Source organism: Leeuwenhoekiella palythoae (assembly GCF_900130045.1).
Classification (GTDB): Bacteria; Bacteroidota; Bacteroidia; order Flavobacteriales; family Flavobacteriaceae; genus Leeuwenhoekiella; species Leeuwenhoekiella palythoae.
On record NZ_FQXT01000007.1, the window covers coordinates 1 to 57,671 of the forward strand.

Sequence of the window (57,671 nt, forward strand, 5' to 3'; positions counted from 1 at the left end):
CCGAAAATCGGGAGGCAAAGATACCACCCTTTTCCTTTATAAAACAAGCTTTTTTTAAACTTTATTTCTTAGCGCCGCCAAAAGGTATCAATAACCTCTAAGCGAACATTTGTTTTCAACAAACAACCTATAAGCTTACCTTAAGATTGTTTACTTGATCTATATTTCTATGAACATAAAACCGTTTTTTATATCCGATTTTGGAGGCGCAAATATAGAACGATTATCTAACCCCACAAGCACTTTTTTTAAGTATTTTTAAAATAATTTTCTAACACCTTGTTTACAAGAAGTTACATTCTTAAAGTTTTTGAAAAAAGTTCTGCATATGCTGATGAAGCCAAAATAATGAAGGATTCAAAGAGCTTCCTAAAAAGCAAAATCCAGAATTTTACTGGATTTACTCGATGAACTACACAAAAAATTCTGATTCTTCTCCATTAAAAATATTCGGGTTAGGGATTGAGCGGCCTGTTTGAGCTCTTATTGCGCTGCCAAAAGCGCAATAAAGCGAGTAGCGAAAGCCAGGTTGATGTTAAAAACAGCAAAACCTACAAAAAGAAATTCCACACCAACCCAAAACGAAACGTGAAATCCCGGTACGGATAACCCGGAGCTGAATAATAATCCGAAGGACTCACCAAGGAATTGATGTGCTCGGCGATGAAAAAGATGCGCGTCTGGCGAACTTTCATATTGAAAAACAAATCTAACAACGGAAAGCCACCCAAAGCCTGATCGTTCTGAACGTAAAATTCGGCAAGTACAGGATCATACGCGTTCATATTATATTCAGTAAAGTAGTTGAATCTAAAACCTGTTTGAACGAAAAGCGCCTTTTGAAACCATTCATCTGTATAATACAAGGTGTTTCGCGTGATGATTTCAGGAACATTAAAATAACTCATCCCTGAACTTACATTTTGATAAGCCACCGTATTATCTAAACCAAATTTGCCCAATCTAAATTCCTTATTGAGCTTGAATTTTAAATAGGTGACATTAGCATCTGCCTGAAAAGATTGCACCAAGCCGGCATTATTTCTACCAAAATAAGCATAATCTGCAATACTCACTAAACTAGCAGAAGCATTGAACCATTTTTTTGATTCCATCTTAAAATCGAGAGAACTGGTCTTTACGTTCTCATAATTTTCAGCATTGTACCAGTTGTAATTCTGGTAACTGCTTTGATACAGCAAGTGATTATAATTTGCAGGAGAAGAATTGATGTGAATTCCGCCAGAAAATGCTGCTTTATCTTTTAGCTTAAAACTGGCCTCTGCATTAAAATCTAAGCCCGAAAAGTCACCTACCACATTGGTCTGTGCTTCGCCTTTTAATTGAAAGCCTTTGTACGCTTTTCTATAAGAAGCTCCGACTGCAACAATACCCCCCTGAAGTGCATTGGGAATCGTCTCATCTTCTCGAACGAGCACCGAGTTATAGCCATAATTGTAATAGGTATGATTAGCCTGAAAGTTTAGCGTTCCTAATATATTGTTTGAATACTCTACAAAGACTCTATTGTTCAATTCTTCATAATCTGTGCGATCTACCAAATTAGAAGTCACAAAAGATTCGCCGAATAGATCAGTAGCGGGAGTGGTTTGCCTATATTCAAAGAACTTGTCTTCGTAATTGAGGATATGCCCTATTTGAATTCTATTCTTATTGACGCTGTCATTCTGCTTAATTAAGTCGTAGCGCTGATTAATGTAAAATCGGGCTCCATCGAGAATACTTTCGGCATCTTCAAAGTTAACTGACAGCCTAGCGCGATCATTGAACTGAGAATCGCCTCCTCCGAAATTAACCAAGGCTTGATCTGTAAGGCCACCGTTTTCTTCGTTTAATAAATCCTGCGCCACATAATGCGCTTTAACGTTGTAACGGTTATTTTTTGATTGATAATTCGTCGTGAATCTGAAATTCCCTGTACTGGTAAGTGCGTTTTGATATTTACCCAAACTTCGCAACCCCTTATAAGCGATAGAAAAATTGAAGCGTTTAGATTTATTCATCGTAAAAAACGCATCAAGGTTTTGGCCTTGAGAGAATACACTTTTATAATATAGCTCGGTTAACGGCGTGGGAACTTGATAATAAAAAATATCATCAACCTCCATATAATTGAAATGCCGCGCGCGGGCTCCAAATTCAGGCATCACTTTTTCACTATCAAAAGTATAGGCCAGCGTATTATAGGTTTGCCCTTCATTAGCAAATGGCAACAACTCAAAATTGTCTTTCCTGAGGTAATTATACTTGTAGAGTTTTTCTACCGTAAGTGATGTATCTACAATAGTGGTGTCATTTTCAATTGAAATGATTTTGTATAAATCTAAGGGTGGGCGTTGGCGTGCTGCTCTATTTTTAAGACCTCTATTGGTTAAACTGTCTTCATAACTGTTTCTCCCTCCTCCTTCACGTCTAATTGTAGAATTATCTTGAGAAAACATCTTAAAACCAAACATTAATACAATGATGCAAGTAAGTTTAATCCTAAAACCCATACTTCTCTCTTATTTAAATATGCGAAACTAAATATATAACGAAGAATATCATCAAAAAATATTTAATACTTCTATCTCGCGCAATTATACATCAATTTATCTAGACCTAGATATCTTGCAAATAAAAACCGGATAGCAATTGAATTGCTATCCGGTTCTAAAATTCATCAATAATGATGATTAATTCTGATCCGTCAGATTTGTATTAAACAAAATTTCGTTTTGCGGAATTTCATAAGTTAATCTCTCATCATTATGGTTAAATGATTGCCCAGCAAAGTCTAACCAGTTAGACCCTCTAGTGCGCGTCTCACGTCTTCTTTTCATAATGAAATAAGATTGACCTTCTCCCCAAAGCTCAAGTCTCGCTTGCAAAGCAGCCTCGTCTGCCAACTGATTATTTGGCATAGCATCAATATAAGAAGTATCATCTAATCTTAAGTCTAAAACTGCTTTCAAGCTAGTTCTTGCAGCTGCAAAATCACCATTTTCAGCCGCAGCTTCTGCATGTAGTAGATACATTTCTGCGGAACGCATATAATGCGAATCTGAGTCAATGTTTGCCTGTGGTCCTGAGAACAATCCAAAACCATTCAATTCGGCGCCTTTATAATAAAATTTACCTAGAGGTCTTAAAGTTGAACTGAATTGATTCAATCGAATATCGTCTTCTCTAAAATTACTATACAATCCAGCATCCATACCTTTTGGATTACCTACTGCCGCGTAACTATAACTGTACGCGTCCATAAAGCCCCACCAAGAAAGTAAAGAAGCTAATCCTTGACCTTCTGGTGTAATATTAATACCCCAAATAACACCTGGAATTGTATTAATATCATTGAAACCACCAACACTACCATCTTCCCCTGGCAACAAAGCTACTTCATCTGCCGTCATAATAGGATAACCAGCATCAATTACCTTCTTAGCATATTCTTGCGCTGATGCCCAATTGTTCATAGCTCCGTAAGTCTTAGCTAATAAACCTCTTACAATATCCTGATTGATTTCAATTTTCTCTTCACGAACAAAACCATCAAGAAGGATTTCTGCGTCTAATAAGTCACTTAGCACAAAATTGAAAACGTCCTGCAAAGAACTTTTAGGTTGATCTAACACCTCTGCACTATTATAAAGCGGCAAAACAGGCTTGGTTAAATCTGAGATATCATTCACATAGGCGTGAATCAAAAAGAAGTATGCATAACCACGAAGTGCCTTAGCTTGACCAATCGTATATCTACCAGTTTCAGTTTCTGGCACCACATCATTACCACCGGAAGCGTCAATAACTAAATTTGAAAGATTAATAATTCTATACAAAAATCTCCAAGCTCTATAGTTAACATCATTATCAGGATCTAGGGTTGCCGTTAGCTCTGAAATATTTACTTGTCTATTATAACTTTTTCCTAAATGAGCAGCATCACCACTTAATATATCCATTTGCATATATTGTGCTGTAATCCCAAAATCTTCTTGCGCAGTCGTTCCTCCACTTCCATAGCGGTAAAGGTTTTCATAAATCCCAAGTAAAGTTCCTTTTGCTGCCTCCTCATTAACTTCAGTGGCCGCAGCTACCTGCGCATCAGTTAATACCTCTGTAGGCTGCACCTCTAAATAGTCTTCACTACAAGAAGTCAACGCAAACAGCGCCCCTACATATATAATTTTTCTCAAAGTTTTCATTTTATTTTTTTTATAATGTTAAATTAACCCCAAATACAATTGTTGACAAAGGATTGTATCGATAGATACTAGAATTACCAGTAACCGAAGTAGAAGGGTTAAAACCATTTCTCTTAGACCATAATGCTAAATTATCCCCAGAAAGAAACAAATCTAAATTAGCTAATCCCATTTTTTCAACAAATGATGTTGGCATCGTATAACCTAAACGGATATTATTCAATGCTAAGAAGTCTGATTTCGTAAGGAATCTAGTTGAAGTAGCACTTTGCTGAATTTGAAATCTAGCATCTTGACGCGGAATATCTGTAACATCTCCGGGCGACATCCAACGGTCTCTAATATCCACATGAAAATTGTTAGTTCCCGCATAATCGTTATCCATCAAGTTAGCATAAGCTCCATCGTAAGACCATCCTCCTAGAGAGTAAGCGAACAATGCACTTAGTGAGAAAGCTCCATACTCAGCATTTAAACGGAAAGAACCGGTAATATCAGGGATTGCTGTTTTATCAACAAATCTGTCTGCCGCTTCTGCATAAACTTCGGTAATGTCTTGAACAATGTTTGCATCTGGATTATCATTCATATACCCAGTTAAAGAAGTAATAACTACATCATCCGCTCCGAAAGTGCCATCATTATCTACATCATCAAAATAACGCTCCCATTGTGCGGCACCAGTTTCAATATTTACACCTGCATAAATAGGCATATACCAATCATATAATGATCTGCCTGCAGTACGACCATAGCTACCTTCTTGATCAAAACGCTGCTCTTCACCCGTAGTAGGATCGATAGGTAATGCGACTAGCTCATTATCAAGAAGCTGACCATTTATTCCTAAATTAAGTTTGAATTTAGGGCTCTTAACTAAACTGAAATCCAAGTCGAATTCAACACCTGAGTTTAACATTTCTCCATCATTAACTTGAATAACTGCAAAACCATTAGATGGCGCAACATTTCTGGAGAAGAACATATCCGTTGTTGATTTTCTATAATATTCTACAGACGCATCAACAAAATTAAATAGTTCGAATTCAGCCCCCACGTTAAATTGATTTGAGCTTTCCCAAGTAAGATCTGGATTACCTCTAGTAGTAAATGCTAATGAAATATTATTGTTTAGGTTATTGATAGAGTAAATATTATATCCTGGGTATAAACCTCCATAAGAACCATCTGTATCAGAGTTACCTATAACACCATAACTTGCTTTTAGTTTTAGAAAATCTATAGCACTAGAGTTTTGTAGAAAATCCTCTTGTGATAAAATCCAAGCTCCACCGATGGCATAAAAGTTCCCCCATTTTTCATTTACAAATCTAGAGGAAGCATCCCTGTTAAAAGTTCCGTTTAAGTAATATTTATTTGCAAAATCCAAAGTTACATTTGCAATATAGCTTTCAGTTTTTTCTTCACGAGTAAAACCATCACTTGGGTTATTGATAACACCATTTCTGATGTCTGTCCCAAAAGAAGTAACTAAGTTTGAACGACTAGCAAATAAATAATTAAATTCATAACCAGTTGCTACGTGAGAAAGAAATGCTGATAAATTAAAATCTCCAAATTGTTTAGCGTAGCGCAATCCTGTTCTTATAGTATAATTTTTAGTTTCAGAGCGCGCTCGTGAAACTCGTCCACCCTCTCCTTTAGCCGGGCTGTAAAAACGCTCGTTCAAATCAATATCTTCACTCATAAAGTATTGATAACCAAAATTGTTTTCAAAGGTTAACCCATCAACAATGTCAATTTTAAGGTCATTGTTGAAGTTAATAGAGTTTGCCTTTGATTTATTAATATTGATTTCTGAATCTGCCACACCATTAGTAGCAAAACCAAAACCACGACCATCTTCTAAACCATAATCAAAAAGAAATCCACCATAAATAGGATCTGGAATTCTATTACCAGCTGCATCTCTTTGATATAATGGGTATATAGTAGGTAAATTATCTATCCACCAAAACTGTGATCCAGAATCCTCACTTGTACCATTAACATTTTGCTCACTTTGAGCGTAATTAATAGTTGTAGTAGAGTTAATAATATCCAAAACATTATTAGTAGCTGTCACACGACCATTTAACCTCTTGTAATCGGTATTATTCGCGTACCCAACATCATCCACATATCCAAAAGATGCATATACAGAAGAGTTTTCTCCACTGTTAGAAAGAGAGACATTTGCTTCAGTTCTATTTGAACTTTGGAATGCAAAGTCTTCCCATCTTTCTGGACTGTATCTTCTAGTAACACCAGGACGAACTGTTGCAGTAGCAGGATCAATCAATTGCGCTACAGCTGCAGCATCACTACCGCCAATATTCCACATATTGTATACAGGCGAAATATCAGAAACATCTGCATTTGCCCCTTCGAATAAGTTAGCATTTGCATAATCGATTGCCGCTCCTTGATCACCGTCGTTCTCTAACAATCCTCTCTGATAGGTTCCTTCCCAGGCAATACCAATATATTCCTCAGGAGACTTAATTGTCTCATAACGCTTAATTCCCTGATAGTTTGTACCGGTTTTAATAGAAACGTTTAGGTTATTTCTACCCTTACCTTTTTTGGTTGTAATTACAATTACTCCGTTAGCACCACGAGCCCCATATAATGAAGTTGCTGAAGCGTCTTTAAGCACCGTAACAGATTTAATATCATTAGGATTGATATCATTTAAACTCCCTCCAAATGGAGCGTCATCAACCACATATAAAGGAGCTTGACTACCATTGATAGAACCAAAACCTCTAATTCTGATTGTAGATGTACTACCAGGCTGACCGGTAGTATTAAAAACTGAAACCCCTGCAGCCTCTCCAGCTAGTGCCTGAGAAACGTTTGTAAAAGACTTCTTAGAGATTTGTTCCCCTTCAACAACTTTTGCAGATCCTGTAAAAGAAGTTTTAGACACATTACCAAAACCAGTAACCACCACCTCATCTAACTCCTCACCTGCTTGCATGGAAACACTGATCGTTGAAGAAGCTCCTACGGCCACTACTTGGTCTTGAAAACCAATGTAAGAAAAAACAAGGTTCTGCCCTTGCTCTGCGCTGATAGAATAATTCCCATCAAAGTCGGTTTGAGTACCAACACTGGTTCCTTGAACCACAATGTTTACTCCTGGTAGCGGCATACTATTGCCGTCAGTTACTGTACCAGTAACAGTTTTTTGCTGAGCGAATGTCAACTGTGTTAAAAACAGTAAACCTAGCGCAAAGCACCACGTAATTTTTGATTTCATAAATTTATTTATTTGAATTAGCCATCGCAAACATCTTAAAAGTTTCTTAGAATTACAACGAATTTTTAGATACATTTAAGATTTAACATAGTAAATAATTAAAATAAACGCTTTAATTAGCTTTTATTTAACAGATACTCAGCTAATCAAAGTATTTTCAAAAAATATTTTAATAAGTACATAATTTTTTAAAATTCAACTCTTTAAGAGCATCTTCGCTTAGCAATTTTGAAAATTGTTCTATTTTGCACCTCTATGATTTTGAAATTACGTTCACAAAATAAATTAATAGAATGCGGTACCGATGAAGCTGGAAGAGGCTGTTTATCAGGCCCCGTTACTGCTGCGGCGGTTATTTTACCCGACTCGTTTGTTAATAAAACCTTAACAGATTCCAAATTACTTAATCATAAGTCTCGTGAATTATTGCGGCCTATAATTGAAAAAGAAGCTCTTGCTTATGGCATTGCTCAAGTTTTTCCTGATGAGATTGATGCTATTAATATTCTTAATGCGTCAATAAAAGCAATGCACTTGGCTATTGAACAACTTCAACAACAGCCCCAACACATTTTAGTTGATGGTAATCGCTTTAAGCCTTATAAAGATTGCTCACACGAATGCATCATAAAAGGCGACAGCAAATTTTTATCTATCGCTGCTGCATCAGTTTTAGCAAAAACGGAACGGGATCGATATATGACGGACTTGCATATGCAATTTCCGCAATATAACTGGAAGAAAAACAAGGGATACCCCACTAAGGAGCATCGAGAAGCTATCAAAGCATACGGACTTACCCCACATCATCGTAAAAGTTTCAAACAATTACCTGAGCAGCTTCGGCTTGACATTTAAGGTTGTGTAAACAGATATTCTGACTTAAGAGTACTTACCTTTGCTGTGTTTAAAATGTATTCTAATGAGGAGACTTGCTTTAGCGTTCGCACTTTTGTTCTTAATCACTAACTGCAAACAAACACCAACTACTAATACCAATTTACTGCATCTCATACCTCAAAAATCTGCAGCTATTCTTAGAATTCCTGATTGGGAGGTTTTCAATGAAACGCTTAAAATCAATGAACCTTCAGCTGTTTTAAATGAAACCGGTTTCTACAATACACTTCTAGAGTATGCAGACCTGCTCAAGAAATTCGCGCCAAAGGACGATGCATATCTTGCTTTTGTTGCTCTTGGAGATAATGATTTTGATCTAGCGCTCATCACTAAAAATCACCCGAAGCTCCTACAAACAGATTCTGTTTTCACCAAAAATATCACTTCGTATGAGTACGAGGAAACCACCGTAAATACCATCACTTCAACAAAATCTCCGCTTTACTTTTTGAACAATGAAGATGTTTTTATTGCAAGTACTTCAAAACTGATCCTCGAAAACACAATCCTTCAAAACAATACAGGACGGGATCCTATTGATCTCTCACTGGAACAGATGATCAAGACCAGTGATAATGGCAGTCCTAATATATATGTGCGTGGTTCTTATTTTAAAAGGTTATTCAAAACCATAATTCCTGATTTCAAATTTTTAGATTCGGAAATTCCTTTTCAATGGTTGGCGCTTGATATTGATCTGGACAACAAGACAGCTTTAAGCTTAAGTGGAGTCTTGACTTCTGAACAAAATGGCAAACAAACTTTTGACCTTTTACAAGACTTGAACCCGGCACCCTCTAAACTTATTCCTAATGCACCGGCGCAATGCCGAGGTGTAATTGGTTTTCAGTATGAGGAATGGGAATCCTACAAAAACAATCTTGCTAAAAAACGAAATGCTTCAGTCAAGGGTTTTTCTGTGCCTTTGGAAGACTACTTTGCTTCGATCAATGAGCTCGCAGTGGTCTACACTAATGAACAAAATCTACTACTCAATTACAGTAATGATATTACGATTTCCGAAAAGGCACTTGCGCCCATTTCGACCAAATCTGAAACATTTAGAGCATTAGATATTTATAAAATATCTGATTCTACTTTTATTAAAAGCACCTTTAAAGAGCTTTTGAACCCTCCCACCGTAAACTATTATTGTACGCTAGGTAATCTTATAGCTTTTGCTCAATCGCAAGACCTTATCAAAGATTATATCGCTAATTATCAAAACGAAGCACTTTTAAAGAAAACGCCAGCCTACAACACGCTTGCTAAAAAAATGAGTGATGCTTCAACTCTTACTTATTATGGCAACACCAATTTATTAGCTACTTACCTCTCTGGTAAAGTCTCAAAAACCGAAGCAAAAAAACTAAAGGCAATTGATTTTGAACAATTCCCGGCTGCAATGGTGCAATTGGTTCAAGCTGATGATTTTACTTATGTAAATGCGCGTGTAGATAAAATTTCAGCAGCTAATGCTGCAGCTCAAGTGGTTCAGACTGCGAGCGTTCAGCTTGATCAGGATCTTTTGAATGCTCCACAAATGCTTAGAAACTATCGTACTAAAGGTCAGAATATTCTTGTTCAAGATATTGGCAATACGCTTTATCATATAGATGCAAATGGTAAAATTGAATGGAAAAAGGAGTTAGACGGACCCATTTTAGGCAAAATTCAACAAGTGGATCTTTATAAAAATGGCAGGTTGCAATATGCCTTTACAACGCCGTCGCACTTCTACGTTATCGCCAGTGACGGTACTATTGTTAAACCTTTCGATCTCAACTACAGCAACATTAGTCAGCCTCTTGCCGTATTTGATTATAGTGGTAGTAGAGACTATCGTTTTGTGATCACACAAGGCAACACTTTAACGATGCTTGATCGGGAAGCCAATAAGGTCAAAGGTTTTGACTACACCGAAGCGCCCACCACCCTTTTCAAAGCGCCTCAACACATACGCTTAGGATCTAAAGACTATATTTTGGTCCAATTAACTTCCGGGAAACTGGAGATTTTAAACCGTCGCGGCGAGACGAGAATTCCACTTAAGGAAACATTTGACTTTGCTGAAAGTCCAATTTTTCAGAACGGCTCGGCATTTTTAGTCCGTGAGAAGAATGGCTCCTTAATAACTATTTCGCAAAGCGGAAAAACAAGCCGAAAAGCGCTAGGTAGCGGTTCTGAAATTCAGTACGATCGTCTTAACTCAACCGAAGCACTCCTGCTCCCCGAGCAACTTAGTATTAACCAAAAAGCAATTCCTATAGACTTAGGCCTTTACACCGGTCTTAAGGTTATTAAGGCTAAAAATTCTTACTACGTTGCTGTAACTGACTTACAGAATAACAAATCTTATCTCTATACCAGCAAAGGAACCTTGCTTTCCAATTTCCCTGTTTATGGAGCTTCGGAGTTAGATTTTGGCACCTTACACAATTCCAAAGACTTAGGTTTAACGGTTAAAGGAGAGTCAGACAGTGTGTTGATCTATCAGATCAACTAAACCTAAACAAACTGTTTTTCAAAGTGTTAAAAGGGTTTTTCACCCCTAAATCTGAGCTTTTATCTTATTACCTTTATAGCTAAATAGCTTCCCTGAATACAGAGCCGCCCCCTAGATGTTTCTGTAATGCTGTTTCCATTAAAAATTATGGACTTAAATAACAACAGCCTATGAAAACTTCAGCCCTTTTTATTGTTAGTTTGCTTTACAGCATTTTTGCTAGCGCTCAAAATCTATGCGCTGACAATCAAAAATTAACCGAAAAAACTTCTTTTGAAATCACCGCTTACGGAACTTCTAATACTTTAGTTGCGGTTACAAATTTTAATGTATCATCAACGTTCAATACGCTTTCAGGTCGAAAAGCGATCATTGCACAAATTGACAAAGATGCACCAACTCAAGAACCTCAAAATTATTATTCGTTAGAATGCGCTGATTCGACCTTATTGATCAACAACCGCAACATCATTCCTGCATATGTTTTTGAAGAATACAGCAATATGAATTTTGATGCTTCAGCAAGCAGCATAGCCATTCCTAAAAAACTTGATGTAGGTCAAAAATTGAGCAATGCGGCTTATGAAATTGAAGTCGAAGTAGCGCCCATCACCCATAGATTACATTATTTTTTAACCGATAGAATAGTGACTGCAAAAGAAACCATTAACACACCTGCAGGTACTTTTGAATGTTACTTGATCGAAGCTAAGACACATATGAAACCACGCAACAACAACACCGGAAGCGTCAAACAATGGTTTGCCGAAGATATTGGGCTTGTAAAGCAAGTAGATTATAATGTAGAGGGTGCGATAACCGGAATCAATCTCCTTACTGATCTAAAATTCTGATTACACAGAAGCCTTTTCCACCAACTCTGCTTCAAATAAATCGGCAAAATGTTTAAGTAATTTTGGCTTTACTTCTTCTAAAGGCACTTCACTACGCCCGAGTTCTACGTTAAGCGAGGTCACAGCTTTTTCTTTAATTCCGCAAGGGATTATATTATCAAAATAACCAAGATTAGCATTTACGTTGAATGCAAACCCATGCATAGTAACCCACCTACTGGCACGTACGCCCATAGCACAAATCTTTCTCGCAAACGGAGTCCCAACATCAAGCCACACACCGGTTTCTCCTTCAGAACGTTGGGCTTTCAAACCGTATTCTGCTAAAGTTAAGATGATGGTTTCCTCCAGAAGCCTTAAGTATTTATGAATATCAGTAAAGAAATTTTCAAGATCTAAAATGGGATATCCCACAATTTGACCAGGACCGTGATACGTAATATCTCCTCCTCTATTAATCTTATAAAAGGTAGCATTTTTGGCCTTGAGTTGCTCTTCAGAAACCAACAAGTTACTTATATCACCACTTTTCCCTAAGGTATACACGTGCGGATGTTCTACAAATAAAAAGTGATTAGGCGTAGCAAAATCAGTTTCTTCGCGCCTGTTCTTAATTTTTAGATCTAAAATATCTTTAAACAGCTGCTCTTGATAATCCCAGACTTCCTTGTAGTCGCGATTTCCTAAATCCTGTACTTCTACTTGCTTATTCATACTGCAAAGATACAATACATTTTAGCCTGCGCATAACCTCTAAGAAGATCAGTAACTAAGATGATTAGCGCCGGTTTACGATTATTAATGCTGCAATAACACCGGGAATCCAGCCACAAAACCATAGCAGGGTTACTAATAATACAGAGCCGCACCCTTTATCAAGAACCGATAAAGGCGGCAAAAAGATGGCGATTAACGCCCTAAAAAAACTCATTTTTGATTTGATTTATGATGATTGATGGTCTATAAGACACAATTACTAAGCTTTCGTTACAGTTATTGATTTCTCGGCTGCGAGTTGCTATATTTGCGGGCTTAAATACAGACAGCATTATGCAACTTTCAGAACAGGAAATTATCAGACGCGAGAAACTGGCAGGTTTACGCAAATTAAACATAAACCCATATCCGGCAGATTTGTATCCGGTAGATCATACTTCAGCGAAGATAAAACAGGATTTTGAAGACGGTAAGAAGGTGGTTATCGCCGGCAGATTGATGTCTCGTAGAATTCAAGGTAAAGCCTCTTTTGCCGAGTTGCAAGATTCAACCGGTCGTATTCAAGTGTATTTTAATCGTGATGAGATCTGCCCGGGAGAGGATAAAACCCAGTACAATGACGTCTACAAAAAATTACTCGATATTGGTGATTTTATAGGTATTGAAGGTGAACTTTTTACCACTCAAGTAGGTGAGAAAACTGTGATGGTTAAACAATTCACGCTGCTTAGTAAAGCGCTTAAACCGCTTCCCTTACCTAAAGTGGATAAAGATGGAAACGAATTTGACAAATTTAACGATCCTGAAATGCGCTATCGCCAGCGCTATGCAGATCTTGTAGTCAATCCAAAAGTTAAAGACGTATTTGTAAAACGCACTAAGCTTTTTGCTGCAATGCGTAATTTCTTCAACGACAAGGGATATTTTGAGGTAGAAACTCCTATCCTACAATCTATTCCGGGAGGTGCTGCAGCACGACCTTTTGTTACGCACCACAACGCATTAGACATTCCGTTGTATTTGAGAATTGCCAATGAATTGTATCTAAAAAGATTGATCGTGGGTGGTTTTGATGGAGTTTATGAGTTCTCTAAAAACTTCAGAAATGAAGGGATGGATCGTACGCACAACCCAGAATTTACGGCAATGGAAATTTATGTAGCCTATAAAGACTACAACTGGATGATGGCCTTTACTGAAAAACTACTTGAGCATTGCGCAACAGCGGTTAACGGTACTACTGAAGCTACTTTTGGTCAACATAAAGTAGACTTCAAAGCGCCCTACGCGCGTGTAACTATGACCGATGCGATCAAACAATTTACCGGTTATGATATCACTGATAAGTCTGAATCTGAACTTCGTGAGGCTGCTTTAGGAATGGGGCTTGAAGTTGATGAAACTATGGGTAAAGGGAAACTCATTGATGAGATCTTTGGTGAGAAATGCGAAGGCAACTTTATCCAGCCTACATTCATCACAGACTACCCTAAAGAAATGAGTCCGTTATGCAAAGAACATCGTGAAAATCCTGAGCTTACCGAGCGTTTTGAACTTATGGTTTGCGGTAAGGAAATTGCCAATGCGTATTCAGAATTGAACGATCCTATTGATCAACGCGAGCGTTTTGAAGAGCAACTTAAACTTGCTGAAAAAGGAGATGATGAAGCGACAGAGTTTATTGATCAGGATTTCTTAAGAGCTCTTGAATACGGAATGCCTCCAACATCTGGTTTAGGAATTGGGATGGATCGTTTAATTATGTTCTTGACCAATAATCAATCTATTCAAGAGGTATTATTCTTCCCGCAAATGAAGCCCGAACGTAAGAAGGTAGAATTGACTGAAGAAGAAAAAACCATTTTTAATATTCTCAAGAAGGAAAAAAATCTTTCACTAGACACTTTAAAAGAAGCTTCCGGGTTAAGCAATAAAAAATGGGATAAAGGCATTAAAGGCCTTACCAAACAAAAGCTAGCTAAAGTTGAGAAAGAAGGTGAAAACCTTACGGTTACTCTCATAGATTATTAATCGCAGACTTTTCAAAATACTTCGAAAGCCCGATTCAGTTTGAGTCGGGCTTTTAGTTTAAAGAATGTTAAAAATCCCCTAGGCAAATAAACCTTTTGAAATTATCAAAGTCATAGAGATATAACATAAAAATTAATGGATATGAAAAAATTGATCGCAATTGCCGCATTATTTGTTGCCACAACAACTTTTGCACAGGAACAGCCGCGTGGGGAGCGTTTCAAAAAAATGATGGAAGCTACACCTGAAGAAATGGCTGAATTACAAACTAAACGTTTGACTCTAGCGCTTGTACTTGATGATAAACAACAAAAGCAAGTTTATGATCTTCAGCTTGCAGAAGCTAAAGAGCGTAAAGCCCAGTGGGAAGAACGTGCCGCTAAGAAAAGTACTCGCGAAAAAGGTGTAAAACCTACAGAAGAAGAAATTGCAGCAATGCGTGAGTCTATCAAAGAAAGACATTCTGAAATGTTAGATAAGCAAATTGCACATCAAGAAAAAATGCAAAATATTTTAAATGAAGAGCAATTTGACGAATGGCGTAAACTTAAAATGAAGCGTCACGACCGTATGGCGATGCGTGATGGCAAACGTGGAGAACGTTCTCACGACCGCAATCAGAAAGCTAAGTGGCGTAGATAAGCCAATCTCAAAAACAGGTTTTCTATTTCAAGGTAAAGGCCAAAAGAGTTATAGCCTTTGGCAGTACCACCAAAAAATCCCCGCGAATTGCGGGGATTTTTATTTTATTTCATTTTCACTACTAAAGCGTCGGTGCAATTTTAGCTACCGCCGCAATAGTCGCATCAAGATCTTCATAAGTCAACGCGTCAGTTATAAACCACGTCTCATAAGCACTTGGAGCAATGTAAACCCCTTCTGCTAATAACCCGTGGAAAAATTTTTTAAACGTTTCGTTAGCACCTGCAGATGCCGAAGCAAAATCGGTTACTGCCTCCTCAGCAAAATGTACTGAAATCATCGAACCCACTCTATTAATCGTATGCGTGATTCTGTTTTCGGTTAATACTTGAGCAATTCCTTTATGTAGGTATTCGGTTTTTTGTTCAAGTCGTTTGAAGATTTCGCGATCCTGATCTAAAGCTTGAAGCATAGCTAAACCGGCAGCCATTGCCAAAGGGTTTCCGCTTAAAGTTCCTGCCTGATACACCGGACCTAATGGAGCCAAGTGATTCATAATTTCATTTCGTGCAGCAAAAGCTCCTACAGGCAAACCACCACCTATTACTTTTCCGAAGGTTACAATATCAGCCTGAACACCCGTTAATTCTTGTGCACCACCTGCAGCTAGCCTAAAACCAGTCATTACCTCATCAAAAATAAGTAGCGCTCCGTGAGCTTGACATAAATCCCTTAATCCTTCAAGAAAACCTTCTGCCGGAGGAATACATCCCATGTTTCCGGCAACCGGCTCTAAAATAACCGTAGCTATTTCCTCTTTATTGGCTTCAAAGATCTCTCGTACTTGATCTAGATTATTGTATTCTGCAAGTAAGGTATCTTTTGCCGTACCTTGAGTTACACCGGGGCTATTAGGCGAACCAAAAGTCACCGCACCACTCCCCGCTTGAATTAAAAACGAATCAGAATGCCCGTGGTAGCAACCGGCAAACTTTATAATTTTATCCCTGCCAGTGAAGCCACGTGCCAAACGCACCGCACTCATACAAGCTTCGGTACCGCTATTTACAAAGCGTATTTTATCAATACCGGGCACCATCTTGACCGCTAGCTTGGCAATCTCAGTTTCCAATTCTGTAGGGGTTCCAAAAGAGGTTCCTTTCTTAGTTCTTTCAATAACCGCATCAACCACTGGCTGGTAAGCGTGACCTAATATCATAGGTCCCCAAGAGTTGATGTAGTCAATTAATTTATTTCCGTCTTCATCAAATAGATATGCGCCCTTTGCTTCTTTCACAAAAATAGGATCCCCGCCAACAGCTTTAAAAGCTCTTACCGGTGAGTTTACTCCGCCGGGGATTACCTCTTGCGCTTCTGCAAATAATGCGCTACTTCTTTTATAAATCATCATTAAAATCCGTTATACTGTGGGGTCACATTTAACTGTTGCCCAATACTTATCGTGTTATTATTTAACCCGTTGTTCTTTTTTAGCTCATCTACCGTAAGGTTATACATACGTGAAATACTATAAAGTGTTTCTCCTTTTTTTACCGTATGAATACTCACGGCATTTGAAGGTTCGGGTTTATATTCTTTAATTTTTGTTCCTAAAACCTCAGCATCATAGTTGTACATCGCATATCGTTCAATGATCGCAATGAGTTTTTCAGGATATTTTCTATCTGTTGCATAACCTGCTTTGCGCAGACCGTGGGCCCAACCTTTATAGTCGTCAGGTTCCAGATCAAACAAATCTGCATACCTACTTCTACCTGTTAGAAATAAGGAATGATCTCTAAAAGAATATTTAGGATCTCTATATTTTCTGAAGCATTCGCCCTTCTCGTCATCATCGTGATATACCACATCGCCCGTCCAGTTATGACATTTTATTCCGAAGTGATTATTAGCTTTTTTAGTCAAATTGCCATTTCCGGCACCCGATTCTAATACAGCCTGAGCCATTGTGATGCTCGCCGGTATTTTATAAAGTCGCATTTCTTCCTTAGCAATAGGTGCAAAATGCTCAATATAATCTTCTACTTTGTCAAACGGAGCGTACACATAAGCTCTTTCGGTTTCCTTAGTAGTTTCAGCAGGTGGTGTATTATTACGCGCTGCGGTACGTGTCTCAGTAGTACGAGAGGGGCGAACACTTACTTTACGCTTAGCAGCACGCTTGCTTCCGCCACAACCTATCAGCAAAAGACTTAGAATAAAAAGAGTAAGAACTTTTTTAATCATATTACATTCTAATCAGTGGAAATCCTTTTTTCAAGAGTTTTTGGTTCATCCCGGCAATACCTTGCAGGCCTCCTGTATGAACGGCTAAAATACGGGTATTTTTAGAGAAAAACTCATTGCGAATAAGATCTCTGAGACCGAACATCATTTTACCCGTATAAACCGGATCTAGCAAGATATCGTGCTTCTTTTTAAAGTCATTGATAAAGGTTACAAGATCTTGATTTACTTTAGCATAACCGCCAAAATGATATGCGTTAACAAGTTCCCAATTGGTTTTATCAGTATATTTTTTAATTTCAGCATTTAGAAAATCACCTTTCAACGCCGGAAATCCTAAAATTTTTTGATGCGGAAAACTGCCATCTATAATTCCTCCAATGGTGCCTCCGGTTCCAACAGGACAAGCGATATAATCAAAGTCTTGAGTCGCTTCTGAAAGGATTTCAGTACAACCCTGTACGGCCAGAGTATTGGTTCCACCTTCCGGAATTAAATAGAAAGTGCCAAATTCATCTTTTAACTGCTGTAAAAATTTGGGTTGAAGCTTTTCTCGATACGTTTCGCGTGAAACAAACTTGAATTGCATTCCGTAATCTTTGGCAAATCTCAAGGTAGGATTATGCTGAAGCGTCTGCCGAAGATTTTGAGCAAGCTCCTCTCCACGAATCACTCCGATAGTTTTAAAACCTGAGCGCGATCCAGCTTTGGCTACTGCTGCGATATGATTAGAATACGCTCCTCCAAAAGTAAGCAAGGTATCGTGCTGTTGTTTTGCGGCTTCTAGCACATTGTATTTTAATTTCCTGAATTTATTACCGGAAACATAGGTATCGATCTGATCTTCCCTTTTAATAGCTACCTCGACTTGAAATTCTTCATACAAAGAATCCCTTAAATATTGAATCTGAGGTTCATCTTCTAAAGAAGTAAAAAAACCTAAATCGTTCATTTTTCGTATGTATTAAATAGCATACCGCAGTTTAAAAAGCAAATTTAAGAATAAAGGTTTTATACAAGTACACGAGTCAATTTTTGACTTTAATTACTGATATTCAACTATAAAATCGCTTATATAGAATGATTATACAGGTTAAAACTTGACTGTAATTCGATAAAATACTTAATTTTGCAGTCTAATGACTTGTTTATTGGTCATATAGCTTTTTAATACTGTGGTTACCCCCGAATCTTAAGATTGACCAAGTTATGAAAACAATTACCCCTATGCTCAAGCTCAGTTTCTTACTGAGTTTATTCTTACTTTCGTTTATATCCAATGCTCAAGTGGGGATTGGCACCACCAATCCTGCCGGAGGTTCTCTACTTGATATAGAGAGCGCAGAGAAAGGTATTTTAATTCCGCGAGTCGATATTGCAGACCTGAGCACTCAAGCTCCTGTGACCGGCGATCTTACAAGCAGCGAAAGTTTGCTGGTGTATAACACCAATACTTCGACCGGCAAAGGCTTCTATTACTGGGACGGCACGCAATGGGTTGCTGTAGGCGGCAACGGAGAAAATATTTATACCACAGATGGCACGCTAGAAGAAAATAGAATTGTTAGTCAAGAGGACAAAACGTTACAATTTGAAGGAAATATTGGTCGCAATGCCATCTCAATAAAACGTACCAATAATGTAACCGAAACCGGAGTTGGTTTTCAAAATAGTGGTGACTATTATGATGCTTCAATATTTATGGAAAGTGGCACCAATCAAGGTCTTGTCGTAGCCACTGGAGGAAACAATCCTGATGTAACTGCAGTAGGTACTACTGCAGTTTTCAACAACGACCAAACCACATCATTTAGCAATAGTATTTCTGTCTATCAAAATGATGCTAACGTTAATGATATAACCGGAAGACTTTATAGTACCGATGATGATGGTATATTAGATTTATATGAAAACAATAGTTACAACCACAGGATAGCCGCCAATTCCAGTACTATATTTAATGAGCAAGGACTAAATCTTGACTTTAGAGTTGAAACCGATAACAGCGCCAACACCCTATTTGTTGACGGTTCTTCAGATAATGTTGGTCTGTCGACTAATACACCTCAAGAAAAGTTACATATATCAGGAAATAACTCGACCATACGTGTAGACGGTTTATCAGACACTAATAATGCAGAGAATGTCACTGGTGATTTTATGCCTGTCTATGTTGATGATAACGGCACAATGGTCCTACAGCCTTCGTTAGTTCAGACTTATATGCCTGTGAATAGAGTTGATTTTTTAACTGGCAATAATAATACTGTCACTTCAGGTTTTAATACTGGTGCATCAGTTGATCGGTTATTACTTACAGAAACAATTACACTAACTCAAACATCACTTGTTCAAATAATTTATTTTTATAGCGTCTCTATAACAAGGCGCAATGGGGATGCTATTACAGATGGTGCCCCGAGACTTTTTAGAGGATGGGTTACCATCAACAATACTGCAGAACATTTAGCATATGACACAGGTACATATACCAATGGTCACGACCCTGATCCTAATAGTCAAAGTAATTATGCTGCAGGATATTATTATTTAAACGGAACATCTTATGTAGAATTACCTGCAGGTACTCATACTTTTAGACTTTACGGAAGAGGTTTTGGCTCTCAATTTGATTTTCAAATGATTTTTGGTGCTTCTAATTATGATAGATTTCAAATCATCGTTCATCGCTAACTCACAAATACCTTAAAAAACTCCAGAACGGCCTTTGCTTTAAATAGCTAAGGTCGTTTTCTTTTGCATAGGCCTCTTTCTCAAAACTTATCGCGCGATAAGCGGCGTATTGAGATTGTAGACGAATCAGGTGTATTACAAACTCAATGCTATACCAGATATAAAAGAAAACTATTAAAAGTTCTTGCTGTTGCCGTAAATGAATACGCTCGTGATTTATAAAAATTGGGTCTTGCTTTAATTTGGGATCTTTTAATAGCACAAAGGGCCAGAGTGCGCAGCCGGCAAAATGCTTAAAGATTTTAGGGAAAATAATATAAATTGGCATAGGTAACTTATAATTGCACTAACATACAATCTAGGGGTAGTTTTAAGCGTTTTTTCACGTAAGACTACTGTTTCTTTTCATAACTTTAATACCGTGAGTTCTTTTAAACAACGCATTCCTTTAGAAGAAGGAGATTATTATTTGACACCTGAAGGTTATAAGTGCTTTACCGAGCAATACCATTTAAAACGGGGCTACTGTTGTAAAAGCGGGTGCCGCCACTGTCCTTATGGTTTTGATAAAAATCGAGAGTGATCAGTGAACTCTTGGTATAATAGTTGATGCTAATAACTTAGAATAGAACTTATTCTATTTCGGCTGATTCAAACTTTAAATACGTCATTATGAAAAAATTAAAACCCTTTTTACTACTTGCTGTTGTCGCAGTACTATCGGCATGTAGTTCCGTTCGAGTGGCTTCTGATTATGATCAGAGTGCTGACTTTACAAATTACAAAACCTTTGCATTTTTTAAACCGGGTATTGATAAAGCCGAAATTTCTGATTTAGATAAAAAAAGAATTTTACGCGCGATCGAAACCGAAATGATGGCTAAAGGCTTCGTAAAATCTGACAATCCATCTATGTTAGTAAGTATTTTTACTACAGCAGAAGAACGCGTAGATGTATATAACAACTTCGGTTGGGGTTGGGGCGCCTGGGGTCCTTGGGGACCGTGGGGCGGCGGTTTTGGCAACACCGTTTCCAGAACTACTGAAGGCACACTATACATTGACCTGATCGATGCGACCAAAAAAGAACTGGTTTGGCAAGGTCAAGGTACCGGATATCTAGCGCGAAATGTAGAGCGCAAGCAAGAACGTATTAACGAAATTGTAGGTGAGATTATGCAAGAATATCCACCGAAACAAATGGCTTCTAATTAAGAAGAGCTAAAGCAATAAACGACCTCAGGGCAAGCCTTGAGGCATTGATTGAAAACAAATTTTAAATTTTAAGGCAAGACTCGGAGCATTAAACTCTTTGGCGCCGCCAATAAAAAAAGCCCTCTATTGAGGGCTTTTTTTATGCATACGATTGAAGTTTTTTGCGTGTAAAGTCTGATAAAACCAACTTACCACTTGTTGCTGCTCGCGTTTCTAAGAGGTTGTCCCAAGCTTCCGTATTGGACCAAAACATCTTTTTACTTTCGGCTAAAGCTTCAGGATTGTAGGTAGCTAAATCACCAGCTAATTTTTCAATAGCTTGATCTAATGCTTCGACAGTTTCAAAAACCGAAGCATACAGTCCGCGCTCTTGAGCCCATGCTGCGGAATAAAATTCTTGCGCATTGATGGTCACTTGGGAAAATGCAGAAACTCCAATTTTACGTTCCACAGCAGGTCCTATCACAAATGGACCAATTCCTATGCTGATCTCACTCAATTTTATCGAAGCATATTTGGTCGCCATGCAATAATCAGCAGCAGCAGCCAGACCAACTCCACCGCCTACCGCCTTGCCTTGCACCCGTACAATAGTAAGCAATGGGCATTTACGCATTGCTAAGATCACTCGTGCAAACCCCATAAAAAAGTCTTTACCCTGCTTTTCATCTTTAATTGCGATTAGTTCGTTAAAGCTTGCCCCCGCACAAAAGGTACGGTCTCCCCCACTTTGAATAACCAGTACACGCAAATCCCTACGAGATCCAGCTTCGATTATAGTACGTTCTAATTTCTTTAGAATTTCAGTCGGTAAAGCATTATGATTAGGCGTGTAGAATGTGATGGTTCCCACCGCATTTTTAACATCAAGCGTTACATAGGATTCTGACATAAATTTTCAGTAAAAAGTAGTTTCTATTAAATATTTATCAAATTTATAGATATAAGAACAATATTTATAAACATATTCTTATTTTTCATTAGTAAATTACGCTGAGGTAATCTTGTTCTATTTTGAAGATTTCAACGCAGAACCTAAATCGAAATTTACCGCATATAATCCCAATTTTCGGGTACAGAAGCATTTTAGTTATGAGTCAGGTTTTAGATAAAAATATAGAAACTAATCCACTTATTGAGCGTCTTCCTGCGCATTTAAAGCAATACATTAAACCGCAGAATTACGACAATTATACCGCGATCAATCAAGCAGTGTGGCGCTATGTGATGCGTAAAAACGTTGCATACCTCAGCACTGTTGCACATAAATCTTATTTAGACGGACTCAAACAAACCGGGATTTCTATCGATCATATTCCTAATATGTATGGAATGAATCGCATTCTCAAAGAAATTGGCTGGGCGGCAGTCGCTGTTGATGGGTTTATTCCACCGGCGGCATTTATGGAGTTTCAAGCATACAATGTTTTGGTCATAGCTTCAGACATCAGACAACTAGAGCATCTTGAGTATACGCCAGCGCCAGATATCATTCACGAGGGCGCCGGCCACGCGCCTATTATTGCCAATCCTGAGTATGCCGAATACCTAAGACGTTTTGGTGAGATTGGGTGCAAAGCGATTTCTTCGGCTAAAGATTATGAGTTGTATGAAGCGGTGCGCGAACTTTCCATCTTAAAAGAAGCGGAAGATACGCCGCAAAGCGAAATCGAAAAGGTAGAACAACGCGTAGATTTTCTGCAAAATAATATGGGAATGCCTAGTGAAATGGCGCTTATAAGAAACCTGCACTGGTGGACGGTAGAATACGGACTTATAGGAACTCCGCAAAAGCCTAAAATTTATGGAGCCGGTTTGCTTTCATCTATAGGTGAAAGCGCTTGGTGTATGACCGATAAAGTGAAAAAACTTCCGTATGCTATCAATGCCGCGCAACAGGAATTTGACATCACAAAACCGCAACCTCAACTTTATGTAACACCTAATTTTGCCTATTTAAGTGAAGTTCTTGAGGAATTTGCCAACTCCATGGCGTTGCGCACCGGCGGTCCTGAAGGTTTACAAAAACTGATTGACAGCAAAAATCTGGGAACGATTGAACTCAGTACCGGTTTACAAATTTCGGGAGTGTTTACTGAAATGATTCTTTATAAAGACAAGGTTGCTTACCTGCAAACCAAAGGAAAAAGCGCACTGAGTTACCACGAAAAAGAATTGGTAGGTCACAGCACAATTAACCATCCTGACGGCTACGGAAGTGCAATAGGCAAACTTAAAGGCATCAATCTCGCTATTGAAGATATGAGCCCTAAGGATTTAATCGCTTATAAAATTTCTGAGGGAAGCATTGTAACGCTTGAATTTGAAGGTGGTATCAAAGTAAGCGGCGAGATCATTACTGGAACGCGGAACCTTAAGGGAAAAATCATTCTTATCAGTTTTAAAGAGTGTACTGTGAGCTACGAAGAACGCATTTTATTCAAGCCAGAATGGGGAATTTATCATCTCGCGGTAGGTAAGAAAATCACTTCGGCTTTTGCTGGACCGGCAGATTTTAATTCGTTTGATTTAATTCAGCATAAAATTTCTTCTACTACTGCAAAACCAAAAATGAGCGCACAACGTCAAGAGTTAGAAGACCTCTATCTCGCCGTTCGCAATTATAGAGAAGGAAAAAACACCAAGTTTGCTCCTCTGGCCGTTTTTGATATTTTGAAAAAAAGCCATCAAAAAGACTGGCTGCTTTCAGTGGAATTGTATGAACTCGCTAAAGATGAAAACAACACAGCCTTCATGACTGAAATTCTTCAGCATTTAGAGCAAGTTAAAGCGCAGCATCCTAAAGTAAAACATCTTATTGAAGATGGTCTCGAACTAGTCTAAAAGCGTTTTTAATTCTTGCGACGAGTTTATGGGAGTAGTGTTATACTGCAAGGTCCAACCCAACGTATTGGTCACCACATAAATATTGGCAAGTTCTGCTAGAAGTCGGTTTTCAGCATTTTGAGGTAATTCTGAAGACTCAACCTTTTGTCTTATTGTAGTCATCACCCGTTGTTTGATTTTGTTATAATCTGATGCTTCAAACTGGTTTAAATAATCTTGCGATACATCGTAATATTCAATATCCGGATTGATATTAATCTCTGGAGCGGGGATCTTTTTAATTGTGATGGTTTTGTTCTCGGGATCGACTTCCGTTTCTAAAGCACGTAGATCATAAGCAATGGTCACTTTAGCATTAATCACCACCAAAGCTTTTTTATTCGCTTCCACCAAATTGAAAATCTGCTTAGAGTTTTTATAGGTAAAAACCTGTGCAAATGAGCCTTCGGTTACAGCCAACTTACCTACATTTTTAATTTCTTTTTCAATGAGATTTGTCGCTTCAATTAATTGTTCTCGCTTCTCCTGCTGAGCATTAAAATATTGATAGGTAAAGTACCCTAAAAGGAGTATAAGAATTACGATTAAGACTTTCCGCATAAGGCTTGATTATAGAATCAAGTCAATTTATCTATTAATTGCGGAAAGAAAAAAGGAAGCTGCTAATCTTAACAGCATATTATATAATATTGTTTTGCCTGGCTTTGGCAACCGCTTCGATCTTGCTATGCACCTGTAGCTTTTTGTAGATATTTTCTATGTGTTTGCGCACCGTACTGGGAGACAAGAATAGATTTTCTGCAATTTTAGTGTAGCTTAATCCTTTGCCCAACTGCTCTAGAACATCAATTTCCCGAGAAGATAACGAGATTTCTTCGCGCTCTTGCAAATTGCTTATAGCTTCTGGATTACGCAACAGTTTAAGGGTACGCATAGCAATAGACGCATTCATTGCGGCTCCGCCGGAAAGCGTTTCTGTTATTCCTTTTTGGAGTTCGTCAGGTGTGGTGTCTTTAAGTAAATACCCATCTGCCCCGGCTTTGATCGCATTAAAAATATGCTCGTCATTATCAAAAACCGTGAGCATAATTATTTTAATCTGCGGATATTTCTGTTTAACTAAGGCTGTGGCTTCAATCCCATTTAGAACCGGCATTTCAATATCCATTAGGATCAAATCAATATGCGGATTATCATCTAATTTGGTCAAAAGATCCGCACCGTGTTCCGCAGTAAATTTTAAATGGAATTCTTTAAAAAAGGAAAGCTTTTCTGCTATGGCTTTAGCGAGAAAAAATTTATCATCTACTATGGCTATTTTTACCGGCATTTGAAGTTGAGAGCTTTAAATTTTAATCGAATAACTGGTGTTTCGGATCAAAAAATATGAGTGCCAGTCATTTGGTAAAAAAATCCGGAAAAGTCCCCTAGCCCTTCTCCGGATCTAACATTCAATACAGTACTGAAATTGAGATCACTAAACTAAGAAGAAGACTATAGGGTCGCAATAGGGCATTTGCCCCATTTTTAAATTATTTTGTTTTAAATCTCAAAATTATAACCGCTTTCCAGAAGCTCTTCATATTTGTCGGCATCAAAACGATAGAGGAAGGCCCCGCGTTTAGAGCCACTTTTATCTTTCTCGTCAAGCTTTACCAGGACTTTAAGCGAAAGCACTTTTTTTCTAAAATTACGAGGATCCAGATCGCGTTGATAAATCGCTTCATAAAGTTTTTGCAACTGCGGAATGGTAAATTTTTCAGGCAAAAGCTCAAACCCAATGGGTTGCTGTCTCGCCTTTCTGCGCAGTTTATCAAGTGCATCTGCAACCATCTGATCGTGATCGAGTGCAAGCGTAGGCAATTCTTTTAAGGTGTACCAGAAAGCCCCGTGACTTTCTACAAGTTCGCGGTCATAATCTTCAAGACGTATCAGCGCATAATGCGCCACAGAAAGACAGCGGTATCCGGGATCTCGATCTGCTTTACCATAGGTTTTAGACTGCTCTAAGAATATTTGCTCAAGCCCCGTAATTTCTTTTAAAACGCGTCGTGCCGCATCATCTACATTTTCATCAAGCTGCACAAAACTTCCAATCAACGACCAGATCCCAGAGTCTGGTTCTACACGTCTTTTAAAAATAAGAAGTTTGAGATCTTCACCGTCAAAACCAAAGACAATACAGTCTGTCGCGACGTATAATTTTTCATTATCAGCGTAAAAATCATTATTTGAAGCATGCGCAATACTAGCTGAGCTTGGTGTCATAAAACGTGTTTTAAGCGTACAAAATACGTTTTTTTAACGAAAACTGGTATAACCTATAAAAACTAGGTCTTTGCTTATTTTGACTGAAGGATCACTCGAGTGCCTTGAGTAGGTTGCGTTTCAATTTGAAGTGTTGCGCCTATGTCTTGAACGCGCTTTTTCATATTACCTAAGCCATTACCCTGCTGATGATTTTTAAGATCAAAACCATTGCCATCGTCAACAACAGCGACTTTAAATTGATCAGCATCCCAGACCTGCATAGTAACCTGAATATTTTGAGCTTCAGCATATTTTAAAGCATTATTGACCGCTTCTTGTATCACGCGGTAAATATTGACTCCTTCAATTGAAGTAAATATAAAATCAGGAGCTTGTTTCGTATTAAAGTCAAAGCTAAACTGCACCGAATCTTTACTGCTTTGCGCACGCTCAATAAAATTTGAAATACGCGTTTGCAGATCTTCAACCGAAATTTTCTCCTTATTCATCGCCCATATCGTATCCCTCAACTCATTGATCGTTGTTGAGGTAAAAGCGCTTATCATACTCAGTTTCTCGAGAATACCGCTATCTGCATCTTTGAGTTGATATTTGAGATTATCAATACTCGAGATGATAAATGTAAGCTGCGACCCTATGTTATCGTGTAGATCTCTTGAGATGCGTAAACGTTGTTCTTGAAGCCGATTTTGGGTCTCAATCTTAGCCAGAGCAACCTGCAATTCGTGCTCTTTTTGCAACTGACTGTTTTTTAATTTCTGCCTGCTGTAGATCAGATACCCTAAAAGTCCCAGTATAAAGGCTAAAGCCAGACTTCCGTAAATAAATGCATTCTTGCGACGTACTTCGAGATCTTTTTCAGCAAGCTGGGCACGCTGCTCGAGAATTTGGTTCTCTTTTTTCTCGGTTTCATAATTGAGGTTGAGCTCTGCAATTTTCTTATTTACTTCAAGTCCATTGATACTATCTTTAAAAACCCCATAACGTTCCAAATAAAATAAAGCAGAATCTGTTTGCCTTAAATTTTTATAGGCCTGAGAAAGTTGTTGATACGTATACTGCTCTAAAAACCTATAATCCTGCGCGTGAGCCACGGGTACCGCTTTTTTAAAATATGATATGGCTTCTTGATTTTTTCCTTCGGCCAAATACACCTCACCAATTTGAGTGAAATTTTCAGCGATACCTTTCTGATCTCCTATTTCCTCTCTGATTTGTCTTGCCTTTTCAAAGTAATTTCTCGCCAAATCATACTTCCCCTGTTGACCATACACTCCTCCTAAATTACTGTAGCTGTAAGGGTAGCCTTCTGTGAAATCACGTTTTTTAACTAGTTCTAAACCCTTTTCATAAAAATAAAGGGCACTGTCTAACTGCCCTTGCATTTCTTTTAAAACCCCATAATTATTATAAATACGATCAAGAACATTCTCATAGACTTCTTGTTCGGCAAGCTTCATTCCTCGGTTCATGTAGGCTTCAGCTTTAGTCATATCATCACGCTTCATTTGGTAGCCTATTTCAGCATTTAAATAAGCTTCCTCCATTCTCAACTCATGTTGTTCAAAAATACGTAAGGCTTTAAAATTGTATTCTAATCGCGCATCAAGATCCCCCTCATAACCATAAAGCGTTGCAATTTTTTGAAACGCCTCACCAATTCCTTTAGGATAGTTAAGGGTTTGAGCGTTCTCTAAATTTTGCTGAAAGATGGTAAAAAGGCTATCGGTTTTTATAGCGCTGTTTTGAACTAGAATCGCATTTATGGAGTCTATTTTTGCTTTTGAAGTTTGAGCCGAAAGGTTAGCGAAAAGTAAAAAAACCAGTACAAGCAATCTGTAGTTTAAGCCCATAATAATCTGAATGTATGACAACTAAAATGTTAAATATAATTATTTTTTCATTTTAGAAAAGATCTATTTCAGATTGAATACAAAGTGAATCATTCAAATTATATCGAAGCAGATTATAACGATCTAAGCCCTTATGGCGATACTTTATTTGATACTGCGCTAGCGACAATTGCTCTCCTAGGCGTTTTATACGCTGCCTGCTTCGAATTTGATCTCTAGATTTTAATTTTAAAAAAATTAGAACCATAACAGCGGCTAAAAGTGAAACTGGTAATAAAAACCCCAACACGTATGTACTTTCTAAAGTCATAGGTTTAATGCATTACTTACTCTGTAAAAATTTTGAGTTGCTTTTTAACTTCCTCGGCGGAAACTTCAGCGTTTTTTGAAGCATACCAATCTGCCACTTTATCTATAGAAGCCGAATTATCCCGTAAACTCACCAGAAACATATCAATACCGAGTCTCAAAATAATAAGCAAAACCGCTGCAATAAAACCGGCATCGAGATACACCAAGAAAAACCCGGAAAGCACCACAACAAACTGCTGAATGAATATGCGCAAATAGGGTTTGATCATCAACTCACTTGCGGTAAATTTCAAATAGCGCTTTTCGCCAAGAAAATCAGTTGCAAAAGAAAAGCAGTTATTGAGAATTATGCTCAAGAGTAAAAGCCACATCCCATCTAACTGAAGCAATGTCCAGTAATTCTTTAAAACTGCGATTCCGTCTGTGAAAAAAGTGCTTCCACCTAATTCAAAAAAGGTAAAGGCAAAAATGCTCTGTATCGCTACAAAAAATCCGTAATGCACAAGAAAAAAGAGAATGATCCCAAACCCTTGTGTGCCTCCGTTGTGTCTTTTAAATCCAACACAAAATGCCATTTTTAGAGCATTTAATAACCCGATGACAATGGTCTCAAGAAAGTAAGCCATCACGATACTCCACGGTGTTACAAATCCTACCGCCAACAGCACCAATAAAAACAATGCGTTTGCATACAACGCAGCATTTGATTTGTCTGGAGTTGCGACTTTTAAAAAAACAGCTGAATTGAACTTTTCCATCTAAAATATAGTTATGAGTTGAATGCAACACCAAATTGTCACCAATGCCAGCAGGATTAAAACAAAGCGCTTGAAGTTTGATTTTAATCTTAATAGCTTCGCTCTATAAAAACACAAAAACCCCATAACCAAAGCAGGAATTGCGATATAAAACTGTAAAAAATAGAGGTGCAAAAAGCTTGCAAGCAGTGCAACGAGCGCATATACCATCGCAGCAAAGCTGTAAAAAAACGCAATTTTGATTTTAGAAAAACGATACCCAAACTGCCGTTCTACCACTCTAAAAATCAAATACCCTAACGGAATACTTAAACCGACTATGATAAATAGGAGATGCATCTTTTAGCAATTAAGAATCCCGAAGCACAAGAAGGATACTTCGGGAATTTCTTTTTAGTTTAAATTATATGCGTAAATGGTTTTATTGTCTGCTTTGTAATACAGCACCCCACCATAATCATCCACTTTATATTCCGGCTTTTTATCTTTTAAGACGATCTCTTTTTCAATCTCGCCGTTGGCTTTACTTACTCTTGCCAGACCGGTTCCATCATCAAGTTTAGTTAGGATAAATTGTGCATTTTCGGTCGCTGCTGTAGCTTTAAAACGCGTACTTAAATATTCAAAAGAAGCATCCGCCATCCCTGCGAACATATCTTGCGCGCGTTTGGCTTCTCTTCCGTATTCATTATAATTTCTGAGATTATTGGTATTTACCGCGTGGCTGCGCATATTAGCACCTGCTGTCATTGCTGAAGTCATTGTTAATGCTGTAGTTGCTACCGCGGTTACACCGCCAACGATTTTACCAAACGTGCTGCGACCCGGAGATTTCAGATAGGTATGGTATTGGGTGTCGCCTCCAAAATCAAGCAAAGCCATATTTTGATCGCTACCTAAGTAAATTCCATCTTCACGAACCGTAAGTGTATTCGGGTTTTCTTTCTCTTCGAACTTCACTTTTGCTAAGGTTGAAATCTCACTGCTTTCTGCATCTATCGCAAATAGCTCATCATCTGCATTGATCAAGTAACGGTTATTTTTAGCATCAAATGCTGAAGTTACACTATTTGCGCTCTTGTATTTCAATGGCTTTTTCCAAACCTGATCCCCCGTTTTTAGATCAACTATGTTGGCATCTTCAGAAGTGATATAGATGAGTCCGTTAGGTGTTTCTGCCATCAACTTGATATCTTCTCCTGTTTTCAGCGGTTTCTTAAATAACGGAGTACCATCAAAAGAAACTTTATTTATTCCACCTTCATGAATACCGAATAATACACCGTCATCCATCACATAAAAATGCTGTACAAAACCTTTTGTTTTTGGTGCTTTATCCCATAAGTCTTCACCGGTAGAAGCACTTAAAAAATTGATCTTAGATTCTGAACGACCTGCTAAAATACTTTTTCCTGAAGTGTCTTTATCACTCACCACAATGAGCCCCTGAGGTAAGATTTGAAAATTACTCACCACGCCTTGTACTTTGGGAGCGTCTTTCCAGATTTCCGCACCGTTCGTTCCTATTTTATATACTTGGGTATTGGTTTTAGCATCGTTCATTTCGATGGCATAGATGTCGCTTTCATCCTCGTTAGTAACCATCCAATCCACGCCTTTTACTTTATTCTCCCAAAGTGTTTCTCCGGTTTTGGTTTTGGCATAAATTCCTTGTGTGGTAGGCACAAGCAGCTTGTCTTTCAGCAATAGTGGAGTTCCGCTTACCGCAAAAAACTTCATTGTAGTTTTACCCGGTTTCACAAGAAAGAAAGAATAGTCGAGTTCGCCCGTAACTAAATCATAAACCGCGATTTTTGGTGTAACCGATTCAGCTTGTCCGCCGCCTTTTTGAAAACCGCTGATCACTAATTTACTTTCCGGCATAATCACATCTGCAGTTTGAATGGTTTTCCAATCATTCTTTTCGGTACTAAAGATCACTTCGCCAGAGATATAATCGATCACTGCTTTTTTACTTGAAAATCCAGATAAGGCTTTGATGCCGCCTACCCCATTCTGATCTACCATCAAGTAAGGCGAATTAGGAATGTAGTGCACCTCTTCAGGCTTAACGCTTCCGTAATCGGTAAAATTAAAAACGAGTTCGTTTGATCCCGGTTTGATCCCAACCAGACCGTCGTTAGTACAAACAACGAGTGTTCCGCCTAAAGTAAGCGTCATATCGTTGATGCCGGCACCCACATCGTAAGTATAATCAGGTGCTTCTGCTTTTTGAGCCCAAGTTACTGCTGTAACAAAAAACAACAGTAACGCATTTTTTAAATGGTGTAATTTAAGTTTCATAATTGTACAGGTTAAAAGTTTTTACAGTCTCAAAATTGCCTGATTATCAAGCGACAATCAATACGGCAATTGCCCTATTTATTCTAAAATCATCTGTGTATCAGGGTTAAAAAAGAAGCCAAAAGAAGGTTTGCACCAACTCTTGGCTTCACGTAAAAACCTCAACACTTGAGATTTTATATATTATTGAATCGACACATTAAATTGGCCATTGGTTACGGCAACGGTTTTGCTGGTATCGCTGGTTAGATACCCTGTAAAATTGAAGGTTCCTGTTACGGTGCCACCGGCGGTATATTCGGCGATTTTGATTTCGCCATTAGACGCCGCTCCTGTTGAAGTGGTAAACACCATCGCACTATTAAAGTTTGAAGTGTCTTCGAGATACGTGTAACTGCCCAGACTTACACTGTTAAGGTCATACGTGCCCACACCTTCAAAACCGATAATTGTGATCTGAATATTTTCAGAATCCATCGTTCCTCCGGAAATGGTAAGGATTTGTATTCCGCCTGAATTGCTTTCTACTGCGGTAGTCGCTTCGGGAAAGGATTCAAAAGAGTCGCCGTCAACGGTAGCGGTCAATTCGCCATCGCCGGCTGCGCTTGTGCCGCCATCATCGTCTTTTGAACACGCTGTTAAAACGAGTAGGCTAAAAAGTAATACTGAAGTAATTCTTGTAATTGTTTTCATGGTTTTAGGTTTAAAGTACAGAACAAAACTCCTGTAAATCAAAGCGCTAAACCATAAGGCATTTGCCGTATTTAAATCTGAATATGCGGAAAATCTGTTTGTAAGGCACACTTTTTAGCCTCTAAGTTGTTGAGGAATTTTTGATGCGCTTCAGAATCTGGATTGAAGGGTTTGTGCGCTAAACCCTGCTGAATTTCCTGAACTTTTTGCATTGTTTTTTGGGTTTCTTCGGAAAAGTAAACCGAAGAAAAACGCTCCCAGATATAATCTACCGCCAAAGCATTAGGATGGATCAAATCTCTGTCATAAAAACGGTAATCACGAAGCTCATCCATCATAAGTTCGTACGACGGAAAATACGCCGTATGCTGTGATTCGTCTAAAACCTGATGCATTCCCGCTAGCAAATGAGCTTTACTCCGCTGATTTTCTACAAAACCATCTTTAGTGTGTCGCACAGGCGAAACGGTAAAAATCACTTCCGTTTGCGAATTCACTTTAGCTATTGCCGAAAGCATACGTCTTGTAATTGCTGCAATCTCCTCAACAGAAGCTAATTCCTTCTGAAAGGCTTTTTGCGGAATCTTATGACAATTGGCTACAATTTTATCTTGTCCCAAATGCTGATACCCCCAAGCTGTACCCAAAGTGATCACAATATGCGATGCTTGCGCCAGCTGACGTTTGGTCTCAACAAGTGCCTCATTCAATAACTTGGTAGTTTCAGCAGCTGATGAAGTGCTCAATACAGAATGTGCGTCAAAGCTCACAAACCTGCCTTGTGTTTCTTCAAGATCAGCTTCAGAAAGCTGCTTACCAGAAACCGCATATTCTAAAAAACGCGCGATCGCCTCCGGGTGAAATAAGATCCCAAACGGATTTATAGTAGTTCTGAATTTATAGTACTCCAGCTTGGCTCCAATATTTTCTACAAAACAACTTCCTACCAAAAACAAACGCGAGTGATAATCTATAGGATTACCACTCGGTTTTAAAGGTATGGTTGTTTGTAATTTCAATTGCTACTAACCTAAATACGTTTTTACTTCGTTAAGCGCTTGAGCGATTCCGTCAGGATTTTTACCTCCTGCAGTTGCGAAAAACGGCTGACCACCACCGCCACCTTGGATGAATTTACCCAGCTCACGTACGATGGTTCCTGCATTTAAGTCTTTCGCTTTAGCTAATTCCTTATCAATATAACAGCTCAACAAAGCTTTTCCGCCTTGACGCGATGCCAAAAGAAGAAAGAGATTCTCTACCTCGCCACCCAACTGAAAGGCCAAATCTTTGATTCCGTTTGCGTCGAGATCGACTTCTTTAGCCAAAAACTGAATACCGTTAACTTCCTCAATTTCGTTCTTCAATTCGCCTTTTACATTCTTTGCTTTTTCGGCAAGAAGTACTTCTAATTGCTTTTTAAGCTCGTTATTTTCAGACTGAAGACTTTCAATAGATTTTGCAGGCTCTTTGGTGTTGTTTAATAAACTGCGCACCGCTTCTAACTGCTCATCCTGCTCTTCAAAATACTGCATCACCGCATCACCGGTAATCGCTTCAATACGACGAATTCCAGAAGCTACAGCACTCTCTGATTTGATCTTAAAACACCAAATATCGGCAGTATTTTCAGCGTGGGTTCCCCCGCACAATTCCATAGATTTTCCAAAACGAATGGTACGCACCGCATCTCCATATTTCTCTCCAAATAAGGCAATTGCACCTTCTGCGATCGCCTGATCGTAAGGAATTGCACGCTGCTCCTCAAGCGGTAATTGCTCTTGAATGCGTGCATTTACAAACTGCTCGATATCCTTAAGTTCTTCGGCTGTCACTTTTGAGAAGTGCGAGAAGTCAAAACGTAAGTAACCACTATGCACCATAGAACCTTTTTGCTCTACGTGTGTTCCCAGAACGGCACGTAATGCCTGATGCAGCAAGTGGGTCGCCGAGTGATTCGCCTGCGTTCTGTAACGCTGTTTTGCATCTACGACTGCAGTAAAGGTCTCATTTAAATTCTTAGGAAGGTTTTTAGAAAGGTGAATAATCAAATTGTTTTCTTTCTTAGTATCGGTGATATAGATCACATCGCCGTTGGCTGCCTCCAAATATCCTTTATCGCCAACCTGACCACCACCTTCAGCATAAAACGGAGTAAGATTAAAAACCAATTGATATTGGTCTCCTTCTTTCTTAGTGTTTATTTTTCGGTATCGGGTAATGCGCACCGGAGTTTGCAAGGTGTCATATCCTACAAATTCTTCCTCACTATCTTCTTCGACTACCGTCCAGTCTCCTGCTTCAATTTTTCCTGCAGCACGAGAACGGTCCTTTTGTTTTTGTAATTCGGTTTGAAATGCTTTCTCATCAAGCGTATATCCCTTTTCTGAAAGGATCAATGCGGTAAGATCTATCGGGAATCCATAAGTATCGTACAATTCAAAAGCCTTTGCCCCTGAAACTTCTTTTCCTTTAGTTTCTGCAATAATCGAATCAAGCAACACCAGACCTTGATCTAGCGTACGTAAAAAGCTTTGCTCTTCTTCTTTGATTACATTGAAAATAAGATTCTGTTGCTTTTTAAGTTCAGGGAAGGCTTTGCCCATCTCATCTACAAGAACGTTTACCAGTTTGTAAATAAACGGTTCTTTGGTATTTAAAAAGGTAAAACCATAACGTACTGCACGGCGTAAAATACGACGAATAACATAACCTGCTCCCGTGTTGCTCGGCAACTGGCCGTCTGCAATTGAGAATGCTACCGCACGCACGTGATCTGCGATCACGCGAATAGCGATATCAGTTTCCTCGCTCTGACCATATTTTGAATGTGTGATGGTTTCGATCTCACGAATGAGCGGTGTGAACACATCGGTATCGTAGTTTGATGTTTTATCCTGAAGCACCATACACAGACGCTCAAAGCCCATCCCCGTGTCAATATGTCGCGCCGGAAGATTTTCAAGTGAACCGTCTGCTTTTCTATTGAATTGTATAAAAACGAGGTTCCAGATCTCTACCACTTGCGGGTGATCTGCATTGACCAACTCTGCGCCGGGAATTTTTGCTTTTTCTTCTTCAGAACGTAGATCTACGTGAATTTCTGAGCAAGGACCACACGGACCCTGATCGCCCATTTCCCAGAAATTGTCCTTTTTATTTCCGTTTAAAATGCGGTCTTCAGCTACGTGCTTCTTCCACATATCATACGCCTCAGCATCACGCTCAAGCCCTTCAGCATCGTCGCCTTCAAAGATGGTCACATAGAGTTTACTCTTATCAATCTTATAAACTTCGGTAAGTAATTCCCAAGCCCAATCGATCGCGTCTTGTTTAAAATAATCTCCAAAACTCCAGTTCCCCAGCATCTCAAACATCGTGTGATGGTAGGTATCTTTACCCACTTCTTCCAGGTCATTATGCTTTCCGCTCACGCGTAAACATTTTTGAGTGTCAGTAACGCGCGTATCTTTTGGAGTTCCGTTACCCAGAAAAAATTCCTTAAATTGGTTCATTCCGGCATTGGTGAACATCAACGTAGGATCGTTTTTGATCACCATAGGCGCAGAGGCCACGATGGAATGGTTTTTGGACTTAAAAAAAGATAGAAATTGATCGCGTATTTCTTGGGATTTCATGAGTGAATTTTAGAGTAGATCTTGCCAAAATATGATTACCGGCAAACTATTTTTTATATTTGTTCGTTACCCCTTAATTAAATGCGGGATACAAGCATATATTTTAACGCAAAAATAGAATAAATTAACTAATGTCTAAGGTTAAATATTATTACGACAAAGAGACGCTTTCTTATAAAAAAATAGAAAAGCGCAAGGGTCGTAAATTAGGTTATGCCCTGTTATCTATAGGCGCTTCTTTTCTTGCGGGGTTTATTTTACTCGTTATTTATCTCAACATTCCAGACCTTGAAACGCCAAGAGAAAAAGCTTTGCAGCGTGAGTTGCAAAATATGAAAATGCAATACGGCGTACTCAATAAAAAACTAGATCAGGTTCAGACGGTTTTAAACGAAGTAGAAGAGCGCGACAACACCATTTACAGACTGTATTTTGAGGCAAACCCTATTCCTGATGAGCAGCGCAAAGCCGGTTTTGGTGGGGTTAACCGTTACAAAGATCTGGAGGGGTACGACAACTCAAAACTTATAATTGAATCAAACAAGCGCCTTGATGTGCTTACTAAACAATTGGTCGTACAAAGCAAATCGCTTGATGAGATCGCTGTTTTAGCTGAAGAAAAAGAAAAATTCTTAAATGCAATTCCTGCTATTCAGCCGGTGGCTAATAAAGATCTAACCCGTATTGCTTCGGGTTATGGGATGCGCTCAGACCCGTTTACTAAAGAGCGTAAAATGCACTGGGGGATGGACTTTACCTCTCCGCGAGGCACACCGGTTTATGCTACCGGAAACGGCACCGTAGAACGTGCAGACAATAATGCAACCGGTTACGGAAATCACATACGCATAGATCACGGTTACGGTTATGTAAGTCTCTATGCGCATTTATACAAATACAATGTGCGCCGCGGTCAAAAAGTACAGCGCGGGGATTTAATAGGTTTTGTGGGAAGTACCGGCCGTTCTGAAGCGCCGCATTTGCACTATGAGATTTTTAAAGACGGGCAACGCATTAACCCTATTAATTTTTACTACGGAAACCTTTCGCCTGAAGAGTTTGATGTAATTTTACAGAAAGCACAACTCGAAAACCAATCTCTGGATTAATGCACGTTGATTTACCCGAAAAATTATATTACAGCATTGGCGAAGTCGCCGATGCGTTTGGCGTAAACTCATCGCTCATCAGATTTTGGGAGAAAGAATTTGATGTGATTCAACCTAAAAAAAATGCTAAGGGTAATCGCAAATTCACTCCAGAAGACATCAAGAATCTTGAGCTTATTTATCACCTCGTTAAAGAGCGCGGTTTCACGCTAGAGGGTGCTAAAACGCATTTAAAAGAAAACAAACAAGAAACACTCAACAAATTTGATCTGATCAGAAAGCTGGAAAACATTAAAGCCCAGCTTCAGCAATTAAAAGATCAACTCTAACCTACAAACATCAATCATCATGAAAAAAGGAATTATCGCACTTATTGTAGTCGTAATACTTCTAATTATTGGCTATTCATTCTTTAAAGGGTTTTACAACACCGGGATAGAATTGCAAGAAGACGCTACCGCACAATGGGGTAATGTAGAAAGTGCTTACCAGCGCCGTTCAGACCTTATCCCTAACATTGTGAACACAGCTAAAGGCTACGCAGAATTTGAACAAAAAACCCTTACCGATGTAATCGAGGCGCGCTCCAAAGCAACTTCGGTAAATATAGATCCCACGAATATCACACCAGATCAGCTAGAGCAATTTCAGCAAGCACAAAGCGGTTTGAGTTCTGCCTTGAGCAGACTGCTTGTAACCGTAGAGCGTTATCCCGACCTTAAGGCTAATGAGAATTTTAAGGAATTGATTAACGAACTAGAGCGTACCGAAAATCGTATCAATGTAGAGCGTAACCGCTACAACGAGGCGATCAAACCATACAACAAGCACATTAAAACCTTTCCTAATAATATTGTAAATAACTTCATTGGCAACTTTGAAGAGATGGAATATTTTGAGGCGGAAGAAGGTGCAGAGACCGCTCCTGAAGTCAATTTTGATTTCAATAACGACGCAGCATAATGGCATCTGTAGTTGAAGATTTTTTAACCGCAGAAGAAGAACAAGAAGTTGTTGAAGCCATTCGCCAGGCCGAGCTCAAAACTTCTGGAGAGATCCGTGTGCACTTAGAACGCACTTGTGATGAACAAGCACTAGAGCGCGCAAAAGTGTTGTTTCATCAGCTTAAAATGGACAACACCAAAGAAGAAAACGGCGTCCTTATTTATGTGGCGGTTGATGCCAAAAAGTTTGCCATTTGTGGTGATCGCGGCATCAATAAAGTCGTTCCTGATGATTTCTGGCAAAGCACCAAAGATCTCATGCAAACCGAATTTAAAAACCGAAAGTTCAAAACCGGATTGGTTAAAGGCATTACTTCTGCCGGCGAGCAATTGGCGCACTTTTTCCCTTGGGACGATGATGACATCAATGAACTTTCAGACGAAATATCGACCTCTTGATCTATTTACCTCAAATACGTTCTATTAGAACGATGCTTTTGCTTGCTTTTCTTTTTTGCCTTTCGGCGAAAGGATTAGCTCAATTTGATATTCCTGAAGTACCAAGCAAACAAACCAGTGTTTATGATTATTCAAACCTTTTAAATTCCGGTCAAAAAGCAGCGCTTGAAAATAAACTTGTACGCTACAGTGATACTACCTCAACGCAAATTGTGGTGGTGATCATCCCGAGTACCAAAGGAGAAGACATCAGTTTTTTGGGAGCCAAATGGGGTCAAAAATGGGGCATTGGTCAAAAAGATAAAGACAACGGAATCCTGATCACGCTGGCCACCGAAGATCGTAAAGTGGACATCAACACCGGTTACGGGATCGAGACAATCATCACAGACCGTATGGCAGAACAAGTCATCAATCGGGTGATGATTCCGCAGTTTAAAAGAGGTGATTATTATGCAGGTCTTGATCAAGGTGCTGATGCACTTTTTCAAATGCTTCAGGGAGAATACCAAGGATCTAGACAGCGCAACGAGGGACCGGGAATTCGTAATTTCTTACCTATTATCATCATCTTTTTCGTCATTATTTTTATCCTAAGTCGTTCTCGCGGTGGTGGAAATGGCAGAAATGGCGGCAGACGCAGTGGAGCAGGAAGCTTACTCGATGTGATCATTCTAAGCAGTTTAGGTCGCGGCGGTATGGGCGGTGGCGGCTTTGGCGGAGGATCTTCAGGTGGTGGCTTTGGTGGCGGCGGTTTTGGAGGTGGCTTCGGAGGCGGCGGCTTTGGTGGCGGTGGTGCTTCGGGAGGCTGGTAAATACTACCTGCTATCCTTCTAAATTGCATCGGCCCAACCTGGTCTCCTTAATTCTAAAAAGAAATTTCAATTGGAATCTTTTCTTCAACTCATACATCAAATCACAAAATACGGAAGCGAACAAGTCGCCGACGCTAATAAATTAGTAAGTCTCAAAAAATCTCTGGGAGACCTGTATGCTTTGTATTTGAATTTAAACTCTAACTTTGACGAGCAACTTTATGAAGAAGTACAACGTCTAGACTATGCTGAAGTTTACGCGTATGTAAAAGTAAATTTCCCCGAGTTTGGTTGGTATCGCTCGAGTACTATTTCTTTTGAAATCGATCAAAATCCAGAACTATTGGTAGAAGATGCGATTGACGATCTTACAGATCTTATCATTGATCTAAGCGAAGTTGCCTGGCGTCTAAAAAACACAAGTCTAAATGACGGGTTATGGTATTTCAACACGCTTATGAAAATTCATTCTGAAGCACACTTGCTCAACATTTTAATTTATCTAAAAGCCTTAGAGGCCTAGTTTAAGATCTATATAACTATCCCAGCCCATTTGTTCTATTTCTTTAGTTCCGTGAGCAGTTTCTTCATCGTATCTGCGTTGCGCTTCATTATATTGCTTCTCAAATTCTGAAAATAGACTGTCGAGTTTATTCTGCGAATTTGCATAAAATTTATGTTTAGCAAATTCCGCCCTTAGGTTACGCGTATAAATTTCACATAAATCAAAATGGCGTTGCTCGTGATTTAGAATCGCATCAGTCTTTTTTTCTGCTCTCACCCAGCTTCTAGTACAGTCAAATGTATTTGTAACTATAATTTCAGCCTTGCTAAATAGAGTCACTAAACCGGTCTGATAATGTATTGAGCAATAACTCTCAGCATCATAGGGTGACTCCTTTCGAACCTTTCCCTTAAAATCCTCCCAACTTAATTTCCTGTTTGCTGACCAATTAATTTCTAATTGATACTTCTGCGGATTATTAACTCGGTATGCAACTGCACTAATTCTAGAACAGGTGCTCCACATATCAGGCTCCTTATTTTTAATTAATTTGATAAGATTAGCCCCATTATTTCGGGCAGTTTCTTGGAGTAAAGCTATCATTTCCGGATAAGTACAATCTTTAGAAAGTCCATTATCAGAAGCTCGCAACACACCTACTTCAATTCCGTTTAATTCCTGATTGTCGTCTAAAGGAAGTACAATAACTTCAGCCTCATCGCCCAATGAAGGTTGAGGATTTTGTATAGAGGAACGTAGTTTAGGACTGCATTGCACAAAGCAAAGCGCAATGATTAACAGACCACAAGCTTTTATAAAACTAATCCCACCATCCATTCTCTCTAACCTCACCCTTTTTACCCAGCGTATTGAATTTATAGCTGAAGCTCAACATAAAGTATTGTTGCAATACGGTACTCTGTACATCTTCAATATACGATTGTGTGGCTGTACGTCTTGAGTTGGTATTTTGATTAAGTAAATCGTAAACTTTAAAAGTTGCCAGAGCTTTGTCATTTAAGAATGAATACGCCAAAGAAGTATTCCAGAACACCGCATCCCGTTGAAAGCCTGTTCCCACGTTTGGATTGTAAGTATATCTTATATCATTTTCCCAGGTTAACCATTTTGGAAAATATGTTGTGGTACGCAGGCGGGCATTATGCTGAGTAAAATCTTGCCCGTCAAAGAAATCACGATTAAACGTGGTTTCATTAAAGCTTATTCTATATTCCGGGCGTATTTCGAACCAATCTGTCCAAGTGAAGCGTAAACCTAAACTAGGGCCAAGAGATTTGGTAATACTCGCATACTGATCTGCATTAAAGAAGTTTACAAAGCGGTTGATGCTACCACTCATACCTACTTCAACTTTTAGAGTTCTTAGACTATCTAGCTTAAAATCCTTGTTATAGCCCAGATTTCCGTAACCATTATACACGCCGTCAACATTTGTAAATGTTGTTGCTCTTACAAAGTTATCATCTACCGTAGTAAGGTTTACAACTTGATCATTAGTAAATGTAAAACCAAAATAAGAATACAATCCGCTTCTGGTTTCCCAATCATAATTATTAATCCCCATATTTAAACCATGGCTATTCGTCGGGCTTAAGTTAGGATTACCCTGAATGGTATTGATAGGGTCTGAAACATCTAAATACGGAGAAAGCTGCCTAATATCAGGTGCATTATTGCTTAATCTATAGGCAGACCATAAACTCAATTTTTGAGTAAAATTATAATTCAAACGTGCCATGGCTTCCAGCGCATCAAAATTATTCTCAAAATCAATATCGCGCACGCGGTTACCGGTTTCATCAGTCAGTAGATCCTCACCCGTTAATTTACGTGCAACGTAAGCGGCATTAACGCTTGCACGTAATTTTTTAGAGTTATAGGTCACTCCTAATTGCGGTTTATGGCTGCGGTTTGTACTTTCAAAATCTGTACTCTGTGGTGTGATAAGTTGATTGTAAGTCTGGGTAGTCGCGTCAAAATCATAAACGAGCTGGGTGTTCGTTCGGTTTTCATTCTTGAACTCATACTCAGTCTCTAAAAAGAGTTTTTTCGAAATAAGCGGAATACGCCACTTTACCTTTGTAGTGATTCCATCTGTATTATTATCCCCATTGGTGCGCTGATTGCGTAGAATCTGACTGGCGTCAGTACCGTAAACATTGGTTTCTGAATTGGTAAAATCAGTACTTTCTGTCTCGTCTAATTGTAGATCACCGTTGATTCTTATAAATCCTCCCTTGTCTCCATAACGTTTAGTAGCGGTAAGACTGTTAGAAAAATTACGCGTAGTACGGTCATTAAAGTTGTCGTAGTCGCTGTCGTTTACCAAGTCTCCGGCCTCATTTGTGGTTACTGAACTTCCCGAACTGCTATTGGTTCCTACGGTATAATTAAGTGAAGGCCGATATTCTACCATAAAGGTCGAATCAATTTCGGCTTGAAACCTGAGATTAGCAGTATGATTATCGGTATTTGAATCAGTACGCGAATTGCTTACTGAAGTAAAGCGGTTATCAGGCAAAATGTTTTCACGTACCCTGTCAGTCTCATTAAAGGTATTGGCTCCCGAGTAAAAGTAATCTGCAGAGGTTTCTACTGCTTCACCAAAATCATTTGCAAAATTCATCCCGGCATTACGCGAATTGACAATACCTTCTCCCATTCCGAAGCTTCTACCGCCTACGTTAAAACCGCCGTTACTACTCACAGAGATGTAGCTCGCATTACCAAACATTTTCTCGATCTCTCCAAAACTAAAGCCAGGCGAGTTGATGTTGTTACCACTTCCCAGCACACTTAAACGCAAATCATTATCAAAATAATTACCTATACCGGCAAACTCAAAACGATCATCAGTACCGCCACCTGCTGCTACACGACCAAAAAGACCTTTATTCTTATCTTCATCTATAGTGATATTTATGGTTTTATTTTCACTATCGCCTTCCTCTCCTGCAAATTCTTCAGACTCGGTCTTGGTGTCTACTACTTGAATTTTATTGATCAATTCTTTGGTAAGATTACGCGTTGCGATTGTAGGGTCATCGCTAAAAAATGGTTTTCCATTTACCAGAATATTACTTACCGGTTTTCCATTAATGCGTATTTGACCGTCTTCATCAACCTCTGCTCCGGGCAGTTCTTTTAATAGATCTTCAAGGGTGGCATCTGGTTTGGTTTTAAAGGACGCTGCATTAAATTCAAGTGTATCTTGCTTGATTACTACCGGTGCCGCTCTACCCTTAACCACAACATCCCCCAAAGATTCTACCTGAAACTCTAAAGGAATGTCTTCTAAATTTATTTCACGCGTTTTAGAAAAATCTATTTGTTGCTCATACGATTGATAGCCCACAAACGTCACAAATAAATTTGCCTTTTGCAGATTAGACTTTCCGCTAAGTTCAAATTCACCATTGCGATCTGAAATGGTATAACTGATGACAGTACTGTCTTGAAGCGTTTCTAAAACTACAGTCGCTGCCTCTAAAGGAACCTGTTGTTCCTTATCAACGAGCTTTCCGATTATTTTAAAATCCTGAGAGAATGTGCATAACGAAAACATACCCAGCACAAGGGCAACTAAATAGCGATTGATCATGATTGTTTTTTGATTGATACACGAATAAATAGAATTCTTAAATAACTAAAAAATTAGTTAGGTTGTTTAAGATAACTTTAACGTAAAACGTATTACTAACAATCATTTAAACCCGATTATCTTCTTCTCGGAGGCCCGCCCGGTCTTCCCGACTGTCCACCAAAATTGCTGAGTTTGTACGTGAAACTCAACATGGCGTATTGCGTAAGGATCAAACTATTAGTGTCTTGAATGTAATCATCACCAATGATCCTGCGCGTATCAACAACTTGATCTAACACATCATAAACTTTAACTTTCAAAGTGGCTTTCTCGTCTAAAAACTGATAGCCTAAACTCGTGTTCCATAAGATGGAAGAGTTCTGAAATCCCGGAGAGACATTCCCATTATAATTGTAGCTAATATCATTACCAAAAATGACATTTTTAGGCCAAAAGGTAGTCGCTTCAAAACCTACACGGTGATTGATAAAATCTTCGTTGCGGTCTTCGTTTATTGAATATTTCGTGTCATTGTAGGTAAGACTGTAACTAGGATTCACCTCAAAAACTTCTTGTATGGCATAGGTTAATCGAATCCCCGGAGACACGCTTATACGCTTTGAATTGAATAAGGTTCCGTTGGTAAATCCTACATTTTTATTGTAGTTCCCGGTTAGACTCATTCGGTATCTAAACTCGTGCTCTTCTTTTCTGGTACTTTTTGTATAAAAAACACGTGCTCCGGCAGACATTGCACCGTCAACATTCGCATAGGTAGTAGTCCGGCGTAAATCATCACCAATAGTACTTACAGCAACCACTTGGTTTTCGGTAAAACTTAGATCAAACGAACTAAAAATACCGCTTCCGCCACCGGCGCCAAAATTGAAACTTCTAAAACCACCTCCTATATTATGACTGTAAGCCGGGCGTAATGCCGGGTTACCCACAACAATATTCAACGGATTAGTCCTGTCTGCAACCGGCTGTAATTGTCGTATAGAAGGCGTGTTTGCATTGGTTCGGTAATCTATAGATATACTCTTACTGCGCTCTAACTCGTACCGCACGCGAGCGCTTAAATACAAATTGTTATAGGTATTATCAAAACTAGCAGGATTGAGTAGATTTTCATTTTGAAGTATGGTGTTTAATAGCCCTACATTGGTATTGATGCGCCAAGCTTCGTGATCATAATTAAACCCAATATTCGGAGTATGGCGGTACGTGTTTACCTCAAAATTACTACTCAAAGTATCATTTAAAGCGGTATAAGCGCCACCGGAATCAGCATCATATACATAGCGTGAATTGGTAGATTTTGAAGACGAAAAATCATAAGCCAAATCCATAAAAAAATCGGTTGCTAATACCAGGCGCTGCTCTACCTCAAGACCATATTGATATTCCCTTTCATCTTCATCTATAAACTGATCCTGAACCTCAGTGCGCGCATCATCACCAAAGAACTCACTTTCTGAAAAGTAAAAATTGTCGTTTTCTTGATTGTTATAGCTCTGCGAAACTTCCATTCTTAAAAAGGCTCCGCGACTTCCAAAACGTTTAATAAAGTCTACTTCGTTTCTAAAATCAACATTATATACATCATCTTGACTTGAAGTTTCTGTGTTATTCACCAAATCACGATTCCCGTCTGACGAACTCGCCATAGTGTTGCGCACAGATTTTGTTTTGCTGGTAGTAAAGCGTGGTGAGTATGACAAGCGTGTGAGCGTATCAAACTCGACCTCAAAACGCGCATTAGCACGATGTCTGTCATTTACGGCATTACTGGTATTTTCAGAGCTTGAATAATAAGTAGTATCTGGCAAAATATTCTCTCGCTCGGTTCTAGAGCGTGTGTCTGTATTTGATCGGTCAAAGAAATAATCCCCGTTCAATTCGTATTGATCAGACCATTCATTGCTGTAATTTGCGCCGGCAGTCTCAGATTTTGTGATGCCGTTACTGTTATTTCCGGCGGCAACGGCACGAGCCCCACTACGCCCCATCATCCCATAAACATCATCAAAATCAAATCCTGAACTGTTGATGTTATTAGATCCCGCCAGAACCGTCGTACGCATATTGTCTTTAAAAATGTTACCTATCGCACTCATTTCATAGCGTCCATCTGTTCCTCCGCCAATGGTTCCCCGAGCAAAATAACCTTTATTCTTATCCTTTTTTATCGTGATATTGATGGTTTTATTTTCAGAATCTCCTGCTTCTCCGGTAAACTCCTGGGCTTTGGTTTTGGTATCGACCACTTGAAGTTTTTCAATGATTTCTTTCGGAAGGTTTTTAGTCGCGATCTTAGGATCATCGCCAAAAAACTCTTTCCCATTGACCAAAATTCTAGACACCGGTTTTCCATTAATGGTTATTGCTCCGTCTGAATCTACCTCGGCTCCCGGAAGCTTTTTCAACAACTCTTCTAAGTTAGCATCAGGACGGGTTTCAAACGAATTCGCATTAAATTCTAGCGTATCTTTTTTTAACGTCACCGGTGCGCGATCTGCCACCACAATCACCTCGTCAAGTAGATTATCTTGAACTTCGAGTTTTAAATCTCCTAACTCGACAGTTGGAGTAATCGTGATCACTTTGCGTAGCGGTTTGAATCCTGCGTAAGAAACAAACAGATTTAGTTTTTCTTGGTCGGTTCTTCCTTCCATCTCAAAAAAGCCTTCCCGGTCAGAAATCCCATAAGTTACTAAAGTACTGTCGCTTATTTTTTCAACATAAACCGTAGCAGATTCCAGTGGCACACCGGTATTATCTTTAATGGTTCCATTAAGTTGAAAATCTTGTGCGTTACTTTGCTGAAGGGCGATCAGTGCAAGGACTACGAGTAAAATCTGCTTCATAAAATAAATATATGTACTTTGTACGTTTATTGTATGACTGCAGAAAATGCAAAAGGTTTAAAAGAAAAACCCACATTTTTTAAAAAATGTGGGTTTTTATAATCAATTCTGAAAAAACGTATTACTTCTTTCTGAAATAAACTGCAATCGGCACTCCTTCAAAATCAAAGGCCTCGCGCAATTTATTTTCTATAAAACGCTTATAAGGATCTTTCACATACTGCGGAAGATTACAGAAAAACGCAAACTGCGGGTGCGGCGTAGGCAACTGCATACAATATTTGATCTTGATGTATTTCCCTTTAGTCGCAGGTGGCGGAGTCGCTTCAATAAGCGGCAACATATAATCGTTAAGTTCGCTGGTTTTAATACGCTTGCTTCTGCTCTCATATACTTTTACAGCGGTCTCAATAGCCTTATAAACACGTTGTTTCGTAAGTGCCGAAATAAACACAATTGGCACATCTGTAAAAGGTTCTATCTGTGTGCGAATGTATTTCTCAAACTCTCGCATGGTTTTATTTTCCTTTTCAACCAAATCCCATTTGTTGATAAGAATCACAATCCCTTTTCTGTTGCGTTCTGCTAACCAAAAAATATTTTGAACCTGGCCGTCAAAACCACGTGTAGCATCTACCACAAGTAAGCACACATCGCAGTGCTCAATCGCTCGCACTGATCGCATTACAGAATAAAACTCAAGATCTTCTTTAACTTTAGATTTACGACGAATTCCTGCCGTATCTACAAGATTAAATTCAAACCCAAAACGGTTGTATTTGGTATCGATCGCATCACGCGTGGTTCCGGCAATGTCGGTCACGATATATCGGTCTTCACCTATCAAAGCATTAATGAATGAAGATTTCCCGGCATTAGGTCTTCCCACCACAGCAAATCGCGGTAATATAGATTCTTCTTCCTCTACTTTCTCCGAAAGTACTTCAACTAAAGCATCTAATAATTCTCCGGTACCACTACCACTTATACTCGCAATGGTATAATACTCACCAAGGCCTAAACTGTAAAACTCCACAGCATCGTCTGCACGCATCGCGTTGTCTACTTTATTCACAGCAAGAAATACCGGCTTAGATTGGCGACGTAACAAAGTGGCTACATCTTCATCCATCCCGGTAACACCCGCTTCTACATCAACCATAAAAATAATGGCGTCTGCCTCATCGATCGCAAGTTCTACTTGCCTATCTATTTGTTCTTCAAAAATGTCATCACTTCCGCGTACATAACCTCCGGTATCAATTACCGAAAATTCCTTCCCATTCCAGTCAGTCTTCCCATAGTGACGGTCACGAGTAACACCGCTCACAGAATCAACAATAGCTTCTCTACGTTGAATCAAACGGTTAAAAAAAGTGGATTTACCCACGTTAGGTCTCCCTACAATAGCTACAATACTCATAAAACTTACTTTATGCTTTTACTCGAACATCGAGATTTAGAAAACGCTAGGTTTTCTATTTAACCACCTGTGCGGCTTTTCCGTAAGGTAGTTTTTGCGGTGCAAAATTACGATAATAAACGGCACATATTTTAAATCACCGTATTTTAGGTAATTCGCAATAAATCAGACCAATACATCTACCTCAACACTTTAAAACCCAAATTCTACCCAAAATCTGTTAAGGTTCTTGTTAATATTAGGTTGCTCAAATCTACTTGCCGTTATCTTGCGTATGTATATCAAAACAACCCAGTTTATGTATTTACTTATGAAACGTATTTGCCTGCTTCTCATAATCGCACTTAGCCTTCACAGCTGCAACTTGCTTTCTGCTGCCGGAATCACTAGCGGCGGTCAGCCTACTAAAGAAACGCCGGACAAACTCACCTCGACCACCGCCAATTCAGCAGAAAATGTTGATCACAGTGCTTGGGATGCCTTGCTAAAAAAGCATGTGAATGCAGACGGTATGGTAGACTACAAAGGTTTTAATAAAGATCGTGGTGCGCTAAATAAGTATTTAACTCAACTTTCTTCATATACGCCAAATAGTGACTGGTCTGTGCAAGAATTGCTTGCATATTATATCAACCTTTACAACGCATATACGGTAGATTTAATCTTAAATAATTACCCGGTAGAGAGTATTAAAGATATTGACGGTGCCTGGACTAGAAGTATTGTTCCTGTAGGAAATAAAAAGCTTGCGCTTGGTGGGATCGAAAATGGGGTTCTGCGTAAAATGAACGAACCTCGTATTCATTTTGCGATCAATTGTGCGTCGATGTCATGCCCTAAATTACTGGATGAAGCCTATACCGCCGGTAAGATCAACGAGCAACTAGATCGTGCGACTAAAGAGTTTATCAATTCTGACAAAAATGAAATTGGAAAGAATAGCGTAAAGCTTTCCTCTATTTTTGATTGGTATAAAAAAGATTTTATCACTACTGAAACACCCACGATCATTGATTATGTGAATCAATTCAGCACTACCAAAATCAATGCAGGAGCAAGCGTTTCTTATAAAAATTACGATTGGAGTTTAAACGAACAATAATTTTAATTTTTACTGTAATTCGCTGAATTCCTTTAGATTTGAAAATCCCCTAGCATCTAAAGCGCACCAGAACACTTCTTAATGATAAGTATTGTTATCCCGGTTCTTAATGAATCTGAAAACTTACCCTGCCTCCTAGACCATCTTAAAGATCAGATTGGCCGCGTGCTCGCGGTTGAACTTATTATCGTAGATGGCGGAAGTAACGATGATACGCTCGCGCTGGCTCAACAGTTTAAAGACACAAACCGGTTAGCGGTTAGCCTTATAACTTCTCAGCGAGGTCGTGCAAAACAAATGAATGCCGGCGCCCAAGCTGCAAAAGGAGAGATCCTCTATTTCTTACATGCAGATTCATTTCCTCCAAAGCATTTTGATGTATTGATTGAGAAAGAAGTTGCAAAAGGTAATCCCGCAGGCTGCTTTAAAATGCGCTTTGACAGTAAACATTGGTGGTTGCGTTTGGCCAGCTGGTTAACTAAATTCAGTTGGAGAGCGTGCAGAGGTGGTGATCAAAGTCAGTTTATCACGCGTGAACTTTTTGATGAAATTGGCGGTTTTGATGAAAGCTATATCATTTACGAAGACAATATCCTGATCAACGAACTCTACGCCCGAAACAGTTTTGTCGTGATCCAGCAGCCAATACAATCTTCAGCACGTATGTATGAAAAGTATGGCGTATGGTATGTACAATACCATTTTTGGGCGATCTACGTGAAAAAGTGGTTTGGTGCTTCCGCCGAAGAATTACTCGCTTATTACTGTAAACACCTAAAAAAACCGGTGGCTTAGATCTTAGTTACCTAAGTAAAATTCTTTTCGATACAGCGTATAAATCCTTTAGCGGCGCCAATAAAAAAAGGGTTTTACACAACATTCGTAAAACCCTTTTTTTAGATTATTTCTCAGAAATTATCCTCTGCTATTCACATAGAATGCGTGGATCACACCGGGCAACCAGCCCAAAAGCGTTAAGATCACATTGATGATAAAATCTTTACCTAAACCTTTGCTTAGCGCAACTCCCAATGGTGGAAGTAGAATAGAAAGTATAATGGTTAAAATGGACATAATTGGTAATTTTTTAGTTAGTACCGCTAAGCTAAAAACAACCAAAAAGTTAACCTCTTAAACTCTTACCAATTAGCAAGAGTTTGACATATTTAAGGTATTAGTTAACAGAATTTAAATACCACTTTTTCAAAAGCATCTCGGCCTCCTTGCCTTGAGGCGTAAACCTATTATTTCCGGTAGCCGTCGCCCGCTCGTGATCGTGAAACCATTTCCACGCATAGCCACCGGCAAACCAAGGTTCGTCCCAAAACGTTTCAAATAAAGCCTGATACAAATTAACTTGCGCTTTAGTATTCATCGCGCCTTCGTGGCGATCGCTAGCCCACGGTTCTTTCCCGGCGTAGTCTGCGCTTCGGTAACCAAATTCAGTAAAAAGTACAGGGATGTTATTTTGTTTTGAAAGAGATGCTATTACTTTTTTATGTGGAATCCAGCCTGCAATGGCCTCTTTTACCGTTGGGGTTTGCGCTTCAGCCACTGGAAAATACGCATCAACACCTATAAAATCGAGATCTGACCAAAACGGCACGCGATCTACTTTATCCCAATTTTCGGCATACGTGATTTTACCGGAATAGATAGCTCTAACATTCTTGATCAGCTGCTGCCAAAACTCTGGTCGTTGGTCAACAAAGTTGAACAATTCGGTACCTATGCATAAAATCTCAGTTTGCGTTTCTTCGGCAAGTTGCGCGTACAATAAAATAAATTCTTCATAGCTGTTTTCAAAAAGCTTCCAATCGGCTTCAGAATTCATTTGCATATCTCCGGTAAATTCCCCGTGCCAGATCCAGATGTGCGGCTTCAGCATAACATCTATTGCATTTTGATGCAGTAATTCAATGTATTGTTTCACCCCTTCATAGCGCTCGCCATACCATTGCCGCTCTGAGTTGAACTGCAACTGCGGATGATTCTTATCCCGAATAAAACCAAAGGGCATAATTGCCGCAGCATTAGCTCCAATATTGAGAATGGGATCAATATTTTTTTGCTGAAGCGTGTCGCGCGAAGCCACAAAACTCACTCCGTTGATTTTATCTTTCACCACTGTTGTTGCCGAACAGCCTAACAGGCAGATTGCCAGAATACAGAAGGTGATGAAGAAGGTTAGTTTTTTCATTGCTCTAAAAATACTGGAAATTTAAGATAGCTTCCCGGTTTTCTTTCGTCTAAAATTGCCGTTAAAATGTATTTAAGAGGAAGCTAAGTTCTTATCTTGTAAAAACAACCTTGACATTTATGGAGCACGTGGTCATTGTGGGTAATGGGATCGCCGGGGTAACCGCGGCGCGACATATTCGCAAAAATTCTGATAAAAAAATCACTATTATTTCTGCGGAAAGTGAGCATTTTTTTTCGCGCACGGCCTTGATGTATGTCTATATGGGCCATATGCGCTTTAAAGATCTCAAACCTTATGAAGATCATTTTTGGTCTAAAAACCGAATCGACCTCAAACAAGCCTACGTCAAAAAAGTTGACACTGCAAACAAGACGCTCCTACTTGCAAAGGGCGATACAATCACTTATGACACCTTGATTCTCGCTACCGGATCTGTTCCTGCAACTTACGGCTGGAAGGGTCTTGAGCTGCATGGCGTTCAAGGTTTAGTCTCTAAACAAGATCTTGAATTACTCGAGAAAAATGCCCCTAACAACCAAGCTTGCCCAAAGGCGGTAATTGTAGGCGGCGGACTCATAGGCGTTGAACTCGCCGAAATGCTGCATACCCGTAAGATCGAAGTTACGATGCTGGTACGCGAAAAAGGATTTTGGTCTAGCGTCTTGCCTGAAGCTGATGCGCAAATGATTTCAGAGCACATAAAAAGTCATCACATTAATTTGCTTCACGAAGAAGAATTAGATGAAATTCTTGGCGATGCGCAGGGTAACGTACGAGCCATACGCACAAAGAGCGGCAAAGAAATCAGCTGCAATTTGGTAGGAATAACCACGGGTGTTAAACCTAAAATTGATTTTTTAGAAGGGAGTGGCATCGCCACAGACAAAGGCATTTTGGTAAATCGACTGCTTCAAACCAATCAAGCCCACGTTTATGCCATTGGCGATTGTGCTCAGCAGCACGAAGCCATAGGTTTACGCAAACCGGTTGAGGCGGTTTGGTACACCGGCAGAATGATGGGAGAAACGGTGGCGCAAACCATCTGCGGGACGCCTTTTGAATACAATCCCGGCAATTGGTTTAACAGCGCAAAATTCTTTGATATTGAATATCAAACCTATGGCTGGGTCTTTAGCAATAAAAACAAAAAACCTTACGAGGCGCATTTTCATTGGAAGCATCCTGACAATACCAAATGCATCACTATTGCCTATCACAAGGAAACTCGTGCCTTTTTGGGTATCAACACCTTTGGTATTAGAATGCGACACGACGTTTTAGACCACTGGCTCAATACCCGAAAATCTGTTGACGAAGTAGTTCACAACTTAGCGCAAGCCAATTTTGATCCTGAGTTTTTTAAATCTTATTATTCAAACATTAACGCTGCATTTAGCGGCGCAAATAGTAAAGCATGAGTTCTGTACAACGTGATATGTCGCTCACCGGGCAACCACCGGCTGCATTAAACACAATTCAAAAATTGGCAACGGCATTGGGCGTAGGCGGTTTGTTACTACTTGTACTCGCCATTTTTAATGTGCGGTTAATGAACCAAAGCCTATGGCTCACCACAGCGCTAACTTCGATTTTTGTTGGGATCGTTTTGTTTTCTTACGGAGCTTATGCAGATAAGCAAGCCGGAATTAAAAACGACGGCGTCTGGTTCAAATCAATTTCTAATCGCGGGTTTCTAGCTTGGGTTGCCGGGCTGGCATTGACCGGTTTTTACATTGTACTCTACTTTAAAGCAGAACTTTTAGGTCTCAATACCGAAGGAGAAAACAGCGGACTCATCGCTTTATTTGATCCGCTGAGTAAAATTTTGAGCGGAAATCCCGCCAGCCAGTGGTTTGTGTACGGCACACTTTATACCATCGCCATCCTTGGTTTTGGGATTAAGTTTTTATGGAAATACCGCCACAACCGCTATGAACGCCTACGTACACTAAGCGTGATGTTTTTTCAAACCGCTTTTGCTTTTCTGATTCCTGAGTTTATGGCGCGACTGAATAGTGATGATTTCAATCTGCCGTATTACGATCTAAAGAACATCTGGCCGCTCAATTACTACAATTTTGAGCAGTACCGCGTGGATGGCTTCATCTCCTCTGGAAGCATCGGTCTGGCGCTGTTGATTTTTGGGATCGCTTCGATCTTTGTGATCACTCCTATTTTGACGTATAAATATGGAAAACGCTGGTATTGCAGTTGGGTGTGTGGTTGCGGCGGACTCGCAGAAACTGCGGGTGATCCTTTTAGACATTTAAGTGATAAAAGCGAATTTGCCTGGAAGGTAGAACGCTGGGTGGTGCACAGTGTTTTGGTTTTTGTAGTGGTGATGACCACAGCCGTAGTCGCCACCTATCTGGGCTACGATTCTGAAAAATACTGGCTAACCAAAGATGTGTTTCTCATTGGAGTTGCTGTTTTTCTAACGGCGCTTTTCGGTTTGATCTGGCTTTTTAAAAAGGAAGAATTAAAGCAAGACGCACGTTACGGTGCCGTTGGTTATTTGGTTATCGTGCTCGCTTTAATAGGAATTCATTTTTCCAGCGGAAGCACACTTTTTTTAATTCCGGCAGAAACCCTGCGTACTACTTACGGATTTTTAATTGGTAGTATTTTTAGTGGAGTGATCGGTACCGGCTTCTACCCTATTTTCGGAAATCGGGTGTGGTGTCGTTTTGGTTGCCCAATGGCCGCGATCCTGGGGCTTCAGCAACGTTTATTTTCAAAATTCAGAATCACAACAAATGGTGGTCAATGCATTTCTTGCGGAAATTGCTCAAGCTATTGCGAAATGGGTATCGATGTACGCGCATACGCTCAGAAAGGTGAAAACATTGTTCGCGCCAGCTGTGTTGGTTGCGGTATCTGCTCTGCGGTTTGCCCGCGTGGGGTTTTAAAATTAGAAAATGCTTATACCGAAAAACGCATCAACAGCCGCGAAGTGCTTCTAGGAAACGATGTTGATTTAATGGATTATCTAAATCAAAATTAGATTTATTACTGTATATTAAACTCCTAAAATCTTTTACATTATGATTCTCGGAATGGTAGGACCCTGGCAAGTACTTTTGATTTTAATTTTTGGCGTATTCGGATTGATCTTGCCTATCATCGCGTTGGTTGATATTGTGCGCCACGAGTTTTCCGGGAGCAACAAAATCATCTGGGTGCTCATTGTATTATTCTTCAATTTTCTGGGATCGATACTTTACTTTTTAGTTGGGCGTAAACAACGCATAAATTAAAGCTCGACGCTAAGTTTTTCGATGTACTTCTGCTGAAAGGCTAAAAGTACCGTAGCAATCGCTTTCCATTTAAAACAAAAAAAAGGCGGAAGTCTCCACTTCCACCTTTAAACAAATCATATAACAAACAAACAATCTTCAGTTTTTGGTATTAAGGCTAATCAATACAACATGAGTTCTATTTAAAGATCAATACTGTCAGTATAGTTTTTAACATCAATCACTTACATATACGTTAGGTTTGTGCGTTCGGTTTTCAATATCAATGTTAAAATATTGAAGCTTACACAAATAACCTGTTTACAAAGAGCTGCTGCCGTAAGCTATTTTTGAAAAATCGACTATAGCCGTATACGATTTGTATTTTATAAAACCCCTGCATTCATGACCTTGATTAAGGTAATTATTCCTGCTTTTAACGAAGAAGATTCGATAGGTCTGGTGATCAAAGACATCCCGAATCATGTCGACGAGATCATTGTAGTGAATAATAATTCTAGCGATCAAACTGAAGCACGGGCGCAAGAAGCAGGAGCTGTTGTGCTCAGGGAAAACAGACCCGGCTATGGTTTGGCCTGCCTCAAAGGGATGCAATACATCGCTGCGCAGGAGCAAAATCCCGATATCGTAGTCTTTCTGGATGGCGATTATAGCGATTACCCGGAGCAATTAGACGAACTCGTAACTCCTATTATTCACGAAGGTATTGACTTTGTGATTGGCGCTCGTGTAAAACGCTTTCGCGAAAGCGGGAGTATGACGTTTCCGCAGCGTTTTGGCAATTGGCTCGCAACAACGTTAATGCGCTGGATCTTTGATTCGAGTTTTACAGATCTTGGTCCGTTTAGAGCGATCAAATACGATAAGTTGCTCGCTTTACATATGCAAGATCAAACCTACGGATGGACGGTAGAAATGCAGCTTAAGGCCTTAAAGCAAAAATTAAGCTATGTAGAAATACCCGTAAAATACCGAAACCGCATAGGAGTTTCTAAAGTTTCAGGAACCGTCAAAGGTGCTATATTTGCCGGTGTAAAAATTCTAGGCTGGATTTTTAAGTACAGTTTTAAGTAATGCAAACCGTGATTGTCATCATTTATACGTTGGCGCTAACAGTGATCTTTCTGTATAGCCTGGCACAACTGAATCTGCTTTTGAATTATTTAAAAGCGAAAAAAAAGAAAGATGACGCTCCGGTTTTTGACTTTTCTAAAGCTGAAGAAATTCCGTTTGTGACCATTCAATTGCCACTTTATAATGAATTGTATGTGGTAGAACGGCTGCTTGACAATATTGCACAAATAGATTACCCGCTAGACAAACTCGAGATTCAGGTTCTAGATGATTCTACCGATGAAAGTCTGCAAACCACGCAACGTAAAATTGAAACTTTACAGGCAGCGGGAATCCCAATAAAACACATCACCCGCACCAATCGCCAAGGTTTTAAAGCCGGAGCATTAAAAGAAGGACTTGCGATCGCAAAAGGCGAATTTATCGCCATTTTTGATTCAGACTTTGTGCCTAATCCTGATTGGTTGCAAAAGACTGTGCCTTACTTCAAAGATGAAAATATAGGAGTGGTACAAACGCGCTGGGCGCACCTCAACCGGGATTATTCGTTGCTTACCAAGATTCAGGCTTTTGCACTAGACTTTCACTTTGTGCTGGAACAAGTAGGTCGCAATTTTGGACATCATTTTATCAACTTTAATGGCACAGCGGGTATCTGGCGCAAGACGTGTATTCTAGATGCAGGTAACTGGCAGGGCGACACCCTAACCGAAGATCTTGATCTTAGCTATCGTGCACAGTTAAAAAAATGGGATTTTAAGTATCTGGAAGATGTTGAAACCCCGGCAGAATTACCGGTTGCCATTAGCGCAGCCCGCTCGCAACAATTTAGATGGAATAAAGGCGCAGCAGAGAATTTTCAGAAACTTTATGGGCGCTTGCTCAAAGATCCTTCGGTAAGTTTTAAGACTAAATTTCATAGTTTTTTTCATCTGCTTAACAGCAGTATGTTCCTTTTAGTACTACTGGTAGCCATTTTAAGCGTTCCTATTTTGTACATCAAAAACAACAATCCTGCCTACAGTTGGTATTTTAATGTGATCGCTGCTTTTGCAGTGAGCACGGTCATTTTCTTTGGCTGTTATTGGGTGACCTATAAGCGTATTCACGGCGGCGGAATCCAAAATTTCTTTAAGTATATCGGAATGTTTTTCACGTTCTTTTCGGTGGCGATGGGCTTTAGCGTGCACAACTCACTTGCTGTTTTAGAGGGACATTTTGGTAAAAAATCAGAATTTATACGCACGCCAAAATTTAATGTCAGCAAATTAGGCGAACAATGGAGCGGCAATATTTATCTCAAAAAGAATCTTTCTTCAGGTATGCTATTAGAAAGTATACTGTTTCTTTATTTTGGTTTTGCCATCTACAGCGCTTTTAAGGTGAATGACTTCGGGTTGATCCTTTTTCATCTGATGCTTTTTGCAGGATTCGGATTTGTCGCTTTCAAGTCCATCTTTAGCCGAATCTAATTTGGATTCAGAAGCAAAATAGATTCTGTATTTTTAGGCTCTCAACCACTTCTTAATGCTTGAAACCTTAAAAGTTTATAAAATTCAGATAGTAATGGCGGTAACGCTTTTAGGCTTCTATGCAGCCTTTGCTTACGACCTGGAGCGTTATGATTTTATACGGTTGATCAGTCTTTACGCCGGAGCATTCTTCCTAAGCTATAAGCTTATTCAGTCCTTTAAATTCAACGTTAAGATCTTGCTGATCCTTGGTATTGCTGCACGGCTGGTTTTTCTAATCGCACTGCCCAATCTTTCTCAAGATTATTTCAGGTTTTTATGGGATGGAAAGTTGCTTGCAGAAAGCCTCAATCCTTATTTAAACACACCTGATCAGTGGGTTGCTTTAGGTGAAATACCCATTGCACAAGCTCAGGATTTATTTAATGGAATGGGCGCTCTCAGCCGGCAACATTACTCAAATTATCCACCGGTAAATCAATTCTTCTTTTGGCTTTCGGGAATTTTAAGTGGAAACTCAATTTTAGGAGGTGTGATCGTTTTGCGTATCTGCTGTATTGCTGCAGACTTAGGAATCTTCTGGATAGGAAGAAAATTATTAAAAAAACTAAAACTGCCCGAGCATCAGATCTTCTGGTATTTTTTAAATCCGTTTATCATCATCGAGCTCACCGGGAATTTGCATTTTGAAGGGGTGATGTTATTTTTCTTGCTGGCTTCTCTCTATCTTTTATTCAGAGGAAACTGGTTCTGGTCTGCACTCTTGATGGGACTTTCCATTGCTATCAAATTACTACCCTTGCTGATGCTTCCGTTATTCTTTCAGTATTTGATCACGGCGCATTCAAAAACCGAAGAAAACTCAAAACCTTTTAAACT

Annotated in this window: 48 protein-coding genes (1 of these 48 running past the window's edge); 23 read left to right on the forward strand and 25 right to left on the reverse strand. The window is 39.3% G+C overall.

Translation table 11 applies throughout. The features are described 5' to 3' along the window. Positions 1-551: 551 nt before the first annotated feature. The 3 genes from BUA96_RS16165 to BUA96_RS16175 form a co-directional block, all read right to left on the reverse strand. A complete protein-coding gene (locus BUA96_RS16165) occupies positions 552-2,516 on the reverse strand; it encodes a putative porin (RefSeq protein ID WP_084673197.1) in 1,965 nt (654 codons plus the stop codon). A gap of 180 nt (positions 2,517-2,696) precedes the next feature. Continuing rightward, positions 2,697-4,208: a RagB/SusD family nutrient uptake outer membrane protein gene (locus BUA96_RS16170; RefSeq protein ID WP_072984921.1), complete on the reverse strand. Its 1,512-nt coding sequence runs from the start codon at positions 4,206-4,208 to the stop codon at positions 2,697-2,699. Between the two features lie 10 nt (positions 4,209-4,218). Continuing rightward, positions 4,219-7,473 (reverse strand): SusC/RagA family TonB-linked outer membrane protein, encoded by a 3,255-nt coding sequence (locus tag BUA96_RS16175; RefSeq protein ID WP_072984922.1) that lies wholly within the window; start codon positions 7,471-7,473, stop codon positions 4,219-4,221. A 255-nt stretch (positions 7,474-7,728) separates the two neighbouring features. Between BUA96_RS16175 and BUA96_RS16180 the strand changes: the two genes are divergently transcribed. The 3 genes from BUA96_RS16180 to BUA96_RS16190 all read left to right on the forward strand — a co-directional run bounded on the left by BUA96_RS16180 (position 7,729) and on the right by BUA96_RS16190 (position 11,733). Continuing rightward, complete coding sequence (locus BUA96_RS16180; protein WP_072984923.1) at positions 7,729-8,331, forward strand: ribonuclease HII; 603 nt, start codon at positions 7,729-7,731, stop codon at positions 8,329-8,331. 64 nt (positions 8,332-8,395) lie between these two features. Then, positions 8,396-10,879 carry a hypothetical protein gene (locus tag BUA96_RS16185; protein ID WP_072984924.1) on the forward strand — a complete coding sequence of 828 codons (2,484 nt, stop codon included), beginning with the start codon at positions 8,396-8,398 and terminating at the stop codon, positions 10,877-10,879. Between the two features lie 170 nt (positions 10,880-11,049). Next, on the forward strand, positions 11,050-11,733 hold the full coding sequence (locus tag BUA96_RS16190; protein WP_072984925.1) for a TapB family protein: 684 nt from the start codon (positions 11,050-11,052) through the stop codon (positions 11,731-11,733). On the opposite strand, the gene lipB is transcribed toward BUA96_RS16190, so the two are convergent. Both lipB and BUA96_RS16200 read right to left on the reverse strand, forming a co-directional pair. After that, complete coding sequence (gene lipB / locus BUA96_RS16195; protein ID WP_072984926.1) at positions 11,734-12,447, reverse strand: lipoyl(octanoyl) transferase LipB; 714 nt, start codon at positions 12,445-12,447, stop codon at positions 11,734-11,736. Between the two features lie 64 nt (positions 12,448-12,511). Further along, positions 12,512-12,664, reverse strand: coding sequence for a YqaE/Pmp3 family membrane protein (locus tag BUA96_RS16200; protein ID WP_072984927.1), 153 nt, complete (start codon positions 12,662-12,664; stop codon positions 12,512-12,514). A gap of 119 nt (positions 12,665-12,783) precedes the next feature. On the opposite strand from BUA96_RS16200, the gene lysS reads away from it, so the two are divergent. Both lysS and BUA96_RS16210 read left to right on the forward strand, forming a co-directional pair. Further along, positions 12,784-14,481: a lysine--tRNA ligase gene (gene lysS, locus BUA96_RS16205; protein WP_072984928.1), complete on the forward strand. Its 1,698-nt coding sequence runs from the start codon at positions 12,784-12,786 to the stop codon at positions 14,479-14,481. 141 nt (positions 14,482-14,622) lie between these two features. Continuing rightward, entirely contained in the window at positions 14,623-15,123 is a 501-nt protein-coding gene (locus tag BUA96_RS16210; RefSeq protein ID WP_164916948.1) for a DUF4890 domain-containing protein, read from the forward strand. A 121-nt stretch (positions 15,124-15,244) separates the two neighbouring features. On the opposite strand, the gene hemL is transcribed toward BUA96_RS16210, so the two are convergent. Genes hemL through BUA96_RS16225 form a run of 3 tightly spaced genes read right to left on the reverse strand, consistent with a single transcriptional unit; the run spans position 15,245 to position 18,322 of the window. After that, positions 15,245-16,531: a glutamate-1-semialdehyde 2,1-aminomutase gene (hemL, locus tag BUA96_RS16215; protein ID WP_072985084.1), complete on the reverse strand. Its 1,287-nt coding sequence runs from the start codon at positions 16,529-16,531 to the stop codon at positions 15,245-15,247. Between the two features lie 2 nt (positions 16,532-16,533). After that, positions 16,534-17,370, reverse strand: coding sequence for a glucosaminidase domain-containing protein (locus tag BUA96_RS16220; RefSeq protein WP_072984932.1), 837 nt, complete (start codon positions 17,368-17,370; stop codon positions 16,534-16,536). 1 nt (position 17,371) lies between these two features. Next, positions 17,372-18,322: a 1-aminocyclopropane-1-carboxylate deaminase/D-cysteine desulfhydrase gene (locus tag BUA96_RS16225; RefSeq protein WP_072984934.1), complete on the reverse strand. Its 951-nt coding sequence runs from the start codon at positions 18,320-18,322 to the stop codon at positions 17,372-17,374. Between the two features lie 257 nt (positions 18,323-18,579). On the opposite strand from BUA96_RS16225, the gene BUA96_RS16230 reads away from it, so the two are divergent. Further along, positions 18,580-20,064, forward strand: coding sequence for a hypothetical protein (locus BUA96_RS16230; RefSeq protein ID WP_072984937.1), 1,485 nt, complete (start codon positions 18,580-18,582; stop codon positions 20,062-20,064). A gap of 1 nt (position 20,065) precedes the next feature. Here BUA96_RS16230 and BUA96_RS16235 read toward each other — a convergent pair whose 3' ends face one another. After that, positions 20,066-20,392, reverse strand: coding sequence for a hypothetical protein (locus BUA96_RS16235; RefSeq protein ID WP_072984939.1), 327 nt, complete (start codon positions 20,390-20,392; stop codon positions 20,066-20,068). A gap of 93 nt (positions 20,393-20,485) precedes the next feature. On the opposite strand from BUA96_RS16235, the gene BUA96_RS17330 reads away from it, so the two are divergent. After that, entirely contained in the window at positions 20,486-20,647 is a 162-nt protein-coding gene (locus BUA96_RS17330) for a C1orf53 family protein (protein WP_164916949.1), read from the forward strand. An 89-nt stretch (positions 20,648-20,736) separates the two neighbouring features. Next, a complete protein-coding gene (locus tag BUA96_RS16240; protein WP_072984941.1) occupies positions 20,737-21,279 on the forward strand; it encodes a DUF4136 domain-containing protein in 543 nt (180 codons plus the stop codon). Between the two features lie 139 nt (positions 21,280-21,418). Here BUA96_RS16240 and BUA96_RS16245 read toward each other — a convergent pair whose 3' ends face one another. Further along, the gene (locus tag BUA96_RS16245) at positions 21,419-22,171 is read right to left on the reverse strand and encodes an enoyl-CoA hydratase/isomerase family protein (protein WP_072984943.1); all 753 of its coding nucleotides are present in this window, start codon (positions 22,169-22,171) and stop codon (positions 21,419-21,421) included. A gap of 200 nt (positions 22,172-22,371) precedes the next feature. On the opposite strand from BUA96_RS16245, the gene BUA96_RS16250 reads away from it, so the two are divergent. After that, the gene (locus BUA96_RS16250) at positions 22,372-24,123 is read left to right on the forward strand and encodes an aromatic amino acid hydroxylase (RefSeq protein WP_072984947.1); all 1,752 of its coding nucleotides are present in this window, start codon (positions 22,372-22,374) and stop codon (positions 24,121-24,123) included. Here the strand turns inward: BUA96_RS16250 and BUA96_RS16255 are convergent. From BUA96_RS16255 to alaS, 9 genes are all read right to left on the reverse strand, one after another. Next, positions 24,115-24,726, reverse strand: a complete 612-nt coding sequence (locus BUA96_RS16255; RefSeq protein WP_072984949.1) for a DUF4230 domain-containing protein — start codon at positions 24,724-24,726, stop codon at positions 24,115-24,117. The genes BUA96_RS16250 and BUA96_RS16255 overlap by 9 nt on opposite strands. Before the next feature lie 79 nt (positions 24,727-24,805). After that, positions 24,806-25,456, reverse strand: coding sequence for a response regulator (locus tag BUA96_RS16260; RefSeq protein WP_072984951.1), 651 nt, complete (start codon positions 25,454-25,456; stop codon positions 24,806-24,808). 212 nt (positions 25,457-25,668) lie between these two features. Continuing rightward, the gene (locus BUA96_RS16265) at positions 25,669-26,394 is read right to left on the reverse strand and encodes an NUDIX hydrolase (RefSeq protein WP_072984953.1); all 726 of its coding nucleotides are present in this window, start codon (positions 26,392-26,394) and stop codon (positions 25,669-25,671) included. A 74-nt stretch (positions 26,395-26,468) separates the two neighbouring features. Continuing rightward, positions 26,469-28,271 carry an ATP-binding protein gene (locus BUA96_RS16270; RefSeq protein ID WP_128755748.1) on the reverse strand — a complete coding sequence of 601 codons (1,803 nt, stop codon included), beginning with the start codon at positions 28,269-28,271 and terminating at the stop codon, positions 26,469-26,471. A gap of 305 nt (positions 28,272-28,576) precedes the next feature. Continuing rightward, a complete protein-coding gene (locus tag BUA96_RS16280; RefSeq protein ID WP_072984957.1) occupies positions 28,577-29,320 on the reverse strand; it encodes a DUF6498-containing protein in 744 nt (247 codons plus the stop codon). Between the two features lie 393 nt (positions 29,321-29,713). Continuing rightward, positions 29,714-31,624 (reverse strand): PQQ-binding-like beta-propeller repeat protein, encoded by a 1,911-nt coding sequence (locus tag BUA96_RS16290; RefSeq protein WP_072984961.1) that lies wholly within the window; start codon positions 31,622-31,624, stop codon positions 29,714-29,716. 183 nt (positions 31,625-31,807) lie between these two features. Beyond that, entirely contained in the window at positions 31,808-32,317 is a 510-nt protein-coding gene (locus BUA96_RS16295) for a DUF6252 domain-containing protein (RefSeq protein ID WP_072984963.1), read from the reverse strand. A gap of 71 nt (positions 32,318-32,388) precedes the next feature. Beyond that, positions 32,389-33,336 carry a GSCFA domain-containing protein gene (locus tag BUA96_RS16300; RefSeq protein WP_072984965.1) on the reverse strand — a complete coding sequence of 316 codons (948 nt, stop codon included), beginning with the start codon at positions 33,334-33,336 and terminating at the stop codon, positions 32,389-32,391. 6 nt (positions 33,337-33,342) lie between these two features. Then, the gene (gene alaS / locus BUA96_RS16305; protein ID WP_072984967.1) at positions 33,343-35,955 is read right to left on the reverse strand and encodes an alanine--tRNA ligase; all 2,613 of its coding nucleotides are present in this window, start codon (positions 35,953-35,955) and stop codon (positions 33,343-33,345) included. A 131-nt stretch (positions 35,956-36,086) separates the two neighbouring features. On the opposite strand from alaS, the gene BUA96_RS16310 reads away from it, so the two are divergent. From BUA96_RS16310 to BUA96_RS16335, 6 genes are all read left to right on the forward strand, one after another. Beyond that, the gene (locus BUA96_RS16310; RefSeq protein ID WP_072984969.1) at positions 36,087-37,064 is read left to right on the forward strand and encodes a M23 family metallopeptidase; all 978 of its coding nucleotides are present in this window, start codon (positions 36,087-36,089) and stop codon (positions 37,062-37,064) included. Beyond that, positions 37,064-37,393, forward strand: a complete 330-nt coding sequence (locus BUA96_RS16315; RefSeq protein WP_072984971.1) for a MerR family transcriptional regulator — start codon at positions 37,064-37,066, stop codon at positions 37,391-37,393. The genes BUA96_RS16310 and BUA96_RS16315 overlap by 1 nt, the downstream gene beginning before the upstream one ends. 19 nt (positions 37,394-37,412) lie before the next feature. Next, complete coding sequence (locus tag BUA96_RS16320) at positions 37,413-38,027, forward strand: LemA family protein (RefSeq protein ID WP_072984973.1); 615 nt, start codon at positions 37,413-37,415, stop codon at positions 38,025-38,027. Next, positions 38,027-38,467 carry a TPM domain-containing protein gene (locus BUA96_RS16325; protein ID WP_072984975.1) on the forward strand — a complete coding sequence of 147 codons (441 nt, stop codon included), beginning with the start codon at positions 38,027-38,029 and terminating at the stop codon, positions 38,465-38,467. The genes BUA96_RS16320 and BUA96_RS16325 overlap by 1 nt, the downstream gene beginning before the upstream one ends. 32 nt (positions 38,468-38,499) lie before the next feature. Continuing rightward, the gene (locus BUA96_RS16330; protein WP_072984977.1) at positions 38,500-39,282 is read left to right on the forward strand and encodes a TPM domain-containing protein; all 783 of its coding nucleotides are present in this window, start codon (positions 38,500-38,502) and stop codon (positions 39,280-39,282) included. A gap of 70 nt (positions 39,283-39,352) precedes the next feature. Then, positions 39,353-39,805 (forward strand): hypothetical protein, encoded by a 453-nt coding sequence (locus BUA96_RS16335; protein ID WP_072984979.1) that lies wholly within the window; start codon positions 39,353-39,355, stop codon positions 39,803-39,805. On the opposite strand, the gene BUA96_RS16340 is transcribed toward BUA96_RS16335, so the two are convergent. The 4 genes from BUA96_RS16340 to der all read right to left on the reverse strand — a co-directional run bounded on the left by BUA96_RS16340 (position 39,794) and on the right by der (position 47,684). After that, entirely contained in the window at positions 39,794-40,639 is an 846-nt protein-coding gene (locus BUA96_RS16340) for a DUF922 domain-containing protein (protein ID WP_128755749.1), read from the reverse strand. The two genes, BUA96_RS16335 and BUA96_RS16340, sit on opposite strands and share 12 nt — an antisense overlap. Continuing rightward, positions 40,608-43,409 (reverse strand): outer membrane beta-barrel protein, encoded by a 2,802-nt coding sequence (locus BUA96_RS16345; protein ID WP_072984983.1) that lies wholly within the window; start codon positions 43,407-43,409, stop codon positions 40,608-40,610. Before BUA96_RS16345 ends, BUA96_RS16340 begins: the two co-directional genes overlap by 32 nt. Before the next feature lie 116 nt (positions 43,410-43,525). Continuing rightward, positions 43,526-46,261, reverse strand: coding sequence for an outer membrane beta-barrel protein (locus BUA96_RS16350; protein WP_072984985.1), 2,736 nt, complete (start codon positions 46,259-46,261; stop codon positions 43,526-43,528). 121 nt (positions 46,262-46,382) lie between these two features. Further along, positions 46,383-47,684, reverse strand: coding sequence for a ribosome biogenesis GTPase Der (gene der, locus BUA96_RS16355; RefSeq protein WP_072984987.1), 1,302 nt, complete (start codon positions 47,682-47,684; stop codon positions 46,383-46,385). A gap of 298 nt (positions 47,685-47,982) precedes the next feature. On the opposite strand from der, the gene BUA96_RS16360 reads away from it, so the two are divergent. Next, positions 47,983-48,786 carry a DUF547 domain-containing protein gene (locus tag BUA96_RS16360; protein ID WP_128755750.1) on the forward strand — a complete coding sequence of 268 codons (804 nt, stop codon included), beginning with the start codon at positions 47,983-47,985 and terminating at the stop codon, positions 48,784-48,786. Positions 48,787-48,867: 81 nt separating this feature from the next. Continuing rightward, positions 48,868-49,581, forward strand: a complete 714-nt coding sequence (locus tag BUA96_RS16365; protein ID WP_072984989.1) for a TIGR04283 family arsenosugar biosynthesis glycosyltransferase — start codon at positions 48,868-48,870, stop codon at positions 49,579-49,581. 120 nt (positions 49,582-49,701) lie between these two features. Here BUA96_RS16365 and BUA96_RS16370 read toward each other — a convergent pair whose 3' ends face one another. Both BUA96_RS16370 and BUA96_RS16375 read right to left on the reverse strand, forming a co-directional pair. Further along, positions 49,702-49,860, reverse strand: a complete 159-nt coding sequence (locus BUA96_RS16370) for a YqaE/Pmp3 family membrane protein (protein ID WP_072984991.1) — start codon at positions 49,858-49,860, stop codon at positions 49,702-49,704. Between the two features lie 100 nt (positions 49,861-49,960). Continuing rightward, positions 49,961-50,986 carry a glycoside hydrolase family 113 gene (locus tag BUA96_RS16375; protein WP_072984993.1) on the reverse strand — a complete coding sequence of 342 codons (1,026 nt, stop codon included), beginning with the start codon at positions 50,984-50,986 and terminating at the stop codon, positions 49,961-49,963. Positions 50,987-51,105: 119 nt separating this feature from the next. Between BUA96_RS16375 and BUA96_RS16380 the strand changes: the two genes are divergently transcribed. From BUA96_RS16380 to BUA96_RS16405, 6 genes are all read left to right on the forward strand, one after another. Beyond that, positions 51,106-52,407: an NAD(P)/FAD-dependent oxidoreductase gene (locus BUA96_RS16380; protein WP_072984995.1), complete on the forward strand. Its 1,302-nt coding sequence runs from the start codon at positions 51,106-51,108 to the stop codon at positions 52,405-52,407. Next, positions 52,404-53,993, forward strand: coding sequence for a 4Fe-4S binding protein (locus BUA96_RS16385; RefSeq protein WP_072984997.1), 1,590 nt, complete (start codon positions 52,404-52,406; stop codon positions 53,991-53,993). Before BUA96_RS16380 ends, BUA96_RS16385 begins: the two co-directional genes overlap by 4 nt. 40 nt (positions 53,994-54,033) lie before the next feature. Further along, positions 54,034-54,246 carry a PLDc N-terminal domain-containing protein gene (locus tag BUA96_RS16390; RefSeq protein WP_072984999.1) on the forward strand — a complete coding sequence of 71 codons (213 nt, stop codon included), beginning with the start codon at positions 54,034-54,036 and terminating at the stop codon, positions 54,244-54,246. 384 nt (positions 54,247-54,630) lie between these two features. Next, positions 54,631-55,320, forward strand: a complete 690-nt coding sequence (locus BUA96_RS16395; protein ID WP_072985001.1) for a glycosyltransferase family 2 protein — start codon at positions 54,631-54,633, stop codon at positions 55,318-55,320. Then, complete coding sequence (locus BUA96_RS16400) at positions 55,320-56,792, forward strand: cellulose synthase family protein (protein ID WP_072985003.1); 1,473 nt, start codon at positions 55,320-55,322, stop codon at positions 56,790-56,792. The genes BUA96_RS16395 and BUA96_RS16400 overlap by 1 nt, the downstream gene beginning before the upstream one ends. Positions 56,793-56,847: 55 nt before the next feature. Beyond that, positions 56,848-57,671: the 5' portion of an MptA/MptB family glycosyltransferase gene (locus BUA96_RS16405; RefSeq protein WP_072985005.1), read on the forward strand. The gene runs 580 nt beyond the window's last position; the window shows 824 of its 1,404 coding nt (coding positions 1-824); the start codon lies at positions 56,848-56,850; the stop codon falls past the right edge of the window.

Excerpts from the sequence above, each read along its gene's own strand:
- alaS (WP_072984967.1), bottom strand. The coding sequence starts at position 35,955 with ATGAAATCCCAAGAAATACGCGATCAATTTCTATCTTTTTTTAAGTCC.
- BUA96_RS16170 (WP_072984921.1), bottom strand. The coding sequence starts at position 4,208 with ATGAAAACTTTGAGAAAAATTATATATGTAGGGGCGCTGTTTGCGTTG.
- BUA96_RS16250 (WP_072984947.1), top strand. The coding sequence starts at position 22,372 with ATGAGTCAGGTTTTAGATAAAAATATAGAAACTAATCCACTTATTGAG.
- BUA96_RS16290 (WP_072984961.1), bottom strand. The coding sequence starts at position 31,624 with ATGAAACTTAAATTACACCATTTAAAAAATGCGTTACTGTTGTTTTTT.
- BUA96_RS16260 (WP_072984951.1), bottom strand. The coding sequence starts at position 25,456 with ATGCCGGTAAAAATAGCCATAGTAGATGATAAATTTTTTCTCGCTAAA.
- BUA96_RS16345 (WP_072984983.1), bottom strand. The coding sequence starts at position 43,409 with ATGATCAATCGCTATTTAGTTGCCCTTGTGCTGGGTATGTTTTCGTTA.
- BUA96_RS16220 (WP_072984932.1), bottom strand. The coding sequence starts at position 17,370 with ATGATTAAAAAAGTTCTTACTCTTTTTATTCTAAGTCTTTTGCTGATA.
- BUA96_RS16210 (WP_164916948.1), top strand. The coding sequence starts at position 14,623 with ATGAAAAAATTGATCGCAATTGCCGCATTATTTGTTGCCACAACAACT.
- BUA96_RS16255 (WP_072984949.1), bottom strand. The coding sequence starts at position 24,726 with ATGCGGAAAGTCTTAATCGTAATTCTTATACTCCTTTTAGGGTACTTT.
- BUA96_RS16245 (WP_072984943.1), bottom strand. The coding sequence starts at position 22,171 with ATGTCAGAATCCTATGTAACGCTTGATGTTAAAAATGCGGTGGGAACC.
- BUA96_RS16235 (WP_072984939.1), bottom strand. The coding sequence starts at position 20,392 with ATGCCAATTTATATTATTTTCCCTAAAATCTTTAAGCATTTTGCCGGC.
- BUA96_RS16225 (WP_072984934.1), bottom strand. The coding sequence starts at position 18,322 with ATGAACGATTTAGGTTTTTTTACTTCTTTAGAAGATGAACCTCAGATT.
- BUA96_RS16400 (WP_072985003.1), top strand. The coding sequence starts at position 55,320 with ATGCAAACCGTGATTGTCATCATTTATACGTTGGCGCTAACAGTGATC.
- BUA96_RS16280 (WP_072984957.1), bottom strand. The coding sequence starts at position 29,320 with ATGGAAAAGTTCAATTCAGCTGTTTTTTTAAAAGTCGCAACTCCAGAC.
- BUA96_RS16330 (WP_072984977.1), top strand. The coding sequence starts at position 38,500 with ATGCTTTTGCTTGCTTTTCTTTTTTGCCTTTCGGCGAAAGGATTAGCT.
- BUA96_RS16350 (WP_072984985.1), bottom strand. The coding sequence starts at position 46,261 with ATGAAGCAGATTTTACTCGTAGTCCTTGCACTGATCGCCCTTCAGCAA.
- der (WP_072984987.1), bottom strand. The coding sequence starts at position 47,684 with ATGAGTATTGTAGCTATTGTAGGGAGACCTAACGTGGGTAAATCCACT.
- BUA96_RS16230 (WP_072984937.1), top strand. The coding sequence starts at position 18,580 with ATGAAAACAATTACCCCTATGCTCAAGCTCAGTTTCTTACTGAGTTTA.
- lysS (WP_072984928.1), top strand. The coding sequence starts at position 12,784 with ATGCAACTTTCAGAACAGGAAATTATCAGACGCGAGAAACTGGCAGGT.
- lipB (WP_072984926.1), bottom strand. The coding sequence starts at position 12,447 with ATGAATAAGCAAGTAGAAGTACAGGATTTAGGAAATCGCGACTACAAG.
- BUA96_RS16385 (WP_072984997.1), top strand. The coding sequence starts at position 52,404 with ATGAGTTCTGTACAACGTGATATGTCGCTCACCGGGCAACCACCGGCT.
- BUA96_RS16395 (WP_072985001.1), top strand. The coding sequence starts at position 54,631 with ATGACCTTGATTAAGGTAATTATTCCTGCTTTTAACGAAGAAGATTCG.
- BUA96_RS16165 (WP_084673197.1), bottom strand. The coding sequence starts at position 2,516 with ATGGGTTTTAGGATTAAACTTACTTGCATCATTGTATTAATGTTTGGT.
- BUA96_RS16365 (WP_072984989.1), top strand. The coding sequence starts at position 48,868 with ATGATAAGTATTGTTATCCCGGTTCTTAATGAATCTGAAAACTTACCC.
- BUA96_RS16310 (WP_072984969.1), top strand. The coding sequence starts at position 36,087 with ATGTCTAAGGTTAAATATTATTACGACAAAGAGACGCTTTCTTATAAA.
- BUA96_RS16185 (WP_072984924.1), top strand. The coding sequence starts at position 8,396 with ATGAGGAGACTTGCTTTAGCGTTCGCACTTTTGTTCTTAATCACTAAC.
- BUA96_RS16380 (WP_072984995.1), top strand. The coding sequence starts at position 51,106 with ATGGAGCACGTGGTCATTGTGGGTAATGGGATCGCCGGGGTAACCGCG.
- BUA96_RS16265 (WP_072984953.1), bottom strand. The coding sequence starts at position 26,394 with ATGACACCAAGCTCAGCTAGTATTGCGCATGCTTCAAATAATGATTTT.
- BUA96_RS16200 (WP_072984927.1), bottom strand. The coding sequence starts at position 12,664 with ATGAGTTTTTTTAGGGCGTTAATCGCCATCTTTTTGCCGCCTTTATCG.
- BUA96_RS16320 (WP_072984973.1), top strand. The coding sequence starts at position 37,413 with ATGAAAAAAGGAATTATCGCACTTATTGTAGTCGTAATACTTCTAATT.
- BUA96_RS16390 (WP_072984999.1), top strand. The coding sequence starts at position 54,034 with ATGATTCTCGGAATGGTAGGACCCTGGCAAGTACTTTTGATTTTAATT.
- BUA96_RS16190 (WP_072984925.1), top strand. The coding sequence starts at position 11,050 with ATGAAAACTTCAGCCCTTTTTATTGTTAGTTTGCTTTACAGCATTTTT.
- BUA96_RS16180 (WP_072984923.1), top strand. The coding sequence starts at position 7,729 with ATGATTTTGAAATTACGTTCACAAAATAAATTAATAGAATGCGGTACC.
- BUA96_RS16375 (WP_072984993.1), bottom strand. The coding sequence starts at position 50,986 with ATGAAAAAACTAACCTTCTTCATCACCTTCTGTATTCTGGCAATCTGC.
- BUA96_RS16295 (WP_072984963.1), bottom strand. The coding sequence starts at position 32,317 with ATGAAAACAATTACAAGAATTACTTCAGTATTACTTTTTAGCCTACTC.
- BUA96_RS16240 (WP_072984941.1), top strand. The coding sequence starts at position 20,737 with ATGAAAAAATTAAAACCCTTTTTACTACTTGCTGTTGTCGCAGTACTA.
- BUA96_RS16325 (WP_072984975.1), top strand. The coding sequence starts at position 38,027 with ATGGCATCTGTAGTTGAAGATTTTTTAACCGCAGAAGAAGAACAAGAA.
- hemL (WP_072985084.1), bottom strand. The coding sequence starts at position 16,531 with ATGATTTATAAAAGAAGTAGCGCATTATTTGCAGAAGCGCAAGAGGTA.
- BUA96_RS16175 (WP_072984922.1), bottom strand. The coding sequence starts at position 7,473 with ATGAAATCAAAAATTACGTGGTGCTTTGCGCTAGGTTTACTGTTTTTA.
- BUA96_RS16360 (WP_128755750.1), top strand. The coding sequence starts at position 47,983 with ATGTATTTACTTATGAAACGTATTTGCCTGCTTCTCATAATCGCACTT.
- BUA96_RS16315 (WP_072984971.1), top strand. The coding sequence starts at position 37,064 with ATGCACGTTGATTTACCCGAAAAATTATATTACAGCATTGGCGAAGTC.
- BUA96_RS16370 (WP_072984991.1), bottom strand. The coding sequence starts at position 49,860 with ATGTCCATTTTAACCATTATACTTTCTATTCTACTTCCACCATTGGGA.